General features: G+C 69.0%; 48 protein-coding genes and 1 tRNA gene (2 of these 49 running past the window's edge). 22 read left to right on the forward strand and 27 right to left on the reverse strand.

Annotated features, from left to right (window positions below; genetic code table 11):
• The 9 genes in view from DA69_RS11510 to leuB are tightly spaced (at most 31 nt apart) and all read left to right on the forward strand, a layout consistent with a single transcriptional unit that may run on beyond the window.
• A protein-coding gene (locus DA69_RS11510; RefSeq protein WP_051582052.1) for a dihydroxy-acid dehydratase crosses the window boundary here: on the forward strand, positions 1-1,476 show its 3' portion. The gene continues 279 nt to the left of window position 1, outside the view; 1,476 of the gene's 1,755 nt are visible here — the last part of the coding sequence; the start codon falls outside the window, past its left edge; it ends in the stop codon at positions 1,474-1,476.
• Between the two features lie 3 nt (positions 1,477-1,479).
• Positions 1,480-2,493, forward strand: coding sequence for a ketol-acid reductoisomerase (gene ilvC, locus DA69_RS11515; RefSeq protein WP_029972361.1), 1,014 nt, complete (start codon positions 1,480-1,482; stop codon positions 2,491-2,493).
• A 31-nt stretch (positions 2,494-2,524) separates the two neighbouring features.
• Entirely contained in the window at positions 2,525-4,231 is a 1,707-nt protein-coding gene (ilvG, locus tag DA69_RS11520) for an acetolactate synthase 2 catalytic subunit (RefSeq protein ID WP_025976573.1), read from the forward strand.
• Positions 4,232-4,233: 2 nt separating this feature from the next.
• The gene (locus DA69_RS11525; protein WP_025976572.1) at positions 4,234-4,485 is read left to right on the forward strand and encodes an ACT domain-containing protein; all 252 of its coding nucleotides are present in this window, start codon (positions 4,234-4,236) and stop codon (positions 4,483-4,485) included.
• The gene (locus DA69_RS11530; RefSeq protein ID WP_025976571.1) at positions 4,485-5,726 is read left to right on the forward strand and encodes a 2-isopropylmalate synthase; all 1,242 of its coding nucleotides are present in this window, start codon (positions 4,485-4,487) and stop codon (positions 5,724-5,726) included. Before DA69_RS11525 ends, DA69_RS11530 begins: the two co-directional genes overlap by 1 nt.
• On the forward strand, positions 5,710-6,684 hold the full coding sequence (locus tag DA69_RS11535) for a branched-chain amino acid transaminase (protein ID WP_025976570.1): 975 nt from the start codon (positions 5,710-5,712) through the stop codon (positions 6,682-6,684). Before DA69_RS11530 ends, DA69_RS11535 begins: the two co-directional genes overlap by 17 nt.
• On the forward strand, positions 6,671-8,083 hold the full coding sequence (gene leuC, locus DA69_RS11540) for a 3-isopropylmalate dehydratase large subunit (RefSeq protein ID WP_025976569.1): 1,413 nt from the start codon (positions 6,671-6,673) through the stop codon (positions 8,081-8,083). Before DA69_RS11535 ends, leuC begins: the two co-directional genes overlap by 14 nt.
• The gene (leuD, locus tag DA69_RS11545) at positions 8,076-8,678 is read left to right on the forward strand and encodes a 3-isopropylmalate dehydratase small subunit (RefSeq protein ID WP_025976568.1); all 603 of its coding nucleotides are present in this window, start codon (positions 8,076-8,078) and stop codon (positions 8,676-8,678) included. The genes leuC and leuD overlap by 8 nt, the downstream gene beginning before the upstream one ends.
• Entirely contained in the window at positions 8,678-9,796 is a 1,119-nt protein-coding gene (gene leuB / locus DA69_RS11550; protein ID WP_025976567.1) for a 3-isopropylmalate dehydrogenase, read from the forward strand. Before leuD ends, leuB begins: the two co-directional genes overlap by 1 nt.
• 54 nt (positions 9,797-9,850) lie before the next feature.
• Here the strand turns inward: leuB and DA69_RS11555 are convergent, their stop codons facing one another.
• The gene (locus tag DA69_RS11555) at positions 9,851-10,459 is read right to left on the reverse strand and encodes a TetR/AcrR family transcriptional regulator (RefSeq protein WP_051582051.1); all 609 of its coding nucleotides are present in this window, start codon (positions 10,457-10,459) and stop codon (positions 9,851-9,853) included.
• 149 nt (positions 10,460-10,608) lie between these two features.
• On the opposite strand from DA69_RS11555, the gene DA69_RS11560 reads away from it, so the two are divergent.
• From DA69_RS11560 to DA69_RS11580, 5 genes are all read left to right on the forward strand, one after another.
• The gene (locus DA69_RS11560; protein WP_025976565.1) at positions 10,609-11,796 is read left to right on the forward strand and encodes an efflux RND transporter periplasmic adaptor subunit; all 1,188 of its coding nucleotides are present in this window, start codon (positions 10,609-10,611) and stop codon (positions 11,794-11,796) included.
• A 30-nt stretch (positions 11,797-11,826) separates the two neighbouring features.
• Positions 11,827-15,096 (forward strand): efflux RND transporter permease subunit, encoded by a 3,270-nt coding sequence (locus DA69_RS11565; RefSeq protein ID WP_025976564.1) that lies wholly within the window; start codon positions 11,827-11,829, stop codon positions 15,094-15,096.
• Position 15,097: 1 nt separating this feature from the next.
• Positions 15,098-16,537: an efflux transporter outer membrane subunit gene (locus DA69_RS11570; RefSeq protein WP_025976563.1), complete on the forward strand. Its 1,440-nt coding sequence runs from the start codon at positions 15,098-15,100 to the stop codon at positions 16,535-16,537.
• A gap of 188 nt (positions 16,538-16,725) precedes the next feature.
• Positions 16,726-17,895 carry a glutamate 5-kinase gene (gene proB / locus DA69_RS11575; protein WP_025976562.1) on the forward strand — a complete coding sequence of 390 codons (1,170 nt, stop codon included), beginning with the start codon at positions 16,726-16,728 and terminating at the stop codon, positions 17,893-17,895.
• Positions 17,892-19,166 carry a glutamate-5-semialdehyde dehydrogenase gene (locus tag DA69_RS11580; RefSeq protein WP_025976561.1) on the forward strand — a complete coding sequence of 425 codons (1,275 nt, stop codon included), beginning with the start codon at positions 17,892-17,894 and terminating at the stop codon, positions 19,164-19,166. The genes proB and DA69_RS11580 overlap by 4 nt, the downstream gene beginning before the upstream one ends.
• Before the next feature lie 190 nt (positions 19,167-19,356).
• Here DA69_RS11580 and DA69_RS11585 read toward each other — a convergent pair whose 3' ends face one another.
• Both DA69_RS11585 and DA69_RS11590 read right to left on the reverse strand, forming a co-directional pair.
• Positions 19,357-21,798: a membrane-bound PQQ-dependent dehydrogenase, glucose/quinate/shikimate family gene (locus DA69_RS11585; protein WP_025976560.1), complete on the reverse strand. Its 2,442-nt coding sequence runs from the start codon at positions 21,796-21,798 to the stop codon at positions 19,357-19,359.
• 165 nt (positions 21,799-21,963) lie between these two features.
• A complete protein-coding gene (locus tag DA69_RS11590; RefSeq protein WP_051582050.1) occupies positions 21,964-22,569 on the reverse strand; it encodes a TetR/AcrR family transcriptional regulator in 606 nt (201 codons plus the stop codon).
• Between the two features lie 479 nt (positions 22,570-23,048).
• On the opposite strand from DA69_RS11590, the gene DA69_RS11595 reads away from it, so the two are divergent.
• Positions 23,049-25,175, forward strand: coding sequence for a M13 family metallopeptidase (locus DA69_RS11595; protein WP_025976558.1), 2,127 nt, complete (start codon positions 23,049-23,051; stop codon positions 25,173-25,175).
• Positions 25,176-25,526: 351 nt separating this feature from the next.
• Here the strand turns inward: DA69_RS11595 and hisS are convergent, their stop codons facing one another.
• From hisS to DA69_RS11620, 5 genes are all read right to left on the reverse strand, one after another.
• Positions 25,527-26,999, reverse strand: coding sequence for a histidine--tRNA ligase (gene hisS / locus DA69_RS11600; RefSeq protein ID WP_025976557.1), 1,473 nt, complete (start codon positions 26,997-26,999; stop codon positions 25,527-25,529).
• A 69-nt stretch (positions 27,000-27,068) separates the two neighbouring features.
• Positions 27,069-28,286 (reverse strand): DUF418 domain-containing protein, encoded by a 1,218-nt coding sequence (locus tag DA69_RS11605; protein ID WP_025976556.1) that lies wholly within the window; start codon positions 28,284-28,286, stop codon positions 27,069-27,071.
• A 62-nt stretch (positions 28,287-28,348) separates the two neighbouring features.
• The gene (locus DA69_RS11610; RefSeq protein ID WP_025976555.1) at positions 28,349-28,915 is read right to left on the reverse strand and encodes a hypothetical protein; all 567 of its coding nucleotides are present in this window, start codon (positions 28,913-28,915) and stop codon (positions 28,349-28,351) included.
• Complete coding sequence (locus tag DA69_RS11615) at positions 28,915-29,793, reverse strand: 3-hydroxybutyryl-CoA dehydrogenase (protein WP_025976554.1); 879 nt, start codon at positions 29,791-29,793, stop codon at positions 28,915-28,917. Before DA69_RS11615 ends, DA69_RS11610 begins: the two co-directional genes overlap by 1 nt.
• 149 nt (positions 29,794-29,942) lie before the next feature.
• Positions 29,943-30,248, reverse strand: coding sequence for a YggT family protein (locus DA69_RS11620; RefSeq protein WP_025976553.1), 306 nt, complete (start codon positions 30,246-30,248; stop codon positions 29,943-29,945).
• 122 nt (positions 30,249-30,370) lie between these two features.
• Here DA69_RS11620 and DA69_RS11625 point away from each other — a divergent pair.
• A tRNA-Ala gene (locus tag DA69_RS11625) sits at positions 30,371-30,446 on the forward strand.
• 151 nt (positions 30,447-30,597) lie between these two features.
• Entirely contained in the window at positions 30,598-30,843 is a 246-nt protein-coding gene (locus DA69_RS11630) for a hypothetical protein (protein WP_025976552.1), read from the forward strand.
• Here DA69_RS11630 and DA69_RS11635 read toward each other — a convergent pair.
• The 3 genes from DA69_RS11635 to DA69_RS11645 all read right to left on the reverse strand — a co-directional run bounded on the left by DA69_RS11635 (position 30,840) and on the right by DA69_RS11645 (position 36,152).
• Positions 30,840-31,859, reverse strand: coding sequence for an NAD-dependent epimerase (locus DA69_RS11635; protein WP_025976551.1), 1,020 nt, complete (start codon positions 31,857-31,859; stop codon positions 30,840-30,842). The two genes, DA69_RS11630 and DA69_RS11635, sit on opposite strands and share 4 nt — an antisense overlap.
• 48 nt (positions 31,860-31,907) lie before the next feature.
• Entirely contained in the window at positions 31,908-33,794 is a 1,887-nt protein-coding gene (locus DA69_RS11640) for a M20/M25/M40 family metallo-hydrolase (protein ID WP_025976550.1), read from the reverse strand.
• 111 nt (positions 33,795-33,905) lie between these two features.
• Complete coding sequence (locus DA69_RS11645; RefSeq protein ID WP_025976549.1) at positions 33,906-36,152, reverse strand: TonB-dependent receptor; 2,247 nt, start codon at positions 36,150-36,152, stop codon at positions 33,906-33,908.
• Between the two features lie 241 nt (positions 36,153-36,393).
• Between DA69_RS11645 and DA69_RS11650 the strand changes: the two genes are divergently transcribed.
• Positions 36,394-37,785 carry a metallophosphoesterase gene (locus DA69_RS11650; RefSeq protein ID WP_025976548.1) on the forward strand — a complete coding sequence of 464 codons (1,392 nt, stop codon included), beginning with the start codon at positions 36,394-36,396 and terminating at the stop codon, positions 37,783-37,785.
• A gap of 16 nt (positions 37,786-37,801) precedes the next feature.
• Here DA69_RS11650 and DA69_RS11655 read toward each other — a convergent pair whose 3' ends face one another.
• From DA69_RS11655 to chpT, 3 genes are all read right to left on the reverse strand, one after another.
• Positions 37,802-38,614, reverse strand: a complete 813-nt coding sequence (locus DA69_RS11655; protein WP_025976547.1) for a CheR family methyltransferase — start codon at positions 38,612-38,614, stop codon at positions 37,802-37,804.
• Entirely contained in the window at positions 38,611-39,003 is a 393-nt protein-coding gene (locus tag DA69_RS11660; protein ID WP_029972356.1) for a response regulator, read from the reverse strand. The genes DA69_RS11655 and DA69_RS11660 overlap by 4 nt, the downstream gene beginning before the upstream one ends.
• Before the next feature lie 69 nt (positions 39,004-39,072).
• Positions 39,073-39,777, reverse strand: a complete 705-nt coding sequence (gene chpT, locus DA69_RS11665) for a histidine phosphotransferase ChpT (RefSeq protein ID WP_029972355.1) — start codon at positions 39,775-39,777, stop codon at positions 39,073-39,075.
• A gap of 77 nt (positions 39,778-39,854) precedes the next feature.
• Here chpT and cysQ point away from each other — a divergent pair, with 77 nt between their 5' ends.
• The gene (cysQ, locus tag DA69_RS11670) at positions 39,855-40,664 is read left to right on the forward strand and encodes a 3'(2'),5'-bisphosphate nucleotidase CysQ (RefSeq protein WP_025976544.1); all 810 of its coding nucleotides are present in this window, start codon (positions 39,855-39,857) and stop codon (positions 40,662-40,664) included.
• Between the two features lie 10 nt (positions 40,665-40,674).
• On the opposite strand, the gene DA69_RS11675 is transcribed toward cysQ, so the two are convergent.
• The 5 genes from DA69_RS11675 to map are packed head-to-tail and all read right to left on the reverse strand — an operon-like array spanning position 40,675 to position 44,015.
• A complete protein-coding gene (locus tag DA69_RS11675) occupies positions 40,675-41,562 on the reverse strand; it encodes an aldo/keto reductase (RefSeq protein ID WP_025976543.1) in 888 nt (295 codons plus the stop codon).
• A 3-nt stretch (positions 41,563-41,565) separates the two neighbouring features.
• Positions 41,566-41,808 (reverse strand): BolA family protein, encoded by a 243-nt coding sequence (locus DA69_RS11680; protein WP_025976542.1) that lies wholly within the window; start codon positions 41,806-41,808, stop codon positions 41,566-41,568.
• Between the two features lie 55 nt (positions 41,809-41,863).
• Positions 41,864-42,430: a GNAT family N-acetyltransferase gene (locus tag DA69_RS11685; RefSeq protein WP_025976541.1), complete on the reverse strand. Its 567-nt coding sequence runs from the start codon at positions 42,428-42,430 to the stop codon at positions 41,864-41,866.
• Positions 42,427-43,167, reverse strand: coding sequence for a RadC family protein (gene radC, locus DA69_RS11690; RefSeq protein ID WP_025976540.1), 741 nt, complete (start codon positions 43,165-43,167; stop codon positions 42,427-42,429). The genes DA69_RS11685 and radC overlap by 4 nt, the downstream gene beginning before the upstream one ends.
• A gap of 26 nt (positions 43,168-43,193) precedes the next feature.
• Entirely contained in the window at positions 43,194-44,015 is an 822-nt protein-coding gene (gene map, locus DA69_RS11695) for a type I methionyl aminopeptidase (RefSeq protein ID WP_025976539.1), read from the reverse strand.
• 149 nt (positions 44,016-44,164) lie between these two features.
• Between map and DA69_RS11700 the strand changes: the two genes are divergently transcribed.
• Together DA69_RS11700 and DA69_RS11705 are read left to right on the forward strand one after the other, a co-directional pair.
• Positions 44,165-44,935: a competence/damage-inducible protein A gene (locus DA69_RS11700; RefSeq protein ID WP_025976538.1), complete on the forward strand. Its 771-nt coding sequence runs from the start codon at positions 44,165-44,167 to the stop codon at positions 44,933-44,935.
• A gap of 179 nt (positions 44,936-45,114) precedes the next feature.
• The gene (locus DA69_RS11705; protein ID WP_025976537.1) at positions 45,115-46,416 is read left to right on the forward strand and encodes an OmpP1/FadL family transporter; all 1,302 of its coding nucleotides are present in this window, start codon (positions 45,115-45,117) and stop codon (positions 46,414-46,416) included.
• A gap of 76 nt (positions 46,417-46,492) precedes the next feature.
• Here DA69_RS11705 and DA69_RS11710 read toward each other — a convergent pair whose 3' ends face one another.
• Positions 46,493-47,308, reverse strand: coding sequence for a siderophore-interacting protein (locus DA69_RS11710; protein ID WP_025976536.1), 816 nt, complete (start codon positions 47,306-47,308; stop codon positions 46,493-46,495).
• Positions 47,305-47,880, reverse strand: coding sequence for a PadR family transcriptional regulator (locus tag DA69_RS11715; RefSeq protein ID WP_235599155.1), 576 nt, complete (start codon positions 47,878-47,880; stop codon positions 47,305-47,307). Before DA69_RS11715 ends, DA69_RS11710 begins: the two co-directional genes overlap by 4 nt.
• 146 nt (positions 47,881-48,026) lie before the next feature.
• On the opposite strand from DA69_RS11715, the gene DA69_RS11720 reads away from it, so the two are divergent.
• Positions 48,027-48,818 carry a dienelactone hydrolase family protein gene (locus DA69_RS11720; protein WP_025976534.1) on the forward strand — a complete coding sequence of 264 codons (792 nt, stop codon included), beginning with the start codon at positions 48,027-48,029 and terminating at the stop codon, positions 48,816-48,818.
• On the opposite strand, the gene DA69_RS11725 is transcribed toward DA69_RS11720, so the two are convergent.
• From DA69_RS11725 to mutS, 6 genes are all read right to left on the reverse strand, one after another.
• Positions 48,770-49,234: an OsmC family protein gene (locus DA69_RS11725; protein ID WP_025976533.1), complete on the reverse strand. Its 465-nt coding sequence runs from the start codon at positions 49,232-49,234 to the stop codon at positions 48,770-48,772. The genes DA69_RS11720 and DA69_RS11725 overlap by 49 nt on opposite strands.
• Positions 49,231-49,956: a GNAT family N-acetyltransferase gene (locus tag DA69_RS11730; protein WP_025976532.1), complete on the reverse strand. Its 726-nt coding sequence runs from the start codon at positions 49,954-49,956 to the stop codon at positions 49,231-49,233. Before DA69_RS11730 ends, DA69_RS11725 begins: the two co-directional genes overlap by 4 nt.
• 86 nt (positions 49,957-50,042) lie before the next feature.
• Positions 50,043-51,080, reverse strand: a complete 1,038-nt coding sequence (gene trpS, locus DA69_RS11735; protein WP_025976531.1) for a tryptophan--tRNA ligase — start codon at positions 51,078-51,080, stop codon at positions 50,043-50,045.
• A 173-nt stretch (positions 51,081-51,253) separates the two neighbouring features.
• Complete coding sequence (gene murJ, locus DA69_RS11740; protein ID WP_025976530.1) at positions 51,254-52,951, reverse strand: murein biosynthesis integral membrane protein MurJ; 1,698 nt, start codon at positions 52,949-52,951, stop codon at positions 51,254-51,256.
• A 30-nt stretch (positions 52,952-52,981) separates the two neighbouring features.
• On the reverse strand, positions 52,982-55,672 hold the full coding sequence (glnD, locus tag DA69_RS11745; protein WP_025976529.1) for a [protein-PII] uridylyltransferase: 2,691 nt from the start codon (positions 55,670-55,672) through the stop codon (positions 52,982-52,984).
• 159 nt (positions 55,673-55,831) lie between these two features.
• Positions 55,832-57,514, reverse strand: the 3' portion of a protein-coding gene (gene mutS / locus DA69_RS11750) for a DNA mismatch repair protein MutS (RefSeq protein WP_419177572.1). The gene runs 948 nt beyond the window's last position; 1,683 of the gene's 2,631 nt are visible here — the last part of the coding sequence; its start codon lies off the right edge, out of view — the gene reads right to left on this strand; its stop codon occupies positions 55,832-55,834.

The raw sequence follows: 57,514 nt of genomic DNA on the forward strand, positions 1-57,514 counted from the left end.
ATGGGCACGGCGGGCATGAAGGCCTCGCTGATCAGTCGCGAAGTCGTCGCTGATTCCATCGAACTGGCCATCGAGGGCCATCAGCTGGACGGCGTCGTCTGCATCGTCGGCTGCGACAAGACGATTCCCGCTGCGGCCATGGCCCTGGCCCGCATGGATATCCCCGGCCTGGTCTATTACGGCGGCACCATCCTGCCCGGCGTCATCGGCACGAAGGAAGTCTCGGTCCAGGAGGTGTTCGAGGCCATCGGCGCCCACGCCGCCGGCGCCCTGTCCGACGAGGGCCTGAAGGCGGTCGAGAGCGCGGTCTGCCCGGGCGCCGGCGCCTGCGGCGGCCAGTTCACCGCCAACACCATGGCCATGGCCCTGTCGATGATGGGCATCAGCCCCATGGGGGCCAATGACGTGCCCGCCGTCGATCCGGCCAAGGGCGCGGAAGGCGAACGTTGCGGCCGCCTGATCGTCGAGCGCGTCTTCGCCGGCGACACCGCCCGCAAATACATCACCCGCGCCAGCCTGAAGAACGCCGCCGTCGCGGTCTCGGCCTCGGGCGGCTCGACCAACGCCGTCATGCATCTGACCGCCATCGCCGCCGAGGCCGGCGTCGACTTCGGCATCGAGGACTGCCACCAGGCCTGCGTCGAGGCCCCGGTCATCTGCGACCTGAAGCCCGGCGGCCGCTTCCTGGCCTCGCACCTGTTCGCGGCCGGCGGCACCCGCCTGGTCGCCCAGCGGCTGGCCGAGGCCGGCAAGATCATCAATACGCCGACCGTCACCGGCCGCAGCTTGTTCGCCGAGGCCGCCGAGGCCGAAGAGACGCCGGGCCAGCAGGTCGTCACCAGCATGGACGCCCCCGTCATGGCGCGCGGCTCCTACGCCGTCATCTATGGCGACGTGGCCCCCGAGGGCGCCGTCATCAAGCTGACCGGCCACAAGGTCGACCGTTTCGAAGGTCCCGCCGCCGTTTTCGACTGCGAGGAAGACGCCTTCCACGCGGTTCAGGACGGCTCGGTCGGCGAAGGCGACGTCATCATCATCCGCTACGAAGGCCCCAAGGGCGGTCCCGGCATGCGCGAGATGCTGCAAGTCACCGCCGCCCTGAAGGGCCGCAAGATCGAGAACGTCGCCCTGCTGACCGACGGTCGCTTCTCGGGCGCATCCTACGGCTTCGTCGCCGGCCACGTCTCGCCCGAAGCGGCGGCGGGCGGCCCCATTGCTCTCATTCGCGATGGCGATCCGATCGTCATCGACGTCACCAACCGCCGGATCGATGTGCTCGTCGATCTGGAGGCGCGCCGGGCGGACTTCGCCCCCAACCGGGTCCGTCCGGCGCAAGGCGTTTTCGCGAAATACCGCGCCGCCGTCGCCTCCGCCTCGCAAGGGGCCGTGACCATTCCCAATCCGCCGCCGGCCCAAACGCCTGCGACCTATTCCAACGCCCCAATCCCAAAAGACAAGATCTCTGAGGACGCCTGACCCATGGCCATCACCATCTACACCAATGAAGACATCAAGCCGGGCGCCATCGCCGGCCAGCGCATCGCCGTCATCGGCTATGGCTCGCAGGGTCGCGCCCACGCCCAGAATCTGAAGGATTCGGGCCACGACGTGATCGTCGGCGTTCGCCAGGGCGGCACGGGATGGAAGCACGCGACCGCCGACGGCGTCCCCACCGCCGAACCGGCCGAGGCCGTTCGCGGCGCCGACATCATCGCCATCCTGACGCCCGACATGATCCAGAACGAGATCTATCGCGACGTCATCGAGCCGAACGCCAAGCCAGGCGCCGCCCTGCTGTTCGCGCACGGCTTCTCGATCATCTACGACCGCATCACGCCGCGCGACGACATGGACGTCATTCTGGTGGCGCCCAAGGGGCCGGGCGATCTGGTCCGTCGCGAGTTCGCGCGCGGCCGGGGCGTGCCCAGCCTGTTCGCCATCGAGAAGGACGCGACCGGCAAGGCGCGCGACCGCGCCATGGGCTACGCCAAGGGAATCGGCGGCGCGACCGGCGGCCTGCTTGAGACCTCGTTCCGCGAAGAGACCGAGACCGACCTGTTCGGCGAACAGGCCGTCCTGTGCGGCGGCGCCAAGGAGTTGGTCATCCAGGGCTTCAACACCCTGGTCGAGGCCGGCTACCAGCCCGAGATCGCCTATTTCGAATGCCTGCACGAGCTGAAGCTGATCGTGGACCTGTTCTACGAAGGGGGCATCTCCAAGATGCACCACTTCATCTCGGAAACGGCCAAATGGGGCGCTGTCGCCTCTGGCCCGCGCGTCATCACCGATGAGACCCGCGCCCGCATGAAGACCATTCTGGACGAGATCCAGAGCGGCCAGTTCGCGCGCGAATGGATCGCCGAGAACGAGGCGGGCAAGCCGAAATACGAGGCCCTGCTGACCGAGGACCGCGCCAGCCAGATCGAACAGGTCGGCGCCCGTCTGCGCGACCGCATGGCCTGGCTGCAGACGGCCAAACAGGCCGCCGCCTGACCCTCTGTATATATAAAGAGAGACTGACCCGATGAGCGCCGCCGCGCCCGCCCTGAAAACCGCTTCCGCCCCGGCCGTCATGACCGGCGCGCGCCTGCTTGTCTCCAGCCTGGAGCGGATGGGCGTAGAGGTGGTGTTCGGCTACCCCGGCGGCGCCATCATGCCGATCTACGACGCCCTGACGGGCTCGTCGCTGAAGCACATACTGGTCCGCCACGAACAGGCCGCCGCCTTCGCCGCCGACGCCTATGCGCGGCTGAGCGGCCGGGTCGGGGTCTGTATGGCGACCTCGGGCCCCGGCGCCACCAATCTGATCACCGGCATCGCCAACGCGATGATGGATTCGGCGCCGATGGTCTGCATCACGGGCAATGTCCCGCAAGGGATCATGGGCACCGACGCCTTTCAGGAGATCGACATCCTGGGCGTCACCCTGCCGATCGTGAAACACTCCATCCTGGTCCGTGACGCGGCCGAGATCCCGGCCGCCATCGAACAGGCTTTCCACATCGCCGCCTCGGGTCGCCCCGGTCCCGTGCTGGTCGACCTGCCCAAGGATGTCCAGTTCGCCGAAACGGTCGCCCCGTTCGGCTTCAACATTCCCAATGAGACGGCCGCCGCCGATCCCGACGCCATCGCCGAGGCCGAGCGCTTCATCCGCACGTCTGAGCGCCCGCTGATCTACATCGGCGGCGGGGTGAAGATTGGCCGCGCGACCGAAGCATTGCGCGCCTTCGCCGAGACCACCGGCATTCCCGCCGTCGCCACCCTGAACGCCCTGGGCACGGTGCCGACCGACGCCCCCGGCTTCCTGGGCATGCTGGGGATGCATGGGACGCGCGCGGCCAATGAGGCGGTCCAGGCCTCCGACCTGCTGATCGTCATGGGCGCCCGCTTCGACGACCGCGCCACCGGCAAGCTGGCCGAGTTCGCCCCCCACGCCCGCGTCGTCCACTTCGACGCCGACGCCTCGGAGATCGGCAAGCTGCGCGAGACCCACGTCGCCGTCGGCGGCGAGATTCGCCCGGCCATCGAGGCCCTGACCGAACGCATGGCGACCGCCCCGCTAGCGATCGATCCGTGGGTCATCCGCTGCGCCTCGGCGGCCGCGCGTCACGCCCCCCGCTATGACGCGCCCGGCGAAGGCGTCTACGCCCCCACCCTGCTGAAGCAGCTGTCCGAAATGGCGGGCGACCGCTTCGTCGCCGCCTGCGATGTCGGCCAGCATCAGATGTGGGCCGCCCAGCACTGCCGCTTCGTCCGGCCCGAAGCCCACATCACCTCGGGCGGTCTGGGCGCGATGGGCTTCGGCCTGCCCGCCGGTCTGGGCGCCCAGATGGCCGACCCGGACGCCATCGTCGTCACCATCGCCGGCGACGGCGGCTTTATGATGAACGTTCAGGAGCTGGCCACCCTGCGCCGCTACGGCGTGCCGCTGAAGATCGTCCTGCTGGACAACAGCTCCCTGGGCCTGGTCCGCCAGTGGCAGGAGCTGTTCTTCGCCGAGAACTATTCCGAGATCGACCTGTCCGACAATCCGGACTTCGTGAAGGTGGCCGAGGCTTTCGGCGTCGAGGCCTTCCGCATCGACCGCCGCGATCAGGTTGAGGCTGGTCTGGCCCGCCTGCTGGCCGCCAAGGGCGCCTGTCTGGCCCACGTCGTCATCGACCCCAAGGAAAACGTCTGGCCGCTGGTCCCGCCGGGCAAGAGCAACGCTGAAATGATGGAAGGCGCATGAGCATGAGCGACACCATTCACATCCAGATCGACCGGGCCGACGGCTCGCTTCAGCGTCTTATCGGCCTGGTGGAGCGCCGCGGCTTCCACATCGACGGCATCAACATGGCCGATGAGGGCGCCATGCGCCGCATCGCCCTGACCGTTCGCGGGCGCGACGCCGCCCGCTCCATCGACACCCTGGGCCGCCAGATCGACCGCCTGATCGGCGTCGCGCGCATCCAGGCGCAAACCTTCCAGTCCGAGGCCGCGTAATGTCCCGAGTAGACCGAGTATCCAGAACCGCCGAGATTGCGGCCGATCCCAACCGGGTCATCATCTTCGACACTACCCTGCGCGACGGCGAACAGGCGCCGGGCTTCTCCATGTCGGCCGAGTCCAAACTGAAGATGGCCCATGTCCTGCGCGACCTGGGTGTGGACGTGATCGAGGCCGGCTTCGCCGCCGCCTCGCCGGGCGACGAGGAATGCATCCGTCGCGTGTCAGGCGAGGTCGAGGGGCCGGTCTTCGCCTCCCTGTCGCGCGCCAACGAGAAGGACATCGACGCCTCCTTCCGCGCCCTGGCCCCGGCGCCGAAATCGCATCGTCGCTGCCACGTATTTCTGGCCACCAGCCCGATCCACCGCTCGGCCAAGCTGCGCATGAGCACCAACGAGGTGCTGGCCACCATCTCGCGCACGGTGGCATACGCCGCCTCCCTGTTCGACGACGTGGAGTTCTCGGCCGAGGACGCCTTCCGCACCGAGCCGGAGTTCCTGGCCGAGGCCCTGATGGCCGCCGCCGACGCAGGCGCCCAGACGCTGAACGTGCCCGACACCGTCGGCTACGCCACGCCCGAGGAATCGCGCCAGCGCTTCGCCTATCTGGACGGCATCATCCGCCCGCGTCACGCCGACATCATCTTCTCGTCCCACGCCCACAACGACCTGGGCCTGGCGGTCGCCAACTCCCTGGCCGCCGTCGAAGGCGGCGCCCGTCAGATCGAAGGCGCCGTCAACGGCATCGGGGAACGGGCCGGCAACGCCTCCATCGAGGAGGTCATCATGGCCCTGCGCACCCGCGCCGACCGCTATGGCGTGACCGTCGCCGCCGAGAGCCGCCATCTGGTCCGCTCGTCCGAGACCCTGCGCGAAGTGACCGAGAGCGTCATCGCCCGCAACAAGGCCATCGTCGGCCTGAACGCCTTCGCCCACGAAGCGGGCATCCACCAGCACGGCATGATGGCCGACAGCCGCACCTACGAGATCATGCGCCCCGAGGACGTGGGCTTTGAGGGCAGCTATTTCGTCCTGGGCAAACACTCCGGCCGCCACGCGGTCGGCAAGCGCGCCGAGGCCCTGGGCCACGCCCTCGAAGGCCAGCGCCTGGCCGAGGTCTTCGCCGGCTTCAAGCGCCGCGCCGACGAGATCGGCGAGATCAACGACGCCGAACTGACCGCCATCATCGCCGCCGTCACCGCCCCCCAACAGGACAAGACCTATGCAGCCGCTGGCTAAGAACATCTGGATCAACGGCGAACTGACGGCGTGGGAGAACGCCACCGTCCACGTCATGAGCCACGCCCTGCACTACGGCACCTCGGTGTTCGAGGGCATCCGCGTCTATGACACGCCGAACGGCCCGTGCGGCTTCCGCCTGACCGACCATGTGCGCCGCCTGTTCGACAGCGCGCGCATCTATCACTTCCCCATGCCCTACGCCGAGGACGAGCTGGTCCAGGCCTGCAAGGACGTGGTCCGCGCCGAGGGCCTGCGCTCGGCCTATCTGCGGCCGCTGGCCTTCCTGGGCGAGTGCGGCATGGGCGTCAGCCCCTCGCCCGAGGCGATCCGCAGCGATGTGATGATCTCGGCCTTCGCCTGGGGCGCCTATCTGGGCGAGGAGGCGCTGGAGAAGGGCGTCGACGCCTGCATCTCCAGCTGGAACCGCGTGGCGCCGAACACCGTCCCGGCGGGCGCCAAGGCGGGCGGCAACTATCTGTCTTCCTATCTGATCGGGCGTGAGGCCCGCGTGCGCGGCTTCGGCGAGGGCATCGCCCTGGGCGCCGACGGCCTGCTGTCCGAGGGCGCGGGCGAAAACCTGTTCATCGTCAAGGACGGGGTGCTGATGACCCCGCCCGCCGCCGCCTCCATCCTGCAGGGCATCACCCGCGACAGCGTGATGAAGCTGGCGCGCGGCCTGGGCTATGAGGCGCGCGAACAGGTGCTGCCGCGCGAGGCCCTTTATGTCGCAGACGAGGTCTTCATGACCGGCACGGCGGCCGAGATCACCCCCGTCCGCTCCATCGACGGCATCATGACCCGCGCAGGCGGCCCCGGCCCGGTGACCAAGGCGGTCAACAAGGCCTTCCGCGGCCTGTTCGACGGCGCCACGCCCGACCGCTTCGGCTGGCTGGAGCCCATCGGCGAGGCTGAAAACGCCGCCCCGGCCAGGGAGCGCGCCCATGAGCCAGCCTAAGACCCTGTATCAAAAGGTGTGGGACCGGCACGTCGTCGTGCCGGAAACCGCCGAGACGCCCGGCGTCATGTATGTGGACCTGCACCTGGTCCACGAAGTTACCTCGCCTCAGGCCTTTTCCGAAATCGAGGCGCGCGGACTGAAGGTCCGCCGCCCCGACCGCACCTTCGCCACCCTGGATCATTCGACCCCCACCCTGCCTGCCGGGCCGGACGGGACGCTGCCCTATGTCACCGAACAGGCGCGCAGACAGGTTGAGACGCTGGAGGCCAACTGCGCCCGCCACGGGATCGAACTGGCCGGCTGGGGCTCGGACCAGCGCGGCGTCGTCCACGTCATGGGACCGGAACTGGGCCTGACCCAGCCGGGCATGACCGTCGTCTGCGGCGACAGCCATACCGCCACCCACGGCGCCTTCGGGGCGCTGGCTTTCGGCATCGGCACCTCGGAAGTCGGTCACGTGCTGGCGACCCAGTGCCTGTTGCAGCGTCGGGCCAAGGCCATGCGCGTGACGATCAACGGGCACCTGCGCCCCGGCGTCTCCGGCAAGGACATGGCGTTGGCCGTCATCGCCGCCATCGGCTTCGGCGGCGGCACCGGCTACGTCATTGAATATGCAGGCGAGGCCGTGCGCGCGCTGGACATGGAAGGGCGCATGACCCTGTGCAACATGTCCATCGAGGCGGGCGCGCGCGCCGGCATGATCGCGCCGGACCAGACCACCATCGACTGGCTGCGCGGCCGTCGCCACGTCCCCGCTGATTACGAAGCCGCCGCCGCCGGCTGGCTGGGTCTGGCCTCCGACCCCGGCGCGGTCTTCGACAAGGAGGTCGTGCTGGACGGCGCCGCCATCCGCCCGATGGCCACCTGGGGCACCACCCCCGACGCGGGCGCCCCCGTCGGCGCGCCCGTGCCGCAGCCGCGCTCGGCCTCGGACCAGAAGGCCATCGACTACATGGGCTTCACCGCTGGAGAGGCGACCACCGGCCACAAGGTCGACGTCGTCTTCATCGGCAGCTGCACCAACGGCCGCCTGCCCGACCTGCGCGCCGCCGCCGACGTCCTGCGCGGCCGCAAGGTCCAGCCGGGCGTGCGGATGCTGGTCGTTCCCGGATCGGAGGCCGTGCGCCGCGACGCCGAGGCCGAAGGTCTGGACAAGGTCTTCACCGAGGCGGGCGCCGAATGGCGCATCCCCGGCTGCTCCATGTGCATCGCCATGAACGGAGACTTCGTCGCCCCCGGCCAACTGGCCGTCTCGACCTCCAACCGCAATTTCGAGGGCCGTCAGGGCAAGGGCGCCCGCACCATCCTGGCCAGCCCCGCCACCGCCGCCGCCAGCGCCGTGGCCGGAGTGCTGACCGACCCGCGCGCCTATCTGGAGGCCCCCATCCATGCCTGAGGCTTTCAAAGTTCTGACGTCGAAGACCCTGACGCTGAGTCAGGCCAACATCGACACCGACCAGATCATCCCCGCGCGCTTCCTGACCACCACGACGCGCGAAGGCCTGGGCGCTCAGGCCTTCTATGACTGGCGCTATGAGGCCGACGGGTCGCCCAAGCCGGAATCGGTGCTGAACCGCATCGACCCGACCGAGCACCGCATTTTGCTGGCGGGGCCGAACTTCGCCTGCGGCTCTTCTCGCGAGCACGCGCCCTGGGCGCTGCTCGACTACGGCTTCCGGGCGGTGATCTCGACCGAGATCGCCGACATCTTCACCTCCAACGCCCTGAAGAACGGCTTTTTGCCCATCGTCGTCGATCAGGCCGTCTGGGACGATCTGGCCGCCCACCCGGAGCAGCCGGTGACCATCGACCTGGAGGCGGGCGAGATCCGGCGCGGCAACGTCCCCGCCGTGCCGTTCAAGGTCGAGGCCTTCGCCCGCCAGTGCCTGCTGGACGGCGTCGACGCCCTCGGCTGGCTTCAGTCGAAACTGCCTTACGTCGCCTCCTACGAACGCCTGCGCGAAGACACCTATCAGCCGGAGACCGCCTGATGACCGCCCATGACACGCCTGCCGCCGCCCGCGCCTTCAACATCGTCGTCCTGCCGGGCGACGGCGTCGGACCGGAGGTGGCCTTGGCCGCCCAGCGGGTGCTGACCTGCATCGGCGACATCTACGGCCACCGCTTCGACTTCACCGAACACCTGATCGGCGGCGCCGCCATCGACGCCGTCGGCGAGTCCCTGCCGGAAGAGACCAAGGCCGCCTGCATCGCCTCGGACGCCGTGCTGCTGGGGGCCGTCGGCGGGCCCAAGTGGGACGGCGCCCCGGTGCGCCCCGAACAAGGTCTGCTGGCCATCCGCAAGGCGATGGGTCTGTACGCCAACCTGCGCCCGCTGCAGGTCTCGCCTGTGCTGGCCCACCGCTCGCCGCTGAAAAAGGAGATCGTCGAGGGCGTCGACCTGATCGTCTTCCGCGAGTTGACCAGCGGCGTCTATTTCGGCGAGCGCACCCGGACTGAAACCTCGGCCTCGGACCTGTGCGTCTATACGGTCGAGGAGATCGAGCGCGTCGCCCGCGCCGCCTTCCAGGCCGCCGAGCAGCGGCGCGGCAAGGTCACCTCGGTCGACAAGGCCAACGTCATGGAGACCAGCCGCCTGTGGCGCGAGGTCGTCACCCGCATCCACGCCGAGGAATATCCGCAGATCACCCTGGAGCACGCCCTGGTCGACTCCATGGCCATGCACCTGATCCGCAAGCCGCGCGACTATGACGTCATCCTGACCGAGAACATGTTCGGCGACATCCTGTCGGACGAGATTTCGGTGCTGGGCGGCTCCATCGGCCTGCTGCCCTCGGCGTCGCTGGGCGCCAATGGACCCGGCCTGTTCGAACCGATCCATGGCTCGGCGCCGGACATCGCCGGACAGGACCTGGCCAATCCCGTCGGCATGGTGCTGTCGGCCGCCATGATGCTGCGCCACAGCTTCCAGCTGGAGGATGAGGCCGATTCCATCGAGGCGGCGGTCGCGGCCGTCCTGGCCTCGGGCGCCGTCACCGCCGATCTGGGCGGGGCGCTGGGCACGGTCTCGGCCACCCGCGCCATCGTCGACGCCATCCGCGCCATCCACTGGGCGGCGGCGCGTCATGTGCCGATGCACTGGGCCTGACGGTCTAGAGCGTTTGAACCACGAGATGCGGGCGTCAGCCCGCCTCTTTTCACGTCAGCCGTCGACCAGACCCTGCAGGGCGTCGGCCATGCGCCCGGCCAGGGAGGCCTTCTGCGCCTCGTCCAGGTTGGAGAAACCGTCCGACAGCTCCCGGCTGATCGCCATGCCCATGATCAGCCCGGCCGCCAGACGCGCCCGGACCGGGGCGTCCTCACCGCCGATCCACTGGGTCAGGGGCTCGAAGAAGCGGCTGTTGGTGGTGTGCTGGACCACGTCCATCGCCTTGGACGAACCGATGGAGCGCAGCAGGATCAGCAAGCCTCGCATGCGGCCGCTGCCGTCGTCCGGCGCGCAGGCGGCGGCCTCGCCATAGACGATCTCTCGCGCCAACCTCTGGCCGAAGTCGTCGCGCGGCCCATCCATCAGATCGCGCCCGTTCTTGCAGCTGTCCAAGACGGCCACGAACAGATCTTCCTTGGAGCCGAAGTATCGGCTGATCAGCGCCGCATCGACGCCGACGTCGCGCGCTACGTCGCGCATGCCGACGTCATCATAGCTTTCAGCGCAAAAGCGTTCGCGCGCCGCTTCCAGGATGGCCTGGCGGGTGGCGTTGGCGTTACGCGGCCGGGGAACGTCGCAAAGGACCAATTGGTCGCACTCCAATAAACCTTACGGACTATATGGCCTTGTCATCAGGCGTTGACAAGCGAAGCAATCGGCGTCTTTAAGTCAGCCGGTGTTGACTGGACGCCTCCTCCCCAATGAGCGCACAGTCCTGTGGATAAAAAACGACTCCCAAGGAGAATGCGCCGATGCGCACGGTGAAGATCGCGGCCGCGTCCGTCATGATGGCGGCCGCCCTCTATGGCTGTTCCAAGGGCCAGGAGGCGCCCGCCCAGGGCGCGCCCCCCGTCACGGTGGCCACGCCCCTGTCGCAACAGGTGGTTGACTGGGACGAGTTCACCGGGCGCTTTGAAGCGACCCGCTCCGTCGATGTGCGCGCCCGCGTGGGCGGCTACATCCAGTCCGTCCACTTCAAGGACGGCGACTTCGTGCGCCAAGGCCAACTGCTGTTCACCCTGGATCCGCGCCCGGCCCAGGCCGCCCTGGCCGCCGCCCGCGCCCAGCTGGCCCAGGGCCAGGCCCAGTTGACGCTGGCCCGCACCGAACTGGCCCGCGCCGAAGGCCTTCTGGCCTCTCAGGCCGTGTCCCAGGCCGAGGTCGACGCCAAGCGCGGCGCTGTCCAGACCGCCGAGGCCGCCATGGCCGCCGCCAACGCCGCCATCCGCGCGCGTCAGCTGGACGTCGAGTTCACCCGCGTCACCGCTCCCATCTCGGGCCGCGTGTCCGACCGCCGGGTCGACCCCGGCAACCTGATCGGCGGCGGCTCTTCGGCCGGCGACGTGCTGACCACCATCGTCTCGTCGTCGCCGATCTACTTCGTCTTCGACGGCTCCGAGGCCCTGGCGCTGAAGTATCAGCGCGACGCCCGAAATGGTTCGGCCCCGATCCGCATCCGCCTGCAGGACGAGACCGCCTATGACCGCACCGGAACGCTGGACTTCACCGACAACGCCATCGACGCGTCGTCGGGCACCATCCGGCTGCGCGCCGTGGTCCAGAACGCCGACGGCTTCCTGAAGCCGGGCATGTTCGGCCACGCCCAACTGGCCGGCTCGGGCGGTTACGCCGCCATGCTGGTGCCTGACGCCGCCGTCGTCACCGATGGTCCGCGCAAGGTGGTCTATGTCGTCGCCAAGGACGGCACGGTCGGCGCCAAGCCGGTCCAGCTGGGACCGATCGCCAACGGTCTGCGTGTCGTGCGCACGGGTCTGACGCCCGACGACCGCGTCATCATCAACGGCCTTCAGCGCGCCCGTCCGGGCCAGAAGGTCACCGCCCAGAACGGAACCATCAAGGCCGAGGAAGCCAAGGCCGACGCCCCCGTGACCTCGGCCCCCGTCGCCTCGTCCGCCACCTTCGTCGCCAGCGCCGGCTGAGGAGGAGGCTCACGGGCCGGAACCTGATTCATGAACATCTCCCGCTTCTTCATCGACCGACCGATCTTCGCGATCGTGATTTCGGTCTTCATCACCCTGGTCGGCGCCTTCGCCATGCCGATGCTGCCGTTGGCGCAGTATCCGGACATCGCCCCGCCGACGATCAGCGTCAGCGCCTCCTACGCGGGCGCCTCGGCTGAGACCCTGTCCGAAACGGTCGCCGCGCCGCTCGAGCAAGAGATCAACGGCGTCGAGAACATGCTCTACATGACCTCGTCGTCCACCTCGGACGGCCGGGTCAGCGTGACCGTGACCTTCCAGCCGGGCACCGACCTCGACACCGCCCAGGTGCTGGTTCAGAACCGGGTCGCCCTGGCCGAGCCGCGCCTGCCGGCGCAGGTCCGTCAGGTCGGCGTCATCGTCAACAAGGAGTCGACCGGCTTCCTGATGCTGGCCTCGCTGACGTCCGACGATCCGGGCATCGACAGCGACTATCTGGGCAATATGGCCCAGTCGACCATCCGCGACCGCCTGCTGCGCATCGACGGCGTCGGCGGCGTCCAGGTCTTCGGCGGCGGCAACTACGCCATGCGCATCTGGATCGATCCGGCCAAGGCAGCCGCGCGCGACCTGACCGCGCCCGAGATCATCGCCGCCCTGCAGGCCCAGAACGTCCAGGCCGCGGGCGGGTCGATCGGCCAGCCCCCCTTCCCGACCAACGCCGCCGCCTTCGAGCTGCCGGTTCAGGTCGAGGGCCGTCTGGCGGCCCCCGAAGAGTTCGGCAAGGTGGTGCTCAAGACCGACGCCAAAGGCCGCGTGACCCGCGTCAGCGATATCGCCCGCGTCGAACTCGGCTCGGAAATCTACGGCGTCGAAGGCTATTTCAACGGCCAGCGCGGCGTCGGCGTCGCCATCATCCAGCAGCCCGGCTCCAACGCCCTGTCGACGGCCAACAAGGTCATCGCCGAGCTGGACGCCATCAAGGCCGACTTCCCGCCGGGCGTGAAATACGCCATCCCCTACAACCCCACGGAATACGTCGCCGCCTCGGTCTCGGCCGTGGAACACGTGCTGATCGAAGCCGTCTTCCTGGTGATGATCGTCATCCTGGTCTTCCTGCAGACCTGGCGCGCGGCCATCATCCCGATCCTGGCCATCCCGGTCGCCCTGGTCGGCACCTTCGCGGTGCAGCTGGCGCTGGGCTATTCGATCAACTCCCTGTCGCTGTTCGCCCTGGTTCTGGCCGTCGGCATCGTCGTCGACGACGCCATCATCGTGGTCGAGAACGTCGAGCGCTACATCCGCGAGGGCCTGACCCCCAAGGAAGCCGCCTATCGGTCGATGCAGGAAGTGTCGGGCGCCCTGGTCGCCATCTCCCTGGTGCTGACCTCGGTGTTCGTGCCGACCGCCTTCGTGCCCGGCATCCCCGGCATCTTCTTCCGCCAGTTCGCCGTCACCATCGCCTCGGCGACGCTGATCTCCCTGCTGGTGTCGCTGACGCTGTCGCCCGCCCTGTCGGCCCTGCTGCTCAAGCCGCACAAGGACCACGACGAGAGCCGCAAGCCGGGCCTGATCGGCACGATCGCCTATTACCTCGGCTGGGCCGGGGCCAAGTTCAACGAAGGCTTCGACTGGGTGTCGGACCGCTACGGCCGCCTGACGGCCCGGCTGATCCGCATGGTCACGGTCATGCTGGTCATCTACGCCGCCCTGCTGGCCCTGACCGGCTGGCGCATGGCCGACACGCCCACCGGCTTCATCCCGGCGCAGGATCAGGGCATCCTGATCGGCGTCGTGCAGTTGCCGCCGGGCGCCTCGCTGGAACGCACCAAGGCGGCCATGAACAAGGCGGTCGACATCGTCCGCAAGTCCGACGGCGTTCAGGAAGTCACCGCCTTCGCCGGTCTGGACGGCTCCAGTTTCTCCATGTCGTCCAACGCCGCGACCATGTTCATCAAGCTGAACGACTACGACCAGCGCACCACCCCCGCCCTGGAGGCCTCGGCCCTGGCCGGCGCGCTCAGCGGGGCGACGGGCGTCATCGAGGAAGCCAGCATCTTCATGCTGTCGCCCCCGCCCGTTCAGGGTCTGGGCACCGGCTCGGGCTTCAAGATGATGATCCAGGACCGCTCGGGTTCGGGCTTCAAGGCTCTGGAGGGCGCGACCTTCGCCATGATGGGCGCCGCCGCCCAGATGCCGGATGAGGTCCAGCAGGTCTTCAGCCTCTACAACACCGGCTCTCCGCGCATCGCCGCCAGCGTCGATCGCGACAAGGCCCTTCTGATGGGGGTTCAGCCGTCGACCGTGTTCAGCACCCTGGGCACCTACCTCGGCTCGACCTACGTCAACGACTTCAACTTCCTGGGCCGCACCTTCCGCGTCACCGCCCAGGCCGAGCCCGCCTATCGCGACGAGCTGGCCGACATCGCCAACCTGAAGGTCCGTTCGGCCTCTGGCGGCATGGTGCCGATCGGTTCGGTGGCCACCCTGGCCGATGATTCCGGCCCCTCGCGCGTGGTCCGCTACAACCTGTTCCCGGCTTCGGAACTGCAGGGTGAAGCGGCGCCGGGCGTGTCTACCGGCGACGCCATCGCCGCGATGGAGGAACTGGCGGCCAAGACCCTGCCCGAGGGCTTCGGCTACGAATGGACCGAACTGGCCCTGCAGGAGAAGGCGGCGGCCGGCGGCTCGACCATCATCTTCCTGATGGCGGTGGTGTTCGTCTTCCTGGTGCTGGCCGCCAACTATGAGGCCTTCACCCTGCCGCTGGCGGTCATCCTGATCGTGCCCATGTGTATCCTGGCGGCCATCCTGGGGGTGAACCTGCATGGTCTGGACAACAACATCCTGACCCAGGTCGGTCTGGTGGTCCTGATCGCCCTGGCCGCCAAGAACGCCATCCTGATCGTGGAGTTCGCCAAACAGGCCGAGGACAACGAAGGCCTCGACCGCTGGCAGGCCGCTGTTCAGGCCGCCCGTCAGCGCCTGCGTCCGATCCTGATGACCTCGTTCGCCTTCATCTTCGGCGTGCTGCCTCTGGCCATCGCCTCGGGCCCCGGCTCGGAGATGCAGAACGCGCTGGGCATCGCGGTCGTCTATGGAATGCTGGGGGTGACCTTCTTCGGTCTGATCTTCACCCCGGTCTTCTATGTCATCTGTCGCTGGATGGCGGGCAAGCTGCCCAAGGCGCCGGGCAAGCAGCGCGAGCTGCCCACCAGCTTCGGCTCCACGCCGCACGACCCCTTTGACCCCGACGGCCCGGAACCGGCTCCCGCCGCTCCGCGCCAGGGAGATGCGTAAAATGAACGGCAAACTCCGCACTCTGCTGACCGCCGCGGGGTCGGCCGCCCTGCTCGCCGCCTGCGCGGTGGGTCCCAAGGCGCCGCTCCCGACGATCCCGGCCGAAGGCCAGGGCGCCTTCATCGGCTCGCAATCCGCCTCGGTTTCGACCGAGGCGGCCCGCGACGACTGGTGGCGGCTGTATCAGGATCCGACGCTGGACGGTCTGATCCAGCAGGCCCTGACCGAGAACAACGAGCTGGAGGCAGCCGCGGCCAATCTGCGCGCCGTCCGCGCCTCGCTGTCCGAAGCCCGCTCGGGCCGGTTCCCGACCACCACGGCCTCCGCCGCTTACAACCGCAGCCGGGCCTCGACCGACACCGTGCCCACGGCCAACGGCGCTAAGCTGCCGGAAGTCGACACCTACGATGCCGGCCTGGACGTGGCCTATGAGATCGACCTGTTCGGTCGGGTGGAGTCCTCCATCCGCGCCGCGCGGGGGGATGTGGCCGCCGCCGCCGCCGCGCTGGAAGTCGTGCGGGTGACCGTCGCCGCCGAAACGGCCCGGGCCTACGCCGACACCTGCTCGGCCAACGCCCAGATCGCCGTGGCCGAGCGGACCATCGACCTGCAGGCCCAGACCGTCGATCTGACTCAACGTCTGCTGGACGGGGGCGCCGGCAACGGCCTGGACGTGGCCCGCGCCCGCGCCGCCCTGGAGCAGACCCGCGCCAGCCTGCCGCCCCTGCGGGCGGCGCGCGACGGCGCCCTGTTCCGTCTGGCGACGCTGACCGGCCGCACCCCGGCCGAGGCCAGCGAGGCGGCCCGCGCCTGCCAGTCGCCGCCGCAACTGTCGCAGCCGATCCCGGTCGGAGACGGCGCCGCCCTTCTGGCGCGTCGTCCCGACGTGCGTCAGGCGGAAGCCCGCCTGTCGGCCGCCGCCGCCCGCGTCAACGTCGCCACCGCCGGCCTTTATCCCAGCATCCGTCTGGGCGGGTCGCTAGGCTCGACGGCGCTCGACGCCTCGGATCTGGGCGAGAGCGCCAATATGCGCTTCAGCGTCGGCCCGCTGATCTCCTGGTCCTTCCCCAACGTCTGGGCGGCCCGGGCGCGGATCAAACAGGCGGGAGCCCAGTCGGACGCGGCCCTGGCGACCTTCGACCAGACCGTGCTGACGGCGCTGCAGGAGACCGAGACGGCGCTCAGCGCCTACGCCAACGAACTGGACCGCCGCACGGCCCTGCGCACCGCGCGGGATCAGGCGGCCACGGCGGCGCGCCTGTCGCGCCTGCGCTTCGACGCCGGCGCCGACAGCTTCCTGACGGTGCTGGACGCCGAGCGGACCCTGGCCGGCGCCGACGCCGCCCTGGCCGCCTCGGAAGCCCAGGTCACCACCTACCAGATCGGCCTGTTCAAGGCCCTGGCGGGCGGGTGGGATCAGGCGCCCGATCCCGAAGCCTGAGCCTAGGCCTCAAGCTGACACTGAGACGCCCGGCTGGTTCGCCCGCCGGGCGTTTTCTTTGCCGCTTCTTCCGTCACCCGCAACATCCAGTGAATATTATTCATTATCGTCGCGATTTTTAACGGCTCGGTCGAATAATCCTCGCCACAATCTTGGCTCCGTCGAGGATCTTGCGGTAGGGAGACCGGGTGACCTCCTCCGCGCCTCTCCTTCAAGCCTCTCAGGGCGCCGCCTCCCCTGCCGCCGCCCTGGCCCAGGCCCGCCGGGTGGTGGTCAAGATCGGCTCATCCCTGCTGTTCGACGCCGATCAACGCGCCGTCGCCGCCGACTGGCTGGCCAGCCTCGCCGCCGATATCGCCGAACTGCGCCGCCAGGGCCGCGACGTCATCGTCGTTTCCTCCGGCGCCGTGGCGCTTGGACGCGGTCGGCTCAACCTCTCGCCCAGCCGTCTGCAGGACAAGCAGGCCGCCGCCGCGGTGGGTCAGTCCCTGCTGATGCACGCCTGGGAAGAGGCGCTGGCGCCCCACGGCCTGATGGCGGGGCAGATCCTGCTGACCCGCGACGACACCGAACGGCGCCGCCGCTGGCTGAACGGCCGCGCGACGCTCGAGGCCCTGCTGGCCCACGGCGTCGTCCCTGTGGTCAACGAGAACGACACCGTCGCCACCGAAGAGATCCGCTACGGCGACAACGACCGCCTGGCCGCCCGCGCGGCTCAACTCGGGCGAGCCGATCTGCTGGTCCTGCTGTCCGACGTGGACGGCCTCTACACCGCCGATCCGCGCCGCGATCCGGACGCCCGCCATCTCCCCCTGATCGAGCGCCTGACGCCCGACGTTCTGGCCATGGCCTCAGGCGCCAACGCCCAGGCCGGGGTCGGCACAGGCGGCATGGCGACCAAGCTGGCGGCGGCCCAGATCGCCGCCTCGGCCGGTTGCGCGACCGTCATCGCCTCGGGTCTGACCGACTACCCGTTGAGGGCGGTGCTGGACGGCGCCCGCGCCAGCCTGATCCTGGCGCCCGCCACGCCTCTGGCCGCGTGGAAACAGTGGATCGCGGGCAGCGTGGCGCCCGGCGGCGCCCTGACGCTGGATGCGGGGGCCGTCGCCGCCCTGCGTGCAGGGAAGAGCCTGCTGCCCTCGGGCGTCGTCGCCGTCAGCGGCGACTTCGGCAAGGGCGACAGCGTGCGCTTGACCGGGCCTGACGGCGCGCGACTTGGCGTCGGTCTGGCGTCCTATGCGGCCGATGAGATCGCCCTGATCCGCGGCCGCCATTCCGACGCGCTCGAAAGCCTGCTCGGCTATCGCGGCCCCTCGGTCGTCATCCACCGCGACGACCTGGTTCTGGAGGACCGATGAGCGACCTCAACGCCGCCATGCTGGACATGATGATCGACATGGGTCGCCGCGCCCGCGCCGCCGCCGAGTCCTTACGCGCCACGACGCCGGACGCCCGCACCGAGGCCCTTCATCGACTCGCCGAAGCCCTGCGCGCCGCCGAGGCCGACATCCTGTCCGCCAACGCTCGCGACGTGGCCCGCGCCCGCGACGCCGGCCTGTCCGAGGCCCTGATCGACCGCCTGGCCCTGACCCCCGCCCGCGTCGAGGGCATGGCCGCCGCCGTCGAGGCCATCGCCGCCCAGCCCGATCCGGTCGGCGGCGAAATAGCGCGCTGGACCCCGGCCAACGGTCTGGACATCGCCCGTGTGCGCACCCCCATCGGCGTGCTGGCCGTCATCTACGAGAGCCGCCCGAACGTCACCGCCGACGCCGCCGCCCTGTGCCTGCGCTCGGGCAACGCCGCCATCCTGCGCTGCGGCTCGGACTGCCTGGAGTCGTCGCGCGCCATCGCCGCCGTGGTGCGCAGCGCCGTGGCCGAGGCGGGCCTGCCCGTCGACGCGATCCAGCTGGTGCCCGTGCCCGACCGCGCGGCCGTGGGCGCCATTCTGGCTGGCCTCGACGGCGCCGTCGACCTGATCATCCCGCGCGGCGGCAAGAGCCTGGTCGCCCGCGTTCAAGCCGAGGCCAAGGCGCCGGTGCTGGGCCACCTTGAGGGCCTGTGCCACACCTATCTGGACGCTGGCGCTGATCTGGACGTCGCCCGCCGCGTGACCCTGAACGCCAAGATGCGCCGCGTCTCGGTGTGCGGCGCGACCGAAACTCTGCTGGTCGACCGTGCGGCGGCCGAGCGCCTGCTGCCCGCCGTGGCCGCCGACCTGACCGCCGCCGGATGCGAACTGCGCGGCGACGCCGAAGCGCGCGCCCTCGTCCCGGGCATGACCGAGGCGACCGAGGCGGACTGGACGACAGAATACCTGGCGCCGATCCTGTCGGTGCGCGTGGTGGGCGGCGTCGACGGCGCGCTCGACCACATCCGCCGATACGGCTCGGGCCACACCGAGGCCATCGTCACCACCGACGAAAAAGCCGCCGGACGCTTCGCCGAGGGCGTCGACAGCGCCATCGTCCTGATCAACGCCTCAACCCAGTTCGCCGACGGCGGCGAGTTCGGTTTCGGCGGCGAGATCGGCATCTCGACGTCAAAGCTGCACGCCCGCGGCCCCGTCGGGGCGGAGCAGCTGACCACCTACAAATATGTGGTGCGCGGCGAAGGGCAGACGCGGCCCTGAAACAAACGCCACGCCTTTCCCTCCCCGTCCCGGGGAGGGTGGCTGGGCCCGTCTGGGCGAGGCCGGGTGGGGGCGGCAAGGCTATTCAGGCGCTGACACATCAAGCGCCGCGCCCTTATCACCATGCCCTCCCCACTCGGTCGCTTCGCGACCACCCTCCCCGGGACGGGGAGCGAGAGGCGAGCGCCGCCTATTTCCGCTCCGGGAGCGCATAAGCGATCACATAATCCCCGCGCGGCGTCTCCATGAAGTGATGGCCCCCGGCCATGATCACCAGATACTGCCGCCCGTTCTGCTCATAGACCATCGGATTGGCCTGACCGCCCGCCGGAAGCACGTCCGACCACACCGTCTTGCCCGTCTCGATGTCGATGGCCCGGATCAGGTCGTCCGTCGCGGCGGCGATGAAGATCAGCCCGCCCGCCGTCACCGCCGAGCCGCCGTTGTTCGGCGTGCCGATCTCCAGCGGCAGCATGGAGGGAATGCCGAACGGTCCGTTCTTGCGCGCCGTGCCGAACGGACGATCCCACAGGGTGCGGCCGCTCTTCAAATCGATGGCCCGCATCCCGCCATAGGGCGGCTGTTTGCACAGCAGGCCGGTGAACTTGACCCGCCAGCCCGCATTGACGTCGATGGCGTAGGGCACGCCCATCTGCGGATCGCCCGCGCCCTCGGCCTTGGACTTCGACAGATTGCCGCCGCGGTTCGCCGCCTCCTTCTCGCGCTCGATGTAGCGAGGGTCGTCGCGCGGGAACCAGCCCAGACGGTCGGCCTCGGCGCGGGGCACCAAGCGGTTGTGATTGGGCATGTCGTTGTAGTTGGCGACGATCACGCCGCGCGCCGGGTCGACCGCCACCCCGCCCCAGTCCGAGCCGCCGTTGTAGCCCGGGTACTGGATCCAGTGGCGATCCGCCGTCGGCGGGGTGAAGTAGCCGTCATAGGCCGCCTGACGGAACTGGATGCGGCAGACCATCTGGTCGATCGGCGACATGCCCCACATGTCACGCTCGGTCAGGTCGGCCTTTCTCAGCGTGTGGAACAGGGAGAAGGGCTGGGTCGGGCTGCGCTGCGACGGCTCGACGCCGCCCTGCGGCACGCGGCGCTCCTCCACCTTGTGCAGCGGCTGGCCGGTGCGGCGGTCCAGAATATAGAGGTCGCCCTGTTTGGACGGCAGGATCACCGCCGGAACCAGGGTCCCGTTGACCGGCATGTCGACCAGGGTCGCCTGCGAGCCCAGGTCGTAATCCCAGACGTCCTTGCGCACCGTCTGGAAATGCCAGCGCGGCTTGCCCGTGGTCACGTCCAGCGCGACCAGCGAGGTCGAATATTCATTCTCCGCCGGACGGCGCAGGCCGGAATAGTAGTCGGCCGAGGAGTTGCCCATCGGCAGGAAAACCAGGCCGAGCGCCTCATCGGCTGTCGCCGTGGTCCACATATTGGGCGTGCCGGGCGTATAGGTCTCGCCCTCGGGCGGCAGGGTCGTGATGTCCGGACGCATCATGTCCCAGGCGAAGCGCAGCTCGCCCGTCATGGCGTCGAAGCCCTGGATCACGCCCGAGGCGTTCCAGCGCTTCTGCCCGTCCAGCACCTGATGGCCGGTCACCACCACCCCGCGCACGATCACCGGCGCCGAGGTGATCGACACCATGCCCGGATAGGGGTCGCCCATGCCGTGCTTGATGTTGACCTCGCCGTTGGTTCCGAACCCGGCGCAGGGCGCGCCCGTGCGGGCGTCCACGGCCACCAGTCGTCCGTCCAGCGTGCCCTCGATGATGCGCGTCGCGCAGGGCTGGGCCGCGTCGACATTCGGCGCGGCGTAATAGGTCACGCCCCGGCAGGCGGCGGTGTAGGGGATCTGATCGTCCGCGACCTTGGGATCATAGGTCCACTTCTGCTTGCCCGTCGCCGCATCGACCGCGAACAGCCGGTTGCGGGCCGAGCATAGATAAAGGGTGTCGCCGATCTTCAGCGGGGTCGTCTCAGCGCCCCAGCGCTCATCCGGCAGGTCGCCGGTGCGGAAGGTCCAGGCGCGCTGCAAGCCCTTCACATTGTCCTTGGTGATCTGGGTCAGCGGCGAATAGCGCTGGGCGCTGTCAGAGCCGCCCCAGGCGGGCCAGTCGGCTCCGACCTTCAGCACCGCCGGGTCGCCCGCGCCGCCGTTCGCGGCGCCGGGAACGGGGCTCAACACCCTGGCCTTGTTGGCCTGAGCCACCACCACGCCGGAAATCAGGCCCAGGACGACAATGGCCGCCAGGCCGCTCAGCGCCAGCCGACCGCCGCCTCCGTCGCGCTTCAACACCGGCAGGCTGACGACCACGGCGATCAGCAGCACCAGCGGCGCCACGACGCGCGGGACGAGGGCCCAGCCGTTCAGCCCGACCTCCCACAGCGCCCAGACGACGGTGCCGATGAAGATGGCGACATAGAGCCAAGCGCCCACGGGTCTGAGCAGGGCCAGAAGCCCCCCCGACACGATCATCAACAGGCCGACGATCAGATAATAGGCCGATCCGCCCAGCATGATCAGCTGGCCCCCGCCGATGGTCAGCGTCAGTCCGATCAGGGCGATGACAATGCCCAGAAGCCTTACCAGGACGCTGCCGAATCCGCGTCCGCGCTCGATGGATGGCATCTCGCCCCTCCTGTTCCCGCAGCTTGGCCTTGAAAGGACGCAACACGCGAACAGCCGCGACGTTCCGTCGCGCCCCCGGGAAGGCGGCGCGCCTGGGCGACGCGCATGAAAAAAGGGCCGCTCGCCCCATGACGAACGGCCCTTGCAGATTTCGGCCCTCTGACCTTACTGGCGCGCCATCTGGCTCGACAGGATCAGATCCAGCTGTTGGCGCACATGGGGGGTCAGTTCCTCGACGCCCCAGCCGTCATAGGCGGCGTAACGGAAGTTGGAGATGAAGGTGTCCCAGATCATGCGCGGCAACAGGGTCTGGTCGATGTCCTGGCGCAGTTCGCCTTCGCCGACCGCCGCCTGCAGCAGATCCTGGATCCACAGCACGAGCGGCCCGACGAACGCGCGCGACCGTTGATCGGCGTCTTCCGGCTGGAACCAGGAGCGCGCGATCATCGCCTGCATCAGCGGCAGATGTCCCAGCGAGCGATGATAACCGGCCGTCAGGGCGGCGGTCAGCCGATCCGTGACGCGGCCTTCAACGCCCGCAGCCCCGGTCCGCATGTCGTTCAGCAGGCCTTCCATTTCCTCGGAAAAGACCGTCTCGAACAGTTCCGCCTTGTCCTGGAAGTTGGCGAAAACCGCGCCGGTCGACATTCCGGCGCCCTTGGCGATGTCCCGAATCGTCGCGGCGTCATAGCCGCGCTCTGCGAACAGGGCCCGCGCCGCATCCAGCACCTTGAGGCGTGTGCGAACCTTCGCCGCCTGACGGCGATTCATCCGCGGAGGAGCGACATTTTCGACGGTTTCGGCAAGAGAGGGGGAGGGCACGCGCATAAACAGGTGGCTCTGGGCTTAAATGGGCGGCGCGCTCGCCAATCCGGACCGCGTCGTTCGACCCGGCCCGAACCTGAAGACGACGGGCGCCCCTGAAACTAAGGGCGAACTTTCATCACCGAACAATGACCAAAATGGGTCACATCTCGAAAAAACCTCTGCCGGACCCTTGCAGCGCAATCAAGAAGACTACGCAATTATACGAATACCCGCCGCACCATGTTACAATGACCGGCGCCTGCTCGGCGAAACTTTACTCTTACAGACCTCTATTGCAGCTTCGGCGCGTATCCGGCGGCCTCTAAGGCCCCCGCCTCCGCCCAGCCCTCGCCCTCTGGATGAATTTTTTTTAAGACAGGGGCCTGCGCTTCCAGCCTAGGGTTCGTACCTGACGCCGCGAGGCTGAAAACGAGGAAACCTTGATGAAGAAACTGCTTGTAGGCGTCGCCGCTGTCGCCCTTCTGGCGCCGGGCGCCGCCCTGGCGGGCGATGGTCACGACCATGCCTGCATCGACGACGTCTGCACCGTCTTCGAACTGTTCCAGACCCCGGCCGCCGAAGGCGGCGCTTCGGGCTGGCAGGGAACCGAGGCGCCGAAATACGGGACCTGGGGCTTCGACCTCAACGGTCGCGACACCTCGGTGAAGCCGGGCGACAGCTTCTTCCGCTACGCCAACGGCGCCGCCTTCGACAAGCTGACCATCCCGTCGGACCGCACCTCCTACGGCTCCTTCCCCCTGCTGCGCGAACTGTCCGACAACCGGATGAAGGAACTGATTCACGATTTGGCGGGCCGCACGGATCTGGCGGCCGGATCCGACGAGCAGAAGATCGCCGACGCCTACCGCTCCTACATGGACGAGGCGCGCATCGAGGCGCTGGACGCCCAACCGCTGCAGCCCTTCCTGGCCGCCATCCGCGCCGCCGACACCCACGAGAAGATCGCCGCCTATATGGGCCAGACCCAGGGCCGCGTCGGGTCGTCCTTCTTCGGCACAGGCATCACCATCGACCAGAAGAACCCGAACCGCTACGTCGTGGCCACCGGCCAGTCGGGCCTGGGGATGCCCAACCGCGATTACTATCTGGACGCCCGCTTCGCCGACAAGAAAGAGAAGTACCAGGCCTATATCGAGCGGATGCTGACCAACATCGGCTGGGACGACCCCGCCGGCTCGGCCGCCGCCATCATCGCCCTGGAAGACCAGATCGCCCAGGCGCATTGGACGCCGGTGGAAAGCCGCGACCGCGACAAGACCTATAATGAATACTCGATCCAGGCCCTGGCCGCCGATGCGCCGGGCTTTGACTGGAACGGCTATTTCAACGCCGCCGGCCTGGGCTCGATCGACCGCCTGATCGTGCGTCAGAACACGGCCATGCCCAAGATCGCCGCCGTCTTCGCCCAGACGCCGGTGGCCACCCTGCAGGCCTGGCAGGCCTTCCACACCACCGACGATGCGGCGGGCGCGCTGTCCAAGCGCTTCTCCGACGCCCAGTGGGAGTTCCGTTCGCGCGACCTGTCGGGCCAGCCCGAACAGCGCAGCCGTGAAAAGCGCGCCATCAGCTTCGCCGAGGGCGCCCTGGGCGAGGCGGCGGGTCGTCTGTACGTCGCCGAATACTTCCCGGCCGAATCCAAGGCCAAAATGGAAGAGTTGGTCGCCAACCTGCGCACCGCCCTGTCGCACCGCATCGACAACCTGACCTGGATGGGCGCCGAGACCAAGGCGGCGGCGCAGGAGAAGCTGCAGAAATTCACCGTCAAGATCGGCTACCCGAACAAGTGGCGCGATTATTCGGGCCTAGAGATCAAGGCCGACGACCTGTTCGGCAACAGCCAGCGCATGGGCCAGTTTCAGTGGAACTATCGCCTGTCGCGCCTGGACCAGCCGGTCGACAAGGACGAGTGGGGCATGACCCCGCAGACGGTGAACGCCTATTACAACTCGGCCAATAACGAGATCGTCTTCCCGGCCGCCATCCTGCAGCCGCCCTTCTTCGATCCGGACGCGGACCCGGCCGTCAACTACGGCGGCATCGGCGGCGTGATCGGCCACGAGATCGGCCACGGCTTCGACGATCAGGGCTCCAAGTCCGACGGCGACGGCGTGCTGCGCAACTGGTGGACCGAAGAGGACCAGGCCAATTTCAAGGCCCTGACTGCGCGCCTGGGCGCCCAGTATGACGAGTTCGAGCCCCTGCCCGGCTTCCACGTCAACGGCGGCCTGACGATGGGCGAGAACATCGGGGACGCCGCCGGCACGGCGGTGGGCCTGGAGGCCTACCACCTGTCGCTGAAGGGCCAGCCGGCGCCGGTGATCGACGGCGTGACGGGCGACCAGCGCTTCTTCTACGGCTGGGCTCAGGTCTGGCAATCGAAGTACCGCGAGGACGCGCTGAAGAACCAGATCGCCACCGATCCGCACAGCCCGGCCGAGTTCCGCGTCATCGGCCCGGTGCGCAATATCGACGCCTGGTACGAAGCCTTCGGCGTTAAGCCCGGCGACAAATACTACTTGGCCCCGGAAGATCGCGTCCGCATCTGGTAAGGACGCCGCCTGCTGAATGAAGAGGGCCGGAGCCGCAACGCTCCGGCCCTTTTTTCATGGCCGCCGCGCCGAAGCGCGCGCTCTCAAACACTCTTCGATAATTGTCGAGCTTCAGGCATGAAAAAGCCCGCTGCGGGGGATACATCGCAGCGGGCCTTCACGCTCTCTCAGGAGCGGACGTTTCCTCCCCGAAACGCCTTCAAGATGTCGCTGCGGCTCGCCGCTGCGCCTCTTGAGTGAGACCAAATGACGCCATTGGCCGGGGTGCGTCAACCAAGCGAGCGCCGAAAGCCTGCGCTTTTATGACTAAACGTTGATAAGTCACGACGTCGTCATGGATATTATCGAAGGTCATTCGATAATGGAGCGCACCACGGCCACCAGTTGATCGCGCGCCACGGTCTGCTGTCCGGGACGCTCGGCCTTCCAGGCGTCGTTGTCCGCGATGGCGGCGGCGCGGGCGCGTCCGGCGTCCAAATCCTTGATCGTCACCTGACCAGCGGCGATCTCGTCCCCGCCCAGGATGACGGCCGCCGGGGCCCCGCGACGGTCAGCGTACTTCATCTGCGCCTTCATGCCCGCCCGGCCCAGATAGAGCTCGGCGGCGATGCCCGCCGCGCGCAGTTCGGACACGGCGTCCAGATAGTGCTGCATGTCGTCCTCGGAGAAGACGATGGCCACCACCGGCCCGCGAGTCGCGTCCTCGGCGCCGCGTCCGGCCGCGCGCAGGGCCGAGGCCAGGCGCGACACGCCGAAGGAGAAGCCCGTCGCCGGGGTCGACTGACCGGTGAAGCGCGACACCAGGTCGTCATAGCGCCCGCCGCCGCCGATCGAGCCGAAGCGCACAGCCCTGCCCTTCTCGTCCTTGGTGTCGAGCAGCAGCTCGGCCTCGAACACCGCGCCGGTGTAATATTCCAGCCCGCGCACGATGGTCGGGTCGAACCGCACGTCGTCTTGCGCCACGCCCATGGCGGTCAGGGCGCGGTCGACGGCGGCCAGTTCCTTCAACGCCTCTTCGCCAGCGGCGCCCAAGGCGGCGCCGGACACGGCGTCCAGCACGCCCGCGCGGCTGAGCCCCGGCGTCTCGGCCGAGGCCAGGAAGGCTTCGATCGCGCCGATAACCGAGGCGGGCAGGTTCGCCCCCTTGGTATAGTCGCCCGACTCGTCCAGACGCCCCTCGCCCAGCAACAGGCGCACGCCCTCGACGCCCAGGCGGTCGTATTTGTCCACGGCGCGCAGGGCCGTCAGCCGCTGCACCGGATCGGCGATTCCGCCCGCGTCGAACAGGCCGTCGAACAGCTTGCGGTTGGAGACGCGGATCACCGCCTGCCCGGCCGCCAGGCCCGCCGCGCGCAGGCCCTCGCAGCCCATGGCGATGATTTCGGCGTCGGCCTCGGGCCGATCCGAGCCGACGGTGTCGGCGTCGCACTGCCAGAACTCGCGGAAGCGGCCGGGCCCCGGCTTCTCATTGCGCCACACCGGCCCATAGGCGTAACGGCGGAACGGCTTGGGCAGGGTCTCCCAGGTCTGCGCGGCGAAGCGGGCCAGCGGCGCGGTGTGGTCGTAACGCAGGGCCACCCACTGATCGTCGTCGTCCTGGAGGGCGAAGACGCCCTCGTTCGGACGGTCGGCGTCGGGCAGGAACTTGCCCAGCGCATCGGCGTATTCGAACGCCGGGGTCTCCAGCGCCTCGAAGCCCCAGCGCTCATAGACCTCGGACACGCGCGCGACGATGCGGCGCTCGGCGGTCAGGTCGCGGCCGCGACGGTCGGCGAACCCGCGCGGGGCGCGAGCTTCGGGGCGGTTGGAGGCTTCGTCGGTCATGAGGCGGCGATTAAGCCATCAGATACGCCGCCGCAACTGACAGTCCGCCCGGAGCCGCCCCATCCGCCCTCAGGCCGTGCGGCGCAGCGGCAGATCGCGCCCATAGCTCAGGCGCCGCCACAGCCATTCGAACGGCCCCATGGTGAACTTCGACAGCCACAGCGGCGACCAGATCAGCTGCAGCGCCCAGACGCCGACGACGATGGCCCACTGCATCGGATAGTCGACCTGGCCGAACAGGCGCGGCCCCCACGGCATGTAGAAGATCGTCGCCATGATCAGGGTCTGAGTCAGATAGTTGGTGAAGGCCATCCGCCCCACCGGGGCCAGAGCCTTGCGCAGCCAGCCCACCCCGCGCGTCGTCGCCAGGATCAGCGCCGACGCATAGCCCAGGGTGATGATCAGCGGATACGAACCGACCGCCATCGCCCAGCCGCCGGTCGCCTCGACCTCGGCCCCCGCCTGAATCTCCATCCACTCCAACCCGGCCAGCAGAGCCAGGACGACAGCCCCGCCGGCCATCAGCGAAACATAGACGCGCATGGACATCCGGCCGTGGAAGAAGCCCGCCTTGAACAGGCCCAGCCCCAGCATCATCAGCGGCACAGTCGAAAACACATACATGAGCAGGTTCATCCCCTGGGCGATGGCCCAGGTCTTCAGGTTCTCCAGCGCGGCGCCGGCCCAGCCGCTTTGATAGGCCGCGATGGAGGCGGCGACCGTCCCGTCCGAAGCCTCGCTGCTCATCGCCTCGGGGAAGTTCGCCATAAGCAACATCAGACCGGCCTGAAGGGTCCCCAGGACCACCGTGACCCCCGCCCCGATCCAGATCAGCCGTCCGGCGGGCATCGACCGCATGGTCATCACGAACAGGCCGGACCAGGCGTACAGAAGCAGGATGTCGCCGTACCAGAAGGCCGCGCCGTGGATCAGGCCGAACAGGGCCAGAAACAGCAGGCGGCGACGCAGAACGCGCTCCTTCGCCTCATCGCCCCGCTCGCCGCCGACCAGGAAGATCGAGACGCCGAACAGCATGGAGAACAGGGTGACGAACTTCTGCTGGAAGAAGACGGCGATGATCCATTGCGCCACGCCCGAAGCGTTCGCCTCGGCCGGAAAGGGCGACGGGCCGCTGCTCATCTCGATCGCTAGCATCGGCAGGGCGAAGGCCGCCGCGTTGACCGCCAGAATCCCCAGAACCGCCGCCCCGCGCAGCACGTCCAGCGTAACGATTCGGTGGACCGCCGCCACCGGCGTCGGCGGCGCCGCCGCGACCTGATCCCTCATGCTCGCCCCTGTCCTTTGCGTGAAGACTGGAGGCTTAGGCGGGACCAACGCGACAGTTCACGTTAAATCCCCGTAACGTCCCGCTCTTGCAGCACGCCCATGCGGTTCTTGACCACGGGCGCCGGGACAAAGCCCAGCCAGGCGACGCACAGGCCGCCCCACAGCGCATAGCTGACGCCCACCATGACGGCCAAAGGCAGTCCCGCCACACCATAGATCAACAGCGCCGTCTCGATCGCACCCAGGCCTTGAACCAAGCTCTGCGACGCGGCGCCCGCCAGGGTGGCCATGATCGCAGCCATGGTCGCCTGCATCGCCGCCGCCAGCAGGCCGCCGAACACGGTGAAGCGGCCGATCACCCCCAGCCGCGTCGAGGGACGGCCCGTCCTGGCGTGGCTGTTCAGCAGCAGCCACAGCCCGACCGGCGCCGCGATCAGTCCGACCGCCAGCAACACCAGCCGCCAGTCCGTGTCCACGCCCGACCACCAGTTCTCGGGCGGCCAGATGAACAGGGTCAGGATCACCGGAGGCCAGGCCGCCGCCGCCAGGGCGGCCGGGATCAGGGCGCCCGCGCCGCGCCGCGGCGCCACGCGCTTCAGACCCGGCAGGGAGGGAAAAGCGCCGGCCATCAGCGGGTCGGGACCGGCGTCTCGCCGGAATAGTCGTAGAAGCCGCGCCCGCTCTTCTTGCCCAGCCAGCCGGCCTCGACATATTTCACCAGCAGCGGACAGGGGCGGTATTTGCTGTCGGCCAGGCCTTCATACAGCACGTTCATGATGGCCAGGGCCACGTCCAGCCCCATGAAGTCCGCCAGCTCCAGCGGCCCCATCGGGTGGTTGGCGCCCAGTTTCAGCGCCTTGTCGATCGAGGCGACGTCGCCGACGCCCTCGTACAGCACATAGACCGCCTCGTTCATCATCGGCACCAGGATGCGGTTGACGATGAAGGCCGGGAAGTCCTCGGACTCGGTCGTGATCTTGCCTAGGCTCTCGGCGAAGCCTACCGCCGTCTCGAAGGTCGAGGCCGAGGTGGCGATGCCGCGCACCAGTTCGACCAGTTTCATCGTCGGCGCCGGCTTCATGAAGTGCAGGCCGATGAAACGCTCGGGCCGATCCGTCACCGAGGCCAGGCGGGTGATGGAGATCGAGGAGGTATTGGACGCCAGCAGCGTATCCGGACCCAGCAGCGGCGTCAGCTCGGTGAAGACGCCCTTCTTGACGGCCTCTTCCTCGGACGCGGCCTCGATCACCAGATCCGCCCCGGCCGCCTCGGCCAGGGTCGCCACGGCACTGATGCGCTGAAGCGCCGCCTGGGCCTCCGTCTCGGTCGACAGGCCGCGCGAGGCGCGACGCGCCAGGCTGGCCGCGATCTCGCCCAGCGCCAGGGTCACCCGATCCGACGCAATGTCGTACAGCTTCACCTCATAGCCGCCGGCGGCCACCACCTGAGCGATGCCCGAACCCATTTGCCCGGCGCCGATGACGGCGACTGTCCTGATGGTAGTCATGAATTACGCACTGTATACGGTCCGCCAGTAACCTGTCGTCGGCACCTTAGGAGCCCGCTCGCGCCGCGCAAGGGCGGAAATGGGCGCCGGCCGCCGAATCCCCGTTCCCGTGGCCCCGGTTCAACGACGTCCCCGCCTCAACCTCAGCCTCAGCCCAGCGACATGATCAGCATCGGCGCGACGGTCCGGTTGAACAACACGCTCAGGAACTGCAGCGCCAGCAGGGCGATGATCGGCGTGATGTCGATGCCGCCCAGCGGCGGCACCACACGCTGGATCGGCCCCAGGATCGGGCGGGTCACCGTGTCCAGCACATAGGCGATCTGACCCACGAAACGGTTACGCGGATTGACCACGTCGAAGGCGAACAGCCAGCTCAGGATCGCCGAGGCGATGATGCACCAGATCATCAAGGTGACGACGGCGTTCACCAGCCAGACAAGGGCGAAACCCATGAGAAACTCCTGCTACGTTCCCGCCGCTTCTAGCGGCCCGGCCGCCGATCGCCAAGGATTCGTGCGCGGCCCGTTGACACGCCCCCGTTGTCCCTTCTATTTCCCGCCCCTGCCTGTCGGTCGGGGCCGTAGCTCAGTTGGTAGAGCGCGTCGTTCGCAATGACGAGGTCAGGGGTTCGACTCCCCTCGGCTCCACCAGGGCTCCGTCCTGCCAAGTGGCGGGAAGCCCAGGCAGATACAGCCAACAGCCTAAGCGGTGTGCCGGCCCGCCTTAGCAGCAGTGGTTCGCTAAGCAGGCGGCGGCAACCTAGGAGAAAACGAAGCGTTCCCTGTGCCCACAGGATACGCCATGACTTTCACCCAGCTCGACCCGCCGCTGCCGATCCACGTTCAGGACAAGGGGGCCGGCTATGCCTTCGCCGTCATCGATTATGGCCAGGAGCACAATCTGATTTGGGTCACCGCCATCAATGACAGCGGCGAGATATGGTGCGCGCCCAACCCCAAGGTGCGGATGATGGCCAACTGGACCATGGGACGCCGTAAACCCGAAACCGCCGCCTCGGACAAATGCGCACCGGGCGGCCAGGGTTAGTTTTCGCGATAGAAGTTGCAGTACCAGTCGACGAAGCGGGCGACGCCTTCTTCCACCGGCGTCGACGGCGCGTAGTCGAGGGCGGCCAGGGTGTCGGTCACATCCGCCTCGGTGTCGGCCACGTCGCCGTCCTGCATGGGCATCAGGTTCAGCTTGGCTTTGCGGCCCAGCTTGGTCTGCAGCACCTCGATATAGCGCATCAGCGGCACCGGACGGCCCGCGCCCAGGTTCAGGATGCGCCAGGGAGCGACGCCGCTGGTCGCCGGATTGGGCGCTGTCGCGTCCCACATCGGGTCGATGGCGGCGGGGCGGTCGAGCGCGGCGATCACGCCGGTGACGATGTCGTCGACATAGGTGAAGTCGCGGCTCATCCGCCCCTCGCCGTACACGTCGATCGGCTCGTCGTTCAGGATCGCTCGAGTGAACTTGAACAGGGCCATGTCCGGCCGGCCCCACGGCCCGTAAACGGTGAAGAAGCGCAAGCCCGTCGCCGGAAAGCCGAACAGGTGGGCGTAGGAATGGGCCATCGCTTCATTGGCCAGCTTGGTCGCGGCATAGACGGTCAGCGGATGATCCGCGGGCTGGCGCACTGAGAAGGGCAGAGCGCGATTGGCGCCGAACACCGAACTGGTCGAAGCGAAGACCAGATGGGCCGCCTCGACCGCGCGGCAGCCCTCAAGGATGCTGAGGAAGCCCACGACGTTGGAATCGACATAGGTCTCGGGCGCTTCCAGGCTGTAGCGGACGCCCGCCTGGGCGGCGAGATGCACCACCCGGCGCGGCTGGTGCTCGGCGAACAGGGCGGCGACGCCGTCGCGATCGGCCAGGTCCAGCGTATGGTGGCGATAGGCGGGATGGGCCTGAAGCTGGGCCAGGCGCGCCTGCTTCAGCGCCGGATCATAATAGGCGTTGAGGTTGTCCAGGCCGATCACGGTCTCGCCCCGCTCCAGCAGGCGCCGGGCGGTGTGGAAGCCGATGAAGCCGGCGGAGCCGGTGACGAGGACGGGATCGCTCATGATCGGCTGCGATAAACGGTCGCGCGGTCGGACGCCAGCGTCCGCACGCTAGGGCAGCGCCTCGGCCACAGCGGGCGCCGGCGCCAGAAGTCGCGCCGAAACATTCAGTCCGACACCTGCGATCAGGCAGGCCGCCGCCGCCAACAGCACCAGGCGCGCCGCCTTCGCGCCCGGCGCCAGGGGCCGGGCGAACAGCAGGACCAGCAGGGCGACCACGGCCAAGGCCCCCGGCAGGTCCATCCCGACGCCCAGGAAGACGAAGTGGCCGATCGCCAGCAGCCAGGCGCCGCCCAGCACGGTCGCCACGGCGACGGATAGAAGGCCGAGCGGCCGCGTCAGGTCAGGGTCGATCAAGGCCGCCAGAGCCGCCGCCGTCGCGGCCAGCAACACCGGCCAGACGAATAGCAGGGCCGCTTCAGGCGCTGCGCCCTGCAAGGCGCAACCAAAGGCGAAGATCAGGGCGATGAGGCCCAACCAACCGCCCCAGGCCGAACACTCGGCGCGCCCTGACCACAGCGACAGGATGATAGCGGCCACGCCCAGCCCCAGCATCACCGGACTGAACCCGCCGACCAGCAGGACGACGGCGGTCAGGACGGCGAACGCCGCGCCGATCACGCGCGGCCGCGCCCGCCGCGCGCCGGTCAGCAGGACCAAGGCCAGGGCGAGCGCCGCCAGCGCCGCCCCCGCCTCCATCCACGGCAGGCGGCGCAGCAGGGTGTAATAGACGTCGGGCGAGGCGGCGCGACTCGACATCGGTCCGGCCAGCAGGCGGGTCGCCTGCAGCAGGATGACGCCGCCGGTCAGGAACCACAGCCCGTCCAGCGCGCCCAGACCGACCTGCTTCGCCGTCAGCCCTGCGCCTCGCCGCGCCCGCCAGGCGGCGAAACCGCCCAAGGCCGCCGCCAGAGCCAGCAGGACCCAGCCCGTCGCCTGCTTATGCGCGATCACCCAGCGGCCGAAGATGTCGGCATAGACCAGGTTCTCGCCCCGGCCCGGCAAGCTGGGCGCACGCAGCAAGGCGTCGGCCGCCTCCAGCGCCTGAGAGCCCAGGTGCTGCACCGCGCCCTGATCCAGATTGGCGGGCGTGGCGTTTGCGGCGTGATACTGATCCGGGCGGCCGATGAAGGCCAAGTTCAGGCCGCCGATCCCCCGGTCCTTGGGCACGGTGAAGTCGGTGCCGTTGGGCATCCGCTCATACATGAAGGCGGCGATGGAGGTGGCGGTGGTCCCGCCGTCGGCCTTGGCCGCCGCACGGCGGAACAGCTGGACCGTCGGCCCGGCCTCGCGCCCGGTCTCGAACATGGCGGCGCGGCCGCCGCCGCCGCGCGCCTCAAGGTTGACCACCGCCCCGATGCGGTCGCGCAAGGGATGGCCGCCGAAGAAGACCCGCGCTCCGTCCAGACCCAGTTCCTCCGCATCGGTCAACAGGACGACCAGGTCCCGCTCGGCCGGGCCGCGCGCCTGGAGCGCCCGCACCGCCTCCAGAATGGCGGCCACCCCGGCCGAATCGTCGGCCGCGCCGGGCGAGCCGACCACGGTGTCGTAATGAGCCATCAGCATGACGGCGGGCTGGGTGCGGTCTTTTCCGGGCAGGACGCCGACCAGATTGATCGCCTGATTGTTCGCCGCGCCAGGATCGCCCCCTGCGCGCTCCAGCCGCTTGACCGAGGCGGGCGACAACGGCCCCGCCTGCTCGCTGACCTCCAGTCCCAGCTGCGTCAGCCGCGCGCTGAGATAGGCGCGGACGCGCGCGTGCTCGGGCGAGCCGACCGGGTGCGGCGCGCGGGCGATCTGCTCGACGTCGATCATCGCCCGCGCGGCCGAGAAGGCGACGGCGGGCGCGTCCGCCGGTCGGGGCGTCGGCGCCTGGGTGGTCCACACCGCCAGCAAGAAGGCGAGCGTCAGCGATCCGAACAGCAGGGCCAGCCGCATGAGAGATCCTCCCCGATCCGAGCGGCAGTAGGACCAAGCGAACGTCGGATGGCAAGAGGGCGGCGACAGGTCGCCCCGTCGCCGCCCCCCGATGCGATCCGCCTTGGCGGCTTAGAAGCGCTTGGACAGCTCCACGCCGTACATGCGCGGCTCGTTGACGAAGCCCGTCAGGTTGTTGAAGTCGATGGCGCCGATGACATTGGCCTCGTCCGTGATGTTGCGGACATAGGCGGCGGCTTCCAGGCCGCGGTTCAGGTCGCGCCAGCCCGCGCGCAGGCCGCCTTCGAAGTTGGCGTCCTGACGGAACTCGACCGCCTCATAGAGGAAGAGGTTGAAGTCCTTCTGCATCACCCAGTCGGTCGAGGCGAACAGCTCCTGATCGTCGCCGATGGGGCGGACGTAGGACAGGGTCAGGTTGGCCGAATATTCCGGCGCCTGCGGGAAGGGGTTGCCGTCGATGCTGGCGCGGTCGCTCGTTCCGACCTTCACGATCGGATCGGTGATGGTGCACAGATGGTTGCCGCAGATGGCGACCAGCAGGTCCTTGTCCTTGATCTCGGTGTGGTTCCAGGCCACGCCGCCCGCCAGGGTGAAGCCCGCGCCCAGATAGACGTCGCCGTCGATCTCCAGACCATAGCCCTGGCCCTTGTCGGCGTTGATCAGGCGGTTGGAATTGTCGATGCCGCCGATGGCGGTGAACTGCATGTCCTTGACGTCATACAGATAGGCCGTGGCGTTGAGGCGGGCGCGGCCGTCCCACAGGCGTGCCTTGAAGCCGGTCTCATAGGACATGACGGTTTCCGAATCCGCCGTGGTCAGAACCGGCAGGTTGCGGCCCTGGATCGACGGGCCGCGATAGCCGCTGGCCACCCGGGCGAACAGGTTCAGGCTGTCGTTGACTTCGTACAGGGCGCTGACGTCCCAGCTGACCTGCTCGTCGCCGACCGAGACCTGGCCTTGCGCATTGGCGGGCGTGCCGACCAGGATGCGGCCGTGATAGTCGCGGCTGTCGTCGGTATAGCGCAGGCCGCCGGTCAGCTTCAGAGCCTCGGTGACCTGATAGTTGGCCTGACCGAAGACCGACCAGGAGTCCGACTTCTGCACGATGTCGGTGACCTTGGTCGGCATGATGCCGCCGACGCCGTCGAACGTGCCCGAGACCAGGTTGATGCGCTCGTCCCAATAGAAGGCGCCGACCTGCCAGCCCAGACGGCCCGCCCCGTTCGAGGACAGGCGCAGTTCATAGGTGTTCTGCAGCAGGTCGCTGGACAGGGTGCCCGACTCGACCGGGAACGGGGTCTTGTAGCCCGCGCCCGCAGGGGCGCCGGCCGAGACGCCCCCGTCGATATCGCCGTCGCCCTGGGACCAGCCCTGGAAGGAGCCGACCACGCCGGTCAGGGTCGCCGGGCCGAAATCATAGGCGACCTGCAACGATTGCGAGGTGGTCTGCTGCTTCTGGAAGTTGTTGCGGCCGCCGTCATACCAGACCGTCTCGCGGTCGAAGTTGTCGTTCAGCTTGTTCGAGCCCTTGGTCAGGACGTTGGCGCGGTTCATCGTGCCGGTGCCCACATAGTCGCGCGCCTGCAGCGTCAGCAGCGTCGACAGACGGTCGGTCGGGGCCCAGGCGACGTGGATGCGGCCCGCCACATCGTCGAAATTGCCCAGGTCCTTGCCGTCCTTCTTGGCGAAGGGGGCGTCATAGGCGTTGTTGATATAGTCGTCGCGGTGGTTCCAAAGGGCGGCGACGCGCACCGACAGGGTGTCGGAAGCCGGCAGGGTCACAGCCGCCTCGGCCCGGGTCGAACCATAGTTGCCGTAGGTGATCGAGCCGAAGCCGGTGAAGTCATCGCCCGGCTTAACAGTGTCGATCTTGATCACGCCCGCCGGGGTGTTGCGGCCGAACAGGGTGCCCTGCGGCCCGCGCAGCACTTCCAGCTGCTTCACGTCGAACAGGGGGAAGCCCTTCAGATAGACGCTTTCCAGAACCAGTTCGTCCATCACCATCGACACCGGCTGAGACGCCGTGAAGTCGAAGTCCACATTGCCCAGACCCCGGATGTAGAAGCGCGGGGCGTAGCGGCCGTTGGAGCTTTCGACCTGCAGGCTGGGCACCCGGCCCGACAGCTGCAGGATGTCGCCGCCGCCGGCGTTCACGGCGTTCAGCGTCTCGGTGTTCATCGCGGTGACGGCGAAGGGTACGTCGCGGATGCTTTCGCTGCGGCGCTGGGCGGTGACGACGATGTCGCCGACGGCGGCGGCCTGTTCGGCCTGAGCGTCGGACGATTGGGCCAAAGCCGGCGTGGAAAGCAGCAGGGCCAGACCGCTGGCGGAGGCGGCGAGAACCGAGAGACGCGTCATCGAGATATCCCCTTCTTGATGATCTTGGGCGGGTTAATTCGCCGCAGCCCCTAGGCCCGAAGCCGAGCTGTTTCCAGCCCAGAAGCCCCGCCCCGCATGAATCTTTCGCGACAGGGACACAGGCCAAGGGAAACCGGCGTTCAATTCCTTCCCGACCCGGTTGCGACATTGAGCCCCGCGGCAGGACATGCAAAGCAGATCGGCTGCGCCCGACCCTTGCTGAACGCCGCAGGAGACGCTCATGCCCCCCGTCGCCCCCTCCCGCCGACGTTTCCTCGCAGGCGTCGCCGCCCTGCCCCTGATCGGTGCAACGCCCGCGTTCGCTGGCGATCAGTCCGCCCCGGATGTCGGCCGCGCGCGCGCCCGGGTTGTGGCCCGAGTGTTGGCCATGTCCGACCTGCATTCGGCCTATGAGCGCAGCGCCCAGGTTCTGGCCGCCCTGCGCGCCGAAGTCCGCCGCCAGTCGGTTCCGCACCTGATCGCCCTGGACGGCGACATCTTCGAGCACGGCAACGTCGTCTCGGTGCGGTCCCAAGGCGCGATCGACTGGGCGTTTCTGGCCGCCTTGCCATCCATCGCGCCCACGGTGGTCAATCTGGGCAACCACGACAATGATCTGACGCCGGACTTGCACGCCGTGGTCGCCCGGATGCAGGGCCTGGGGATCAGCGTCATCAGCAACATCATCGACGCGCGCACCGGTCAGCCCTACGCCCGGGCGGCGACCGAGATCGCCTTGGGCCAGCGGCGCCTGCGCATCATCGGCTTCGGCACGAACTCGCTGAACACCTATCCCAAGGACAGTCGCGACTGGCTGTCGATCCCCGACCCGACCGACTGGGCGCGCGCCCGCCTGCCGCCGCTGCTGGACGGCGCCGACCTGACGCTGGTGATGAGCCACGCCGGGGTGGCGGGCGACCGGGGGATGCTGTCCGCCCTGCCCGACGGCGCCCTGATGATCGGCGGACACAACCACCTGCTGTTTCAGGAGCCGCTGGGCCGCGGCCTCTACGCCCACACCGGATCGTGGAACAACGCCTATACGGCGGCCGACTATCTCAGCGACGGAAGCGTTCGGGCCCAGTCGCGCAGCGTCGCCCTGGACGGTCCCGCCGACCCGGCTCTGGCCGCCCTGATCCGCGCGACGCTGGCGCAGCATCTGAGCGCGCAGGAACGCGCCGTCCTGGGGACCAGTCCCGCCGCCCTGTCGCTGGGCGACACCGGCCGCGCCGTGGCCGCCGCCTTCGCCCGCTTCGCCGGAGCCCAGGCGGGCTTTATCGGCCATACGACGCTGGGGACGGGCCTGCCCGCCGGGCCGATAAGCCGCTACGCCTTCGACGCCGTGGTGCGGTTCGACGGCAAGCTGATGGCCGCCGAGGTTCCGGCCGCGCGTCTCAGCGAGCTGACCGCCCTGGCCAATCAGGACCGCGTCATGCCGTTCGCGCGACGCACCGGCGACTTTGTCTATGGCGCGGTCCAAGGCGACGCGAAGCGCGATACGATCCGCATCGTCACCACCGACTGGTGCGCCCTGAACCAGCAGGAGTATTTCGGCGTGGCCGATCTGGATTTCACCGAGGTCCCCGGCCCCGGCGTCAAGGCCGTCGCGGCGCAGGGCCTGCTGCAGGCCTGAGCGTCATTCCTGAACGTCAGGCCGCCCGGCGATAGGCCGAGGGCGACTTCACATAGAGGCCGCGCCGTCCCGCCACGGGCCTGAAGGCGACGCTGTCGCCGTCGGGGCGCTCGTCCGCGCCCAGGAACAGGCAACCGTCGTCGACCAGCCCCCGCTCCAGCCCGTCCAGCAGACGCGGCCGGCGCTCCGGCGTCATGTCGCTGAGCACATGGCGGCAAAAGATGATGTCGAACCGCCCTTCGTCAGCCGGCGCGTCCAACAGATTGGCGCGCTTGAAGGTGACGGCCGCGCGCAGTTCGGGCCGCGCGCGCCACTGGTCATCCACCTGTTCGAACCAGCGCAGCATGGTCCGCGCCGACAACCCCCGCTGGATCTCGAAGGAGCTGTAGACACCCGACAGGGCCTTCTCGATCGCCTGACGCGACAGGTCGGTGGCCAGCACCTCGACCCGCGCCCCGGCCTCAAGGGCGGCGATGGCCAGCGAATAGGCTTCCTGACCCGAACCGGCGCCCGCCGACCAGATTCGCACCGGCCCGCCGCGCGCCGCCGTCAGGGCGGGCAGCAGCTCGCGCTCCAGCACCTCGAAAGCCGCCCGGTCGCGCCGGAACCAGGTCTCGGCGTTCAGCAGAGCCTCGATCACCCCCCAGCCGAGCGACGCCACCGGGCGGCTCCACAGGCTGGCCAGCATGGCCTCGACGTTGTGATAGCCTTCACGACGCGCGACCGGTCCCAACCGATGCTCGGCCAGCTGCATCCGCTCTCGCGACAGGCGGTATCCCGCGCGCGAGGCCAGCAGAGCTTGAAGGCGGTCGAAATCCTCCGGCGTCATGACGGCGTCTGAATCGCTCCCACTTCGGCGAGCTTGGACTGCAGGATGTCGCCGTCGAACGGCTTCATAACATATTCGTCCGCCCCGGCGGACAAAGCTTCGGCGATGCGGTCGGCGCGCGTCTCGACCGAGCAGAACAGCACCTTGGGCTCCCGCCCGTCCGGCAGGGCGCGCAGACGGCCCAGAAAGGTCATCCCGTCCATGATCGGCATCTGCCAGTCCAGCAGCACCACGTCCGGCATGGCGCCGACGCAGGCCTCCAGCGCCTCGGCGCCGTCAGCCGCCTCCTGCACCTCGAAAGCGAGGTCTTCGAGGATGCGACGGGCCACCTTGCGGATGATCCGGCTGTCATCGACGATCAGACAGGTCTTGGCGTCCACGGGACTCATTCTCGCAAAAAGCGAATAACGACGATATTCACGCCAGAATGGTCTGACGCCGGTTAACGGAAGGTTGGCTTAGTCCGCCAGAGGCAGGCGGGCGATCAGGGCGACGCGGCCGTCCTCGACCGTCGTCTCCAGCCGCCCCCCGGCGTCGCAGGCCGTCAGCCACAGCCAGTAGGGCTGAATCCACTGCCCGGCGAGACCCTCCGTCAGACGCTCGCCCTTCAGCCCGGTCAGGGCCTCGGCCTTGAGCCGCGCCCGTGCGCCCTCGGCCGAACCGATCAGGATCAGCTGTCCGCCTTCGCGACGAACGGCGACCGTGGCCGCTCCGCCCATCGGCAGGGCGCCGACCGTCAGATAGGCCAAGTTCAATAGGGCGCGCGCCTGAAGCTTGGTGAAGACCTCCTCGCCGACGCGCCAGTCCAGCGTCGCCCGCCCGCCGTCGGTCAGGCCCGTCAGCAGACTGTGCAGTTCGGCGCCTGAAAACTGTTCGCTGGAGGTCGCCGCGCCAAAGGCCACGCGGGCGAAATGGACCAGCGCCACCATCTTGGCCGCGCTCTGGCGGATCAGCCCCAGGGCGTCGTCGCGCATGTCCTGGGCGCTGGGGTCGTCCAGAAGGTCCAGACCCGACATCACCGCGCCCGCCGGGCTGATGAAGTCATGGCACAGCTTGGCCGCGATGAAGGCGGCCAGTTCGGCGCCGTCTACAGGCAGGCTGGCGACGGGCAGGTCGGCGATGGGGGGCGATGAAGTCAGGTCGGACACGGCGTTCGGCGGCAAGGTTTGCAAATGGTTAAGGCCAAGGTGGCCTGATTTGCCGGTTCTTGAAACCGGCCGCATGGGTTATCGGGTGCGGCATGACTGTCCCCGCCTCCCCCTCCGCCTTCGCCGAACTTGAAGACGATCTCGTCTCGGGACGGCTGACCGACGCCCTGGCCGACATCGCCGAAGAGGCGGCCCAGCTGATCCTGCCCTACTGGCGCGCCGGGACGACGGCCGAGATCAAGGCCGACGACAGCCCCGTCACCGCTGCCGACCGCGCCGCCGAGGCGCTGATCCTGCAACGTCTGACCGCCCGCTGGCCCCAGGTTCAGGCCGTCGCCGAAGAGGCCGCCGCCGCCGACGGCCTGCCCCCCTCGGTCGGCCAGTGGTTCTGGCTGATCGACCCGCTGGACGGCACCAAAGGCTTCATCCAGGGACGCGAAAGCTACACCGTCAACATCGCCCTGGTGCGCGGCGACGCCGTGGTCGCCGGCGTGGTGACGGCGCCGGCTCTTGCCCTGACCTGGCGCTCGGTGGCGCCGGGCGAAGGCGCCCAACGCCGCGCGTTTGGCGAGGCCTGGAAACCGGCGCGCGTGCGCGAGCGCCCTCTGGACGCCACCGCCTTGGTCAGCCACAGCATCAGCGACGAAGACGCCGAACGCCTGGCCGGCCGCAACGGCTGCCGGCTGTGGCAAGGCATGGATTCCTCGCTGAAGTTCTGCATGATCGCCGAGGGCCGCTACGACGCCTATCCTCGCACCGGCCCGACCTGCGAATGGGATACGGCTGCGGGCCAGGCGGTGTTGGAAGCCGCCGGCGGCCGCGTCGTGGCGGAGGACGGCCGCCCACTGGCCTACGGCAAGCCGGGCTTTCTGAACGGCCCCTTCTCGGCCATCGGCGCCTGAAAGGGCGGCGTCAGACCAAGGCGTCGACGCGCGCCATCTCGATCTGGGCCGACAGACCGGCGGGCAGGTCGCGCTCCGGCGTCGCCGCCAGCGTTTCCAGCTCCGCCCGGTCGCGCGGCCGGATCAGGACGCTCGACACGCCCGGGTCGGTCAGGGCGTAGGCCAGGCAGATAGCCTCGGCGGTCCAGCCCCGGGTCTGATGCAGGAAGGCGAAGGAGCCGCGCTGCGTCTCCTCGACCGGCGCCCGCCCGCCCAGGCCGAACAGGCCGCGCTTCTTGGGGGCCCCGGCCTCGGCCGCCTTTCGTTCGGTCGACAGGCTGTCGGGGAAATAGCCGTAGACGAACAGGCTCATCTGCCGCTCCAGCGCGGCCCGCATCCGGGCGCGCACCCGCCATTCGATATTGGCGTGGAACGGGGTGAACAGGGCGTCGAAGGCGCCGGTCGAGACATAGAGGTCGCTCACCGCCTCATCGCTCGACACGCCGAGCATCCGCACATGCCCCGCCTTGCGGATCGCCTTCAGCGCGGTGAGGGCGGCTTGCGGCAGCTCATTCTCGCCGGGGCGGTCCAGCACGGCCAGATCGAACCAGCCCAGCCCAGAGGCGTGCAGTCCCTGCTCGATCTCACGCCCCAGGCTAATCGGCGAGAAATCACGCCCGACGCCCAGGCTCACGCTGGCGATGACCAGACGGCGCTCGACATGGCCCAGCGCCTCGCCCGCCGCCCGCAGCAGCGCCGGATCGGCGCTGTCGAAATGGTAGGCGTTGATGCCCGCCTCCAGCGCCGCGAAGATCATTTGGCGCACATGCGCCCCGCCGCGCCCCGCCGCATCCGCCCCCAGGCACAGGGTCAGATTGGAGACAGCCGCCCCCGAGACGCCGAAGGGGCGATAGCGCATGGGTCAGCCCGCCTCGATCGGGGTCGAGGTCTCCAGCGCCAGAGCGTGCAGTTCGCCGCCCATCTTGCCCTTCAACGCCGCATAGACGAGCTGGTGCTGGCGCACCCGGTTCAGACCGCGAAACGCCTCGGACACGATGCGGGCGCGATAGTGGTCGCCGTCGCCGGCCAGATCCTCGATGGCGATGTCCGCGTCGGGGAAGGCCTCGGTCAGATGGGCGCGAAGATCGTCGGCGGACATGGGCATGGGAAAAGCACTCCGGAAGGCGACGGGGCGGCGAACCGGCCCGAGAATGTAAAGCTTACCCGGCCCCGCCGGTCCTGTCAGCCGCCCCTCCAACCGCCTCGGTCGGCCCGCCTTTGACCCGCTCGAACAGGGTGACGACCGAGCCCTTGTAGTCGGCATGGCCATAGGGGCGGTAGCCGACCCGTTCCGCCAGACGGATGGAGGCGGCGTTGTCGGGGGAGATCATACAGACGGTGCGCGGCTCAGCCCTGTGCTTGTCCGTCCAGGCCAGCGCCGCCTGCAAGGCCTCGCGCGCCATGCTGCGCCCCTGAAAGGCCGGCGCCACGCCCCAGCCGAGCTCCGGCGCATCGAACGGCGGCGTCATGTCGCGACGATAGTCCAGCACGCCGACGCTGCCGACATAGGCGCCCGTCGCCGTCTCGCGGATCGACCAGTTGCCATAGCCCTTGACCTGCCAGTGGCCGACATCGCGCAGCAGGCGAAACCAGACCTCCTCCTCCGACAGGCCGCGCCCCATGATATGGCGGGTGAAATCGGCGTCGGCCCACAGGGCGGTCAGGTCGTCCATGTCGCCCGCGGCGACGGGCGTCAGCGTCAAACGCTCAGTCGAAAGCACAGTCACATCAGTCCCAATTGCTTGAAGCTGGCCACGCCTTCGCGGCCGACGATCAGATGGTCATGCACGGTGACGCTGAGGGCGCGCGCCGCTTCGATCACCTGCTTGGTCATGTCGATGTCCGCCCGGCTGGGCGTCGGATCGCCCGAGGGGTGGTTGTGCACGATGATCATGGCGCTGGCCGACAGCTCCAGCGCCCGGCGCACCACCTCGCGCGGATAGACGGGGGCGTGGTCGACCGTGCCCCGGTTCTGGATTTCGTCGAGGATCAGCTGGTTCTTCTTGTCGAGGTAAAGGACGCGGAACTGCTCGCGCGGTTCATGCTGCAGCGACAGGCGCACATAGGCCAGCAGCGCCGTCCACGACGAGATGACGGTGCGCCGGTTCGCCTCCTCCTTGGCCACCCGGCGCGAGACTTCATGCAAGGCGGCCAGGTCCAGCGCCGTCTCGGCGCCCACCCCCTTGGCCCGACCGCGCGAATCCTCGGCCTTGACCGTCATCAGATCCTCGACCGAGGCCGCCAGCACCGCCGCCAGCGACCCGAACCGGGTCAGCAGGGCCTTGGCCACCGGCTTGACGTCGCCCTGCGGCTGGCTGCGGAACAGGAAGAGCTCCAGCAGCTCATAGTCGGGCAGATGATGCAGGCCCGCCGTGCGCGCGCGTTCGCGCAGCCGCTCGCGATGGCCGGCGTGGTGCGGCTTGGCCTTGGGTTCCGACGATTTTTCTGGCGGTTGATCGAGCATCAGCCTCCCCCGAGGGGGAGACTAGCTCAGAATTTCGGGCGGAACAGGCCCTTGGGCGAGGCGGTGAAGATTTCCAGCCCGTCCTCGGTCACGCCGATCGAGTGTTCGCACTGCGACGACAGCGATTTGTCGCGGGTCACGGCGGTCCAGCCGTCCGACAGCACCTTCACGGCCGGCTTGCCCAGATTCACCATCGGCTCGACGGTGAAGAACATGCCCGGCTTCAACACCGCGCCCTCGCCGCGACGGCCGTAGTGCAGGACGTTGGGGCTGTCGTGGAAGACCCGGCCGATGCCGTGGCCGCAGAAGTCGCGCACTACGCTCATGCGCTGGGCCTCGACGAATTTCTGGATGGCGAACCCGATGTCGCCGAAGGTGTTGCCCGGCTTGATCTGGGCCAGGCCGAGATCCAGCGAGTCATAGGTGACGTCGATCAGCCGCTTGGCGCGGGCGTTGATCTCGCCGACCGCATACATGCGGCTCGAATCGCCATGCCAACCGTCGACGATCACGGTGTGGTCGATGTTGACGATGTCGCCTTCCTTCAGGACCTTGTCGCCGGGAATGCCGTGGCAGACGACGTGGTTGATCGAGGTGCAGACCGTCTTGGTGTAGCCCTTGTAGCCCAGGCAGGCGGGCGTGCCGCCGTTGTCCAGGGTGAACTCGCGCACCAGATCGTCCAGCTCGCCCGTGGTCACGCCCGGCTTCACATGCTCGCCGATCATGTCCAGCGCCTCGGCGACCAGGCGGCCGGCCTTGCGCATGCCCTCGAACCCTTCCGCGTCATAGATGCGGATTTCGTGGCTGCGGACGAAGACGTCGGTTTCCAGGTCGGGGGTCTCGTACATGCTTGGCTTTCGGGGAGGCGCGCTCCGCAATCAGGCGGACCGGGCGAAGAAACGGCTTTCAGGACTTCAGATGGTCAGACTAGCACAAAACCTCAAGCCCGTCAGGGTTCGCCGCTGACGCAGGGGCCTTGGTTTCCTATCTAGGGGCCATGTCCAAGCTCTCGCCCTCTCCCACCGCCGCCGTCCTGATCATCGGCGATGAAATCCTGTCAGGCCGCACCCGTGACAGCAATATGAACACCCTGGCCCGCTTCCTGGCCCCGCTGGGCGTCGATCTGATGGAGGCCCGGGTGGTCGGCGACCGTCAGGACCAGATCGTCGCGGCACTGAACGCCCTGCGCGCCGCGCACGACTATGTCTTCACCACCGGCGGCATCGGCCCGACCCACGACGACATCACCGCCGACGCCGTCGGCGCGGCCTTCGGCGTGCCGGTCAGCGAACACCCCGAGGCGCTCGCCATCCTCGAGCGCCGCTATGCGCCCGGCGAGTTCAACGCCGCCCGCCGCCGCATGGCCCGCGTGCCTGAAGGCGGCGTCCTGATCGCCAATCCGGTCAGCGGCGCGCCCGGCTTCCAGGTCGACAACGTCTTCGTCATGGCGGGCGTGCCCAAGATCATGGAGGCCATGCTCGACGACGTGGCGCCGCGCCTGAAGACCGGCTCTCCGGTGCATAGCCGCAGCCTTCGCGTCACCGGCGTGGGCGAAGGCGCGGTGGCCGACATCCTGCGCGCCGCCGCTGAGGCGCGGCCTCACCTGTCCTTCGGCTCCTACCCTTTCGGCTTCAGCGGGGACCATAAGCCCAGCGAGATCGGCACCCAGCTGGTCATCCGCGGGAGGAACCAGCCCGAAGTTGACGCGGCGGAACACGATTTATCCGCCGACCTGCGTTCGGCAGGCATCGAAATTGCCCCTACGTAACCTCACTAAGGTGTGAAATTGCGCACCTTTTGCGCCACGCTTTTGCCGGGAAGCCGTCCGACACCAGCCTTGGACGCAACGCTTTCATGACACGGACGCTGTGATGGCGGCGTGGCGGCTCTCCCCGAACAAAGGCCGTCCGCTTTCAATGGCCGGCCCTCGACATAGGTGAAGCGTAAATGACCCCCAGGAACATGGCCCGCCTCGGCGGCCTGGCTCTGACCACCGCCCTGATGACGGGCGTGGCGGCCCCGGCCCTCGCCGGCTCCTTCTATCTGCAGGAACAGTCCGTGCGCGGCGCCGGCCGCGCCTTCTCCGGCGAGGCCGCCGATCGCGGCGTCGGCTCTCTGTGGTGGAATCCCGCCTCGATCGCGCGCAGCGGTCGCGAACTTTCCGTCGGCCTGCACGCCATCAAGATCGACTCAGAGGTGCGCAACACCGGTTCCTACGTCACCTATCCGGGCGGCGTGGACGTGCCGGTGGTCAACCCGCGCAACACCGAGGTTGATCCGATCGAAAGCGGCCTGGTCCCGAACTTCGCTTTCGCCACCCCGATCGGCGACCGCCTCGCCCTGGGCGTCTCGGTGGCGGCCCCGTACAACTTCACCACCAAGTACGAGCAGGGCTCCTTCGCGCGCTATGACGCCCTGACCTCGGAGCTGCGTTCGGGCGACGCCAGCCTGACCCTGGCCTATCAGGTCAACGACTGGCTGGACGTCGGCGCCGGGTTGAACGCCCAGTACGTCAAGGCCAAGCTGACCTCGGCCATGCCGTCGGTCTCGCCCCTGCTGCCGGACGGCTCCTCCTCGCTGGAAGGCGACGGCTGGGACTTCGGCTGGAATGTCGGCGCCCAGGTCCACAAGGGCCCGTGGGACTTCGGCCTGTCCTACCGCTCCAAGATCGAGCATGAGCTGGACGGGGATATCGCCATCGCCCTGACCGGCCCCCTGGCGCCCAACAGCGTCAGCACCAGCGGCACGGCCAGCTTCAACACCCCGTGGTTCGCCTCGGCCTCGGTGCGTTACGCCGTCAACGACAAGCTGACGCTGAACGCCCAGGTCAACCGCATCGGCTGGTCCGAGTTCCAGGCCATCACCGTCGAATATCCGAACGGCGGCGACGTCATCCATCAGAACTACAAGGACGTCACCACCGGCGCCATCGGCCTGGACTACGCCCTCAGCGACAAGACCACCCTGCGCGCCGGCGTCGGCTATGACCCGACCCCGACCCGCGACAGCCTGCGCACGGCCCGCATTCCGGACGCCGACCGCTGGCTGTTCTCGGTCGGCGGGTCGACCGAGGTGACGCCGGGCGTGACCTTCGATGCAGGCCTGACCTACATCGCCTTCAGCGACTCGACGATCCGCGACGACCGCGCCTTCTACGCCGGCACCCCGGCGGCCGTGACCTCGCACCTGCGCGGCGAGGCCGAAGGTTCGGCCCTGGTAGCCTCGATCGGCGCCCGCTGGGCCTTCTGATCTTCGCCTGAGCGCGTTTGGTGGCGCCAACGCCCCTCCCCCCGCTCGAGGGGGAGGGGTTTTTTGTGTCTGGCCTTCAGTCCTCGATCACATCGTTCGAGCCGACGCCGCCCAGCCGCCAGTAGCCGGCGACCTTCATCCATTTCGGGTTGAACGGCCGGGCGGCCAGCAGCGCCGCGCGCATCGAGCGGGCGACCGAGGATTCGCAGGCGACCCAGACATAGGCGTCGGCCGGGTCGATCCGCTTCGCCGCCGCGACCGCCGCCGCCGTCAGCGCTTCGGCGCGGCCGCGCGGGCCGCCGTTGCGATGGACCCAGACGATCTCGACATCCGCCGGACTGGGCAGGTCCAGTTCGCCGGACGCATCGTTGACCTCGATGCAGGCGATGGCGCGCGCGCTTTTCGGCAGCTCCTCCAGACGGCGGGCGATGGCGGGGATCGCCGTCTCGTCGCCGACCAGCAGGTGCTCGGCGAAGCTCGTCGGGACCAGGAAGGACCCGCGCGGCCCGCCCAGGCCCAACTCGTCCCCGGGCTGCGCGTCCTCGGCCCAGGCGGTGGCCGGGCCGCCGTGGCCGACAGCGAAGTCGATGGTCAGCCGACGATTGGCGGCGTCGAAGAGGCGCGGAGTGTAGTCGCGCGCCACCGGCCGGGGGTCCGGGAACACCGGCCCGTCGGGCCCCAGCGTCGGCAGCACCAGCGGCTCGCCGCGCGGCGCGGGGAAGATCTTCACGTGGTCGTCGAAACCGGGGCTGAAGAAGCCCTCCAGTTCGTCGCCGGTCAACACGACGCGCTTGAGGACCGGGGTCAGCTGCTCGACGGCTTCGACACGGGCGCGGCGGAATTTCAGCTCATGGCGCACGCGGCGCGGTTGTCGCAACAGGGCGTTGCTCATGCCTGTCTCACCTTTTCGGCTGCGGCTTCGATCATGTCGGCCAGAGCCTCGACCTGGGCTTCGCTGAGCGGCGGCTCCTGGGTCAGGCGATCATGCGTCGCGGCGCGGAAGGCCTCGATGGCCTGGGCGATGCGCGCCGGCCGGTCGGCGCGGCCGCCCAAGGCCTTCATCTTGCGCTCGGCGTGGGCCAGGGCCTCGGCGTTTTCCACCAGCAGGCGACGGCCTTCGTCGGTGACGGCGTAGCGCTTCTTGCCGCCGTCGGCGACGGCGTTCACGGCGCCCATGTCTTCCAGCAGCGCGAGGCTGGGATAGATGACGCCGGGGCTGGGCGCATAGGCCCCGCCTACTCGCGCCTCGATGGCCCTGATCAGTTCATAACCGTGGCTGGGCTTGTCCGCGATCAGCGACAGCAGCACCCAACGCAGGGCGCCGTGTTCGAACATGCGGCCGCCGCCGCGTCGTCCGTGACCCTCGCCGCGCATCCGGCCCTCGCCCGTCCGCCGGGCTTCCGGGCGCATCGTCCGGCCGTAGCCGCCGCAACCCAAGCCGCGCTCGGGTCCGTGCTGGCCCATGCCGTGGCCGCGCCTTCCAATCCTCTTGGACCCTCTCATCTCTTCTTTTCTCTCATTTAGATATATCGAACTGGCAAACAGATATATCTGAATAAGCCAGGCGCAAGACCCCTTCCCTGAAAAAAACGGCGCCCTAGATTGCAGGGATGGACACCATCGCCGCCCGCTGGGCTCGGTTGCAGCCGCATGTGCAGATCGTCGGACCTGACGACGACCGCCCGCGCCCGACGGTCCTGCTGTTCCACGGTTGCGGCGGTCTGCGCAGCCATCTCCCGCGCTATGCCGAGGCGGCGAAAGCGGCCGGCTGGCGCGCCGCCATCATCGATTCCTATGGTCCGCGCGGCTGGGGCCGGGCGTTGACGCTGACCACGGTGTGCACCGGCGTGCTGTTCCGGGGATATGAGCGGGCCGGCGATGTCCTGGCCGCCATCCACGGCCTGTCGCAGCGGCCGGACGTGGAGGCTTCCCAACTGGCCCTGGCGGGCTGGAGCCACGGCGGATGGGCCATCATGGAGATGATGAGCGAGACGCCCGCCCCGCGCCGCCTAGGCGTCGCCGACCCGGACGCCGTCGCCCTGTCAGGGGTCAAGGCCGTGTTTCTGGCCTATGCCTATATCGGCCCGTGGGCCTTCAACCGGATGAAGCCGTGGCGCCATCACCCGCGCGTCCTGGCCCTGACGGCGGGGCGCGATCACCTGACGACGGTGCGCAACGCGGAACGGGTCAACTCCATGATCCGCGCGGGCGGGGCGCAGGTCGAAAGCTGGGTCGCAGACGGCACCCACGCCTTTGACGAACCGACCAACAACGGGCCGATGCGCCACCACCCCGACCTGACCGAGGAGGCCCTGCGCCGGTTCGGAGCCTTCCTGCAGCACCGCGGCTCAGGTCAGCGAGGCTCGATCCTGACCTCGGCGCGGATCGAGTTGGCGATGTAGCAGCTGTCGTGGGCGCGATGGTGCAGCTCGGCGAGGGCCGCCGCGTCCGGCGACGTGTCGCCTGACCAGATGACGGAGGGGCGCAGCGTCACCTCGGTGATCGACACCCTGCCGCGCTCGTCCTGGCCCAGCGTTCCCTCGGCGTCGTCGCGATAGCTGTCGACGATGAAGCCGTCCTTGCGGGCGTAGGCCAGGAAGAACAGCATGTGGCAGCTGGACAGGGCGGCGACCAGGGCTTCCTCGGGATCGACCGCCGTCTCGTCCGACAGGGGCGGCGGCAACAGGGCCGAGGGCGCGGACGAACCGCGCACCACGGCCCCGCCGTCGAAGCGCCAGTCATGGCCGCGACCGTATTTGTTGTCGCTGAACGGCTGCTCGCCTCGGCGCCATTCGACCGTCGCCCGATGCACGCTCATGTCCGCTCCTCCTGAGCCTCGCCCAGCAAGGTATAGGTCATGCGCGCCCGGGCCTGAAATCCCAGGCCGCGATAGAAGGCGATCGTCGCCTCATGCTCGGCGAAGGCGTGCAGGAAGGCCGCCTCGCCGGAGGCCAAAACCTCGCCGACCACCGCGCGCGACAGAGCCGCCGCATAGCCTTGGCCGCGATGATCCGGGTGGGTGCAGACGCCGCTCAGTTCGGTGAAACCGTCCACCCGCAGCCGCCGCCCCGCCATGGCGACCAGCTCGCCCTCGCGCTTGACGCCGATGAACGGACCCAGCTTGCGCGTCTGCGAGCGGAAGGGACCAGGCCGCGTCAGGGTCGCCAGCGCCAGCATCGCCGGCGCGTCAGCCTCGTCCAGCACCTCGATGACGTCGTCCAGCCGCGGGCCTTCCAAGCCGAGGGGCGTCAGGGCCGTCGCCGTCATCTGCACCAGGCCGACCCGCGCGGCGATCACGGCGCCGTCGGGCAGGACGTCGACCATCGGCCCGTCCTCGCGCTCGACCAGCCCCCCGCCGGGATGGCGGCGGTCCAGCTCGGTCAGCGCCCGGCGGCTGTCCGGCGTCGCGTCGGCCGCCGCCAGGAACACCCCGATCTCAGGGTCGATGCGCACGGCGGCCGCTCCGGAATCCGGCGTGGCGAAAGGCGACAGACGCGTGGTCAGGGCGTTGAACACCGCCCGATCAAGAGGATGGCTCATGCCTCGACGCTCTAGGCGCGACGGCGCGGCGACGGAAGCGAGACTCGCAACGCCGCGTCCGAAACCCGCCGCTCAGCCCAGAAGCCTCAACCCTGCCAGAAGCCGACGATCTTCTTGACCTCGGCGATGGTCGGCTCGGCCACTTCGCGCGCCTTTTCGGCGCCGGCGGCCAGGGCGCGGTCGATCTCGGCCGGGTCGGCCATCAGGCGGCGCATTTCGGCGGTGACATTGGCCATCGACGACACAGCCAGCTCGGCCAGCTTCGGCTTGAAGGCGCCGAAGCCCTGACCCGCGAACTCGGCCAGCACCGCCTCGCGCGTCGTGTCGGCCAGGGCGGCGTAGATGGCCACCAGGTTCTTGGCCTCGGGCCGGCCTTCCAGGCCCTCGACCGTTTCCGGCAGCGGCTCCATGTCGGTCTTGGCCTTGCGGACCTTGTTGGCGATGGCGTCGGCGTCGTCGGTCAGATTGATGCGCGACAGGTCCGAGGGGTCGGACTTGGACATCTTGGCCGCGCCGTCGCGCAGGGACATCACCCGCGTCGCCGGCCCCTGGATCAGCGGCTCGGGCAGGGGGAAGTAGCCGGGCGTCCCGAAGTCGTTGTTGAACTTCTGGGCGATGTCGCGGGTCAGCTCCAGATGCTGCTTCTGGTCCTCGCCGACCGGCACCTCGGTCGCCTTGTAGAGCAGGATGTCCGCCGCCTGCAGCACCGGATAGGTGTAGAGGCCGACGCTGGAGCGTTCCTTGTGCTTGCCCGACTTCTCCTTGAACTGGGTCATCCGGTCGAGCCAGCCGAGGCGGCCGACGCAGTTGAAGATCCAGGCCAGTTCGGCGTGGGCGGGCACGGCTGACTGCGGAAAGATGACGGCCTTGGCCGGGTCCAGGCCCGAGGCCAGATAGGCCGCCGCGATCTCGCGCGTCTGGGCGGCCAGCTTCTCGGGCTCCTGCCACACGGTGATGGCGTGCATGTCGGCGACGAAGACGAACAGGGGCGCGCCCGTCTCCTGAAGTTCAGTGAAGCGTTTCAGCGCGCCCAGATAGTTGCCCAGGTGCAGGGCGCCCGAGGCCTGGATGCCGGACAGGATGCGGCGCGGGCCGGTGTATTGGGCCGGGGTCTGGTCAGTCATGATAGCGAATCTCGGAAGTCGAAAGGCGAATGTCGGCGCACGGTTTCGCGTGCGAAAGGCGGGCGTGCGGACGCCCGGGGCGGCGGATCAGCCGCGCCATCGTCCGTGAGCGAGAAATCGTCCCGAAAGCGCCATGCCCTCGCGCTTATCGGTTCGGGCTGCGAAGGGCAAGCTCACCGCGACCGCCGCACCAGGCCCTTGACCTCGGCCATCGTCACGGCGCGCGTCAGGAAGGCCAGCGCGACATAGGCCAGGCCGCCCGCCGCAACGACCAGCAGCAGGGTGATCTCCTTGGCGCCGTGGCTCGAACCCGCCATCGCCAGCAGGTCGGCGACCGGCGCCTGCAGCATCGGCCGCGCCCAGGACGCCGCGCCGACCACCGCCGCCAGCCCCGCGCTGGCCAGGGCGATGCGGCCCAGACGCCAGACGGCGCGCGGGCTGGGCCGGTAGTGCTCGCGCCGCCACAGGGTTGCGCCCAGAAGCAGCACATTGGTCCAGGCCGAGGCGCTGACCGCCGCGGCGATGCCGGCCACCCCCATGCCCAGGTTGAACAGGCCGATGGCCAGCACGGCGTTCACCGCCACCGAGGTCAGGGCGAAGACCATGGGCCGGCGCGTGTCGCCCCGCGCAAAGAAGGCAGGGGCCAGAATGCGGATCAGCACGAAGGCGGGCACGCCCCAGCCGAAATGCAGCAGAGCCCGAGCGGTGTTGACGGCGTCGACCTGCAAGAAGGCGCCGCGCGTGAACAGGGCGTCGATCAGGAAGTAGGGCATGGCCATCAGGGCCGCCGCCGCCGGCAGAGTCAGGGCCATGGACAGGATCAACGCCTCGTCCATCGACGCCTGCTGCTGAGCGTGGTCCCTGGAGGCCACCGCCGACGACAGCTTGGGCAGAAGGGCGATGCCGATCGCCACCCCGACCAGACCCAGCGGCAGCTGGTACAGCCGGTCCGCCGTCGCCAGCCAGGTGCGCCCGCCGTCGACGAAGCTGGACAGGTTGCCGGAGATGAAGACGTTGATCTGGGTGGCGCTGTTGCCGATGGCGGCGGGAACGGCGGTGATGATGATGGCCTTCACCGCCGGCGTCATTTTCGGCGGGCTGAGGCGGATGTTCGCCCCCGCCCTGCGCGCCGCCCACCAGCACAGGCCCGCCTGCGCCACGCCCGCGACCAGCACGGCCCAGGAGGCGGCGTAGGCGGCCTCGATCTGATCGCCCTTCACCGGGATGACGGCGGCCAGCATGATCAGGTTCAGCAGGATCGGATAGGCGCCCGAAACGATGAACCGCCCCCTCGCGTTCAGCACCCCGCTAAGCAGGGCGGCGATGGCCATGCAGGGCAGGTAGGGCATGGTGATTTGGGTCAGGATCACCGCCAGCTTGAAGCGGGCCGGATCATCCAGGAAACCGATGTTGATGACCGTCATCAGCCACGGCATGGCCAGCTGGGCGACCAGGGTCAGGGCCACGGTGACGGCGGCCACGGCGGCCAGGGCGTCCGTCGCCACCTTGTCGGCCGCCGCCTCCCCCTCGCTCTTCAGCGTCTTGGCGTAGGCGGGCACGAAGGCGGCGGCGAAGGCCCCTTCGGCGAAGATGCGCCGGAACAGATTGGGGAAGTTCAGCGCCGTGTAATAGGCGTCGGCCGCCGGTCCGGCCGAGGCGCCCAGCGCCGCCGTGATGACCAGGTCGCGCGCGAACCCGGCCAGACGGCTGAGCAGGGTCATGGCGCTGAAGATGGCGGAAGACCGCGCCACCCCGCCCGCCTTGGGCTTGGCCGTCGCAGCGGAGGCCGGCGGCTGGACCACCGGCTCGACCGTGGCGTTTGCGGCAGAGATCGGCGCGGCCGGTTCGATGGGATCGGTGTTATCGTTCACGGCTGTTCCTGCGCTCGGTCCCGAAACGCCTTAGCGCGCCTGCGGGCCGCTGGATACGGGCGAGCGGCCCAGCGCGCCTTCCAGATCCGACACATCGCGCACGCTGGCGCGCACAGGGGTGATGCTGCGCCCGGCGGGGCCTTGCGGCGCGCGATCCAGCACCTCCAGCAGGTCCGCCTTCAAGGCCTCCAGCTTCGCCTTGTCCTTGGGTTTCCGGCCGTCGGCGTCGGTGATGTAGAAGCCGTCCACCGCCCGCTCGCCGAAGCTGGCGACGTGGGCCGAGCGGGTCGAATAGCCGTGCATCGAGATCGTCCGCGCCAGATCCGCCAGCAGGCCAGGCCGGTCGGCGCCGGACACCTCGACCACCACGGCGCTGGTCCCGGTGTCGGCGTCGATGCGCACCACCGGCCGCACATCGAAGACGGCGCGGCGGGCGCTGACGCGCGGCGCCTGCATGGCCGAGGTCCGCGCCCCTTTCAGCACCGCCCGCTCCATCGCCTTGACCAGAATGGCCAGCCGTCGCGGCTCGCGCCCGCCATAGGGTTCGCCCGCCCCGTCCTGAATCTCGAACACGTCCAGCGCCATGCCGTCCTCGGCCGTGGCCAGCCGCGCGCCCACCACGTCGGCGCCGGCCATCGACAGCGTGGCCGCCAGATCGGCGAACAGGCCGGGCCGGTCGCGCGCCGCCACGGCCACGCGGGCGGTGGATTCCAGCGGCCCCTCGGCGGGCAAGGCCTCGACCGCCGCTCCCTCTCGCCGCGCCCGTTCGACCAGGGCCGGATGGTCAGCCAGAGGGTCTTCGCGCGTCACGGCGTCGCCCCGGAACAGGGCCTCGGTGGCCTCGAACAGAGCGCGCATCAACTGCCCTTTCCAGCCGTTCCACACCCCCGGCCCGACGGCGCGGATGTCGGCCACGGTCAGCACCATCAGCATGCGCAGGCGCTCTGGATCCCCTACCGCTTCAGCGAAGGCGCGCACGGTCGAGGGATCGGACACGTCGCGCTTCTGGGCGTAGTCGCTCATCAGCAGATGATGGCGCACCAGCCAGACGACCAGCTCGATCCGGCGCGGATCGACGCCCAGCCGCTCGCAGGCCCGGCGCGCGGCGATGGCCCCGTCCTCCAACTGGCCCCGGTCGCCGCCCTTGCCCACGTCGTGCAGCAGCATGGCCAGCATCAGCGCCTCGATATCGGCGATGCGGGGCACGATGGCGGTCGAGGCCGGGTGGTCGGCCTTCAGCTTGCCGCGCGCGATGTCGTTGATGACGCCCACCGCCTGCAGGGTGTGCTCGTCCACCGTATAGGCATGGTACATGTTGAACTGGGTCTGGCCGACGATTCGTCCCCATTCGGGCAGGAAGCGTCCCAGCAACCCCGTCTCGTTCATGATCGACAGGACGCGATAGGGCCGCTGGCCATGCGCCAGCACCGTCAGGAACGCCTCGGCCGCGCGCGGGTCGCGCCGCAGGGCGGGCGTCACCAGCGTCAGCGAGCGGATCACGGCGGCGAAGGCGTCAGGATGCAGGTCCAGGTCCAGCCGGTCCGCCTCGACGAACAGCATCAGCAGCCGCGCCGGGTCCCGGGCGAAGACATTGGCGCCCGTCACGGTCAGCCGCCCCTCCTCCACCGCCAGGCCGTCAAAGGCGAGCCTGACCCGGCGGCGGCGGATCAGCCGCGACAGGCCGCGCGCCAGCCCTTCCGCCTTCTTCTGCTGGCGCGCCTCCAGCTGGGCCGAGACGGCGCGGGTCAGGGCGCCGACCTCGCGCGCGACCTGGAAATAGCGGCGCATGAAGCGCTCGACCGCCAGTTCGTCGCCGCGCCCGCGCCAGCCCATGCGCCGGGCGATCTCGGGCTGGACGTCGAAGGTCAGCTTTTCCTCAGGCCTTCCCGCGACCAGATGCAGCAGGATGCGCACCCGCCACAGGAACCCGATCGCCTCGCGGAAGCTGCGCAGCTCTCGGGCGGTCAGCAGGCCCTCCAGCGCCGCCTGCCCTCGCTCGCTGTCGGGCGCCAGGGAGCGGGCGATCCAGAACAGGGTGTTGAGGTCGCGAAGACCGCCCTTGCCGTCCTTGATATTGGGCTCAACGCGGTAGCGGACGGCGCCGGTTTTCTGCAGGCGCACGTCGCGCTCGGACATCTTGGCGGCGATGAAGGGGCGCGGGTCGGCGCGGGCGACTTCGCTACGGAACCGCTTCAGCAGGCTTTCGCCCAGGCCTGCATCCCCCGCCAGCACCCGCGCCTCCAGCAAGGTGGTGCGCACCGTCATGTCGTCGCGCGCCAGAGCCAGAGTCTCGCCGATGGAGCGGAAGGCCGAGCCGACCTTCAACCCCAGATCCCACAGGACATAGTGGACGAACTCGACCACCGCCTGGGCGCGCGGACTGATCGCCTGCCCCGGCCGCAGGAACAACAGGTCGAGGTCCGAAAACGGCGCCAGCCCCCCGCGCCCATAGCCGCCGACCGCCAGCAAGGTCAGCCGTTCGTCCGGGGCCGGATGGACCTGTTCGGTCGCGAACCGCCACAGGCTGGTGAGCAGGGCGTCGGCGGCCTCGGCGTAGAGGCGCGCCGCTTCGGCGCCGTCGGCGGCGCTTTCGGCGCGGCGGGCGGCGCGGGCGCGGTCGGCGTCCAAACTTTCACGCAAAAGCGCGGTGACGGCGGCGCGCGGGTCCGGCGCCGAGGCGGCGTCGAGAACAGCGGACGGGAGCGGGGGCGAGGCGGTCACGGAAGAAACATAGCACGCTCCCTATCTACCGCTCATCCCGGCGGACGCCGGGACCCAGTCCTTTGCTTCAAGCGCTCGCTTGGACACTGGCAGCTTCATCTCACCGATGGAGGACGAAGCTCTCACTGGGTCCCGGCGTCCGCCGGGATGAGTGGTTTTTTAGGTCTTAGCCAGCCCCTTCAGCCGATACAGCGCCTCCAGCGCCTCGCGCGGGGTCAGGTCATCAGGGTCGATGGCGGCGATGGCCTCGTCCAGCAGGGACTTCATCGGCGGCGGGGGCGGTTCGGCGGCGGCGGCGAACAGCGGCAGGTCGTCCAGACGGGCGGTCGCCGCTTTTTCATTCTCCAGCCGCTCCAGCACCTCGCGGGCGCGGCCGACGACGGCGGTTGGCACCCCCGCCAGACGCGCCACCTGCACGCCGTAAGAACGATCCGCCGCCCCGGGCGCCGCCTCGTGCAGGAAGACCAGTTCGCCGTTCCACTCCTTGGCCTTCATCGACAGGTTGCAGACGTGGTCCAGCCGCTCCTCCAGCCGCGCCAGCTCATGATAGTGGGTGGCGAACAGGGTGCGCGCGCGGTTGGTCTCGTGCAGGGCCTCGGCCGTGGCCCAGGCGATGGCCAGGCCGTCGTAGGTGGCGGTGCCGCGCCCGATCTCGTCCAGCACGACGAAGCTGCGCTCCGTCGCCTGGGTCAGGATGGCGGCCGTCTCGACCATCTCCATCATGAAGGTGGAGCGGCCGCGCGCCAGATCGTCGCCGGCCCCGACGCGACTGAACAGACGGTCGACCACGCCCAGCTTCATCGACCGCGCCGGCACGAAGGCCCCGGCCTGCGCCAGCACCACCAGCAGGGCGTTCTGGCGCAGGAAGGTCGACTTGCCCGCCATGTTCGGTCCCGTGACGATGGACAGGCGCGAGGCCCCGACGCCGTCGCCCGCCAGCTGGCAGTTGTTCGGCGTATAGGGCTGGCCCTGCGCCTTCACCGCCGCCTCGACCACCGGGTGGCGGCCCGCCTCGACGGCGAAGCACAGGCTGTCATCGACGCTGGGGCGCACGGCCCCGACCTCTTCGGCCCATTCGGCCAGGGCGGCGTGGGCGTCCAGTTCGGCCAGGGCCTCGGCTGCGCCCTGCAGCGGCCCGGCCAGACGTGCGACCTCGCGGCGCCAGCCCTCGAAGGTGTCGGCCTCGATGGCCAGGGCGCGGTGCCCGGCCTGGCTGATCTTGGCGTCCAGCTCGGACAGTTCGACCGTGGTGAAGCGCACCTGATTGGCCAGGGTCTGGCGGTGGATGAAGGGGCTGTCCGGCCCGGCGCGCAACAGGCCTTCGGCCGCCTTGGCGCTGGTCTCGAGGAAATAGCCGAGGACGGCGTTGTGGCGCACCTTGAAGGCGACGCCGCTGTCGGCGACCGCCTTGGCTTCCAGCTCGGCGATGATCTTGCGGCTGTCGTCGCGCAGGGTGCGGGCGGCGTCCAGTTCGGGCCGATGGCCGGGGTTCACATAGCCGCCATCGCGCGCCAGATGCGGCGGCTCATCCATCAAGCCGTCGGCCAGTTCGGCCAGAAGGTGCGACAGCTCGCCCTCAAGCGCTAGCCGGTCGAGGCAGGCCGTGACTCGCGCCGGCGGCCCGGTCAGCGGGTCGTTGGCGCAGGCGGCGAACAGGGCGCTCAGGCCCTGCGCCGTCGTCAACCCCGAGCGGATCGCCGCCAGATCGCGCGGCCCGCCGCGGCCCAGAGCCAGGCGCGAGGTCGCCCGCGCCACATCGGCCGAGGCGCGCAAGGCGTCGCGCAGGTCGCGTCGCAGATCGCGCCGCTCCAACAACCACTCCACGGCGTCCAGCCCGGCGTT

It is taken from the genome of Brevundimonas naejangsanensis (assembly GCF_000635915.2).
Lineage (GTDB): Bacteria > Pseudomonadota > Alphaproteobacteria > Caulobacterales > Caulobacteraceae > Brevundimonas > Brevundimonas sanguinis.

Coding starts and splice junctions, on each gene's coding strand:
- map (WP_025976539.1), bottom strand. CDS start 44,015: ATGTACGAGACCCCCGACCTGGAAACCGACGTCTTCGTCCGCAGCCAC.
- DA69_RS11700 (WP_025976538.1), top strand. CDS start 44,165: ATGTCCAAGCTCTCGCCCTCTCCCACCGCCGCCGTCCTGATCATCGGC.
- DA69_RS11720 (WP_025976534.1), top strand. CDS start 48,027: ATGGACACCATCGCCGCCCGCTGGGCTCGGTTGCAGCCGCATGTGCAG.
- DA69_RS11635 (WP_025976551.1), bottom strand. CDS start 31,859: ATGAGCGATCCCGTCCTCGTCACCGGCTCCGCCGGCTTCATCGGCTTC.
- leuD (WP_025976568.1), top strand. CDS start 8,076: ATGCCTGAGGCTTTCAAAGTTCTGACGTCGAAGACCCTGACGCTGAGT.
- DA69_RS11705 (WP_025976537.1), top strand. CDS start 45,115: ATGACCCCCAGGAACATGGCCCGCCTCGGCGGCCTGGCTCTGACCACC.
- DA69_RS11530 (WP_025976571.1), top strand. CDS start 4,485: ATGTCCCGAGTAGACCGAGTATCCAGAACCGCCGAGATTGCGGCCGAT.
- leuB (WP_025976567.1), top strand. CDS start 8,678: ATGACCGCCCATGACACGCCTGCCGCCGCCCGCGCCTTCAACATCGTC.
- DA69_RS11610 (WP_025976555.1), bottom strand. CDS start 28,915: ATGGCCGGCGCTTTTCCCTCCCTGCCGGGTCTGAAGCGCGTGGCGCCG.
- ilvG (WP_025976573.1), top strand. CDS start 2,525: ATGAGCGCCGCCGCGCCCGCCCTGAAAACCGCTTCCGCCCCGGCCGTC.
- DA69_RS11585 (WP_025976560.1), bottom strand. CDS start 21,798: ATGCCATCCATCGAGCGCGGACGCGGATTCGGCAGCGTCCTGGTAAGG.
- DA69_RS11730 (WP_025976532.1), bottom strand. CDS start 49,956: ATGAGCCATCCTCTTGATCGGGCGGTGTTCAACGCCCTGACCACGCGT.
- hisS (WP_025976557.1), bottom strand. CDS start 26,999: ATGACCGACGAAGCCTCCAACCGCCCCGAAGCTCGCGCCCCGCGCGGG.
- DA69_RS11645 (WP_025976549.1), bottom strand. CDS start 36,152: ATGACGCGTCTCTCGGTTCTCGCCGCCTCCGCCAGCGGTCTGGCCCTG.
- DA69_RS11640 (WP_025976550.1), bottom strand. CDS start 33,794: ATGCGGCTGGCCCTGCTGTTCGGATCGCTGACGCTCGCCTTCTTGCTG.
- DA69_RS11620 (WP_025976553.1), bottom strand. CDS start 30,248: ATGGGTTTCGCCCTTGTCTGGCTGGTGAACGCCGTCGTCACCTTGATG.
- radC (WP_025976540.1), bottom strand. CDS start 43,167: ATGCTCGATCAACCGCCAGAAAAATCGTCGGAACCCAAGGCCAAGCCG.
- DA69_RS11580 (WP_025976561.1), top strand. CDS start 17,892: ATGAGCGACCTCAACGCCGCCATGCTGGACATGATGATCGACATGGGT.
- DA69_RS11560 (WP_025976565.1), top strand. CDS start 10,609: ATGCGCACGGTGAAGATCGCGGCCGCGTCCGTCATGATGGCGGCCGCC.
- leuC (WP_025976569.1), top strand. CDS start 6,671: ATGAGCCAGCCTAAGACCCTGTATCAAAAGGTGTGGGACCGGCACGTC.
- DA69_RS11590 (WP_051582050.1), bottom strand. CDS start 22,569: ATGAATCGCCGTCAGGCGGCGAAGGTTCGCACACGCCTCAAGGTGCTG.
- DA69_RS11715 (WP_235599155.1), bottom strand. CDS start 47,880: ATGGGCCAGCACGGACCCGAGCGCGGCTTGGGTTGCGGCGGCTACGGC.
- DA69_RS11565 (WP_025976564.1), top strand. CDS start 11,827: ATGAACATCTCCCGCTTCTTCATCGACCGACCGATCTTCGCGATCGTG.
- DA69_RS11725 (WP_025976533.1), bottom strand. CDS start 49,234: ATGAGCGTGCATCGGGCGACGGTCGAATGGCGCCGAGGCGAGCAGCCG.
- DA69_RS11615 (WP_025976554.1), bottom strand. CDS start 29,793: ATGACTACCATCAGGACAGTCGCCGTCATCGGCGCCGGGCAAATGGGT.
- DA69_RS11710 (WP_025976536.1), bottom strand. CDS start 47,308: ATGAGCAACGCCCTGTTGCGACAACCGCGCCGCGTGCGCCATGAGCTG.
- DA69_RS11595 (WP_025976558.1), top strand. CDS start 23,049: ATGAAGAAACTGCTTGTAGGCGTCGCCGCTGTCGCCCTTCTGGCGCCG.
- DA69_RS11535 (WP_025976570.1), top strand. CDS start 5,710: ATGCAGCCGCTGGCTAAGAACATCTGGATCAACGGCGAACTGACGGCG.
- DA69_RS11675 (WP_025976543.1), bottom strand. CDS start 41,562: ATGCGCTATCGCCCCTTCGGCGTCTCGGGGGCGGCTGTCTCCAATCTG.
- DA69_RS11630 (WP_025976552.1), top strand. CDS start 30,598: ATGACTTTCACCCAGCTCGACCCGCCGCTGCCGATCCACGTTCAGGAC.
- DA69_RS11570 (WP_025976563.1), top strand. CDS start 15,098: ATGAACGGCAAACTCCGCACTCTGCTGACCGCCGCGGGGTCGGCCGCC.
- DA69_RS11680 (WP_025976542.1), bottom strand. CDS start 41,808: ATGCCCATGTCCGCCGACGATCTTCGCGCCCATCTGACCGAGGCCTTC.
- DA69_RS11660 (WP_029972356.1), bottom strand. CDS start 39,003: ATGAGTCCCGTGGACGCCAAGACCTGTCTGATCGTCGATGACAGCCGG.
- cysQ (WP_025976544.1), top strand. CDS start 39,855: ATGACTGTCCCCGCCTCCCCCTCCGCCTTCGCCGAACTTGAAGACGAT.
- trpS (WP_025976531.1), bottom strand. CDS start 51,080: ATGACTGACCAGACCCCGGCCCAATACACCGGCCCGCGCCGCATCCTG.
- DA69_RS11655 (WP_025976547.1), bottom strand. CDS start 38,614: ATGACGCCGGAGGATTTCGACCGCCTTCAAGCTCTGCTGGCCTCGCGC.
- ilvC (WP_029972361.1), top strand. CDS start 1,480: ATGGCCATCACCATCTACACCAATGAAGACATCAAGCCGGGCGCCATC.
- DA69_RS11605 (WP_025976556.1), bottom strand. CDS start 28,286: ATGAGGGATCAGGTCGCGGCGGCGCCGCCGACGCCGGTGGCGGCGGTC.
- DA69_RS11525 (WP_025976572.1), top strand. CDS start 4,234: ATGAGCGACACCATTCACATCCAGATCGACCGGGCCGACGGCTCGCTT.
- DA69_RS11650 (WP_025976548.1), top strand. CDS start 36,394: ATGCCCCCCGTCGCCCCCTCCCGCCGACGTTTCCTCGCAGGCGTCGCC.